General features: G+C 73.0%; 57 protein-coding genes (2 of these 57 cut by a window edge). 41 read left to right on the top strand and 16 right to left on the bottom strand.

Annotation, left to right across the window (positions count from 1 at the left end; genetic code table 11):
- Together ABD223_RS06890 and ABD223_RS06885 are read right to left on the bottom strand one after the other, a co-directional pair.
- Window positions 1-287: the 5' portion of a VTT domain-containing protein gene (locus ABD223_RS06890; RefSeq protein ID WP_380645671.1), read on the bottom strand. It extends 214 nt beyond the left edge of the window; 287 of the gene's 501 nt are visible here — the first part of the coding sequence; the start codon lies at window positions 285-287; its stop codon lies beyond the left edge, outside the window.
- Window positions 288-308: 21 nt separating this feature from the next.
- The gene (locus tag ABD223_RS06885) at window positions 309-860 is read right to left on the bottom strand and encodes a GNAT family N-acetyltransferase (protein ID WP_344035066.1); all 552 of its coding nucleotides are present in this window, start codon (window positions 858-860) and stop codon (window positions 309-311) included.
- Window positions 861-984: 124 nt separating this feature from the next.
- Between ABD223_RS06885 and ABD223_RS06880 the strand changes: the two genes are divergently transcribed.
- The 4 genes from ABD223_RS06880 (at window position 985) to ABD223_RS06865 (ending at window position 5,047) form a co-directional block, all read left to right on the top strand.
- Entirely contained in the window at window positions 985-1,881 is an 897-nt protein-coding gene (locus tag ABD223_RS06880; protein WP_344035065.1) for an EamA family transporter, read from the top strand.
- Window positions 1,882-2,017: 136 nt separating this feature from the next.
- On the top strand, window positions 2,018-3,223 hold the full coding sequence (locus tag ABD223_RS06875) for a winged helix-turn-helix domain-containing protein (RefSeq protein ID WP_344035064.1): 1,206 nt from the start codon (window positions 2,018-2,020) through the stop codon (window positions 3,221-3,223).
- 194 nt (window positions 3,224-3,417) lie between these two features.
- Window positions 3,418-4,416, top strand: a complete 999-nt coding sequence (locus tag ABD223_RS06870) for an aldo/keto reductase (protein ID WP_344035063.1) — start codon at window positions 3,418-3,420, stop codon at window positions 4,414-4,416.
- Window positions 4,417-4,462: 46 nt separating this feature from the next.
- The gene (locus ABD223_RS06865; RefSeq protein ID WP_344035061.1) at window positions 4,463-5,047 is read left to right on the top strand and encodes a TetR/AcrR family transcriptional regulator; all 585 of its coding nucleotides are present in this window, start codon (window positions 4,463-4,465) and stop codon (window positions 5,045-5,047) included.
- A 451-nt stretch (window positions 5,048-5,498) separates the two neighbouring features.
- On the opposite strand, the gene ABD223_RS06860 is transcribed toward ABD223_RS06865, so the two are convergent.
- Window positions 5,499-6,374 carry a DUF4097 family beta strand repeat-containing protein gene (locus ABD223_RS06860; RefSeq protein ID WP_344035060.1) on the bottom strand — a complete coding sequence of 292 codons (876 nt, stop codon included), beginning with the start codon at window positions 6,372-6,374 and terminating at the stop codon, window positions 5,499-5,501.
- Between the two features lie 23 nt (window positions 6,375-6,397).
- Window positions 6,398-6,946: a toxin-antitoxin system HicB family antitoxin gene (locus ABD223_RS06855; protein ID WP_344035058.1), complete on the bottom strand. Its 549-nt coding sequence runs from the start codon at window positions 6,944-6,946 to the stop codon at window positions 6,398-6,400.
- Window positions 6,947-7,073: 127 nt separating this feature from the next.
- On the opposite strand from ABD223_RS06855, the gene thyX reads away from it, so the two are divergent.
- The 7 genes from thyX (at window position 7,074) to ABD223_RS06820 (ending at window position 13,921) form a co-directional block, all read left to right on the top strand.
- Window positions 7,074-7,826 (top strand): FAD-dependent thymidylate synthase, encoded by a 753-nt coding sequence (thyX, locus tag ABD223_RS06850; RefSeq protein WP_344035057.1) that lies wholly within the window; start codon window positions 7,074-7,076, stop codon window positions 7,824-7,826.
- Window positions 7,823-8,218, top strand: coding sequence for an ACT domain-containing protein (locus ABD223_RS06845; RefSeq protein ID WP_344035056.1), 396 nt, complete (start codon window positions 7,823-7,825; stop codon window positions 8,216-8,218). The genes thyX and ABD223_RS06845 overlap by 4 nt, the downstream gene beginning before the upstream one ends.
- A 70-nt stretch (window positions 8,219-8,288) precedes the next feature.
- Window positions 8,289-9,725 carry a serine/threonine-protein kinase gene (locus ABD223_RS06840; protein WP_344035055.1) on the top strand — a complete coding sequence of 479 codons (1,437 nt, stop codon included), beginning with the start codon at window positions 8,289-8,291 and terminating at the stop codon, window positions 9,723-9,725.
- 13 nt (window positions 9,726-9,738) lie between these two features.
- Entirely contained in the window at window positions 9,739-10,356 is a 618-nt protein-coding gene (locus ABD223_RS06835) for a TIGR03085 family metal-binding protein (protein ID WP_344035054.1), read from the top strand.
- Between the two features lie 38 nt (window positions 10,357-10,394).
- A complete protein-coding gene (gene dapA / locus ABD223_RS06830; protein WP_344035053.1) occupies window positions 10,395-11,291 on the top strand; it encodes a 4-hydroxy-tetrahydrodipicolinate synthase in 897 nt (298 codons plus the stop codon).
- Entirely contained in the window at window positions 11,288-12,970 is a 1,683-nt protein-coding gene (locus ABD223_RS06825; RefSeq protein WP_344035052.1) for a ribonuclease J, read from the top strand. The genes dapA and ABD223_RS06825 overlap by 4 nt, the downstream gene beginning before the upstream one ends.
- A gap of 453 nt (window positions 12,971-13,423) precedes the next feature.
- Entirely contained in the window at window positions 13,424-13,921 is a 498-nt protein-coding gene (locus tag ABD223_RS06820) for a hypothetical protein (RefSeq protein ID WP_344035051.1), read from the top strand.
- Between the two features lie 48 nt (window positions 13,922-13,969).
- Here ABD223_RS06820 and ABD223_RS06815 read toward each other — a convergent pair whose 3' ends face one another.
- Complete coding sequence (locus ABD223_RS06815) at window positions 13,970-14,182, bottom strand: hypothetical protein (protein WP_344035049.1); 213 nt, start codon at window positions 14,180-14,182, stop codon at window positions 13,970-13,972.
- Between the two features lie 152 nt (window positions 14,183-14,334).
- Here ABD223_RS06815 and ABD223_RS06810 point away from each other — a divergent pair, with 152 nt between their 5' ends.
- The 3 genes from ABD223_RS06810 (at window position 14,335) to ABD223_RS06800 (ending at window position 16,341) form a co-directional block, all read left to right on the top strand.
- The gene (locus tag ABD223_RS06810) at window positions 14,335-15,219 is read left to right on the top strand and encodes a bile acid:sodium symporter family protein (protein ID WP_344035048.1); all 885 of its coding nucleotides are present in this window, start codon (window positions 14,335-14,337) and stop codon (window positions 15,217-15,219) included.
- Window positions 15,220-15,284: 65 nt separating this feature from the next.
- On the top strand, window positions 15,285-16,142 hold the full coding sequence (locus tag ABD223_RS06805; protein WP_344035047.1) for a helix-turn-helix domain-containing protein: 858 nt from the start codon (window positions 15,285-15,287) through the stop codon (window positions 16,140-16,142).
- Window positions 16,117-16,341, top strand: a complete 225-nt coding sequence (locus ABD223_RS06800; protein ID WP_344035046.1) for a DUF397 domain-containing protein — start codon at window positions 16,117-16,119, stop codon at window positions 16,339-16,341. Before ABD223_RS06805 ends, ABD223_RS06800 begins: the two co-directional genes overlap by 26 nt.
- 24 nt (window positions 16,342-16,365) lie before the next feature.
- Here ABD223_RS06800 and ABD223_RS06795 read toward each other — a convergent pair whose 3' ends face one another.
- Entirely contained in the window at window positions 16,366-17,313 is a 948-nt protein-coding gene (locus tag ABD223_RS06795; protein WP_344035045.1) for an EamA family transporter, read from the bottom strand.
- The gene (locus ABD223_RS06790) at window positions 17,310-18,077 is read right to left on the bottom strand and encodes a lysophospholipid acyltransferase family protein (protein WP_344035044.1); all 768 of its coding nucleotides are present in this window, start codon (window positions 18,075-18,077) and stop codon (window positions 17,310-17,312) included. The genes ABD223_RS06795 and ABD223_RS06790 overlap by 4 nt, the downstream gene beginning before the upstream one ends.
- Window positions 18,078-18,207: 130 nt before the next feature.
- On the opposite strand from ABD223_RS06790, the gene ABD223_RS06785 reads away from it, so the two are divergent.
- Window positions 18,208-20,748 (top strand): FtsK/SpoIIIE family DNA translocase, encoded by a 2,541-nt coding sequence (locus ABD223_RS06785; protein WP_380645669.1) that lies wholly within the window; start codon window positions 18,208-18,210, stop codon window positions 20,746-20,748.
- 117 nt (window positions 20,749-20,865) lie between these two features.
- Here ABD223_RS06785 and ABD223_RS06780 read toward each other — a convergent pair whose 3' ends face one another.
- From ABD223_RS06780 to ABD223_RS06770, 3 genes are all read right to left on the bottom strand, one after another.
- Window positions 20,866-21,327: a phospholipase gene (locus ABD223_RS06780; protein ID WP_344035043.1), complete on the bottom strand. Its 462-nt coding sequence runs from the start codon at window positions 21,325-21,327 to the stop codon at window positions 20,866-20,868.
- 397 nt (window positions 21,328-21,724) lie between these two features.
- Entirely contained in the window at window positions 21,725-22,573 is an 849-nt protein-coding gene (locus ABD223_RS06775) for a MerR family transcriptional regulator (protein ID WP_344035042.1), read from the bottom strand.
- A gap of 61 nt (window positions 22,574-22,634) precedes the next feature.
- Window positions 22,635-23,135, bottom strand: coding sequence for an amino-acid N-acetyltransferase (locus ABD223_RS06770; protein ID WP_344035041.1), 501 nt, complete (start codon window positions 23,133-23,135; stop codon window positions 22,635-22,637).
- Between the two features lie 332 nt (window positions 23,136-23,467).
- Here ABD223_RS06770 and ABD223_RS06765 point away from each other — a divergent pair, with 332 nt between their 5' ends.
- The 9 genes from ABD223_RS06765 to ABD223_RS06725 all read left to right on the top strand — a co-directional run bounded on the left by ABD223_RS06765 (window position 23,468) and on the right by ABD223_RS06725 (window position 31,210).
- On the top strand, window positions 23,468-23,647 hold the full coding sequence (locus tag ABD223_RS06765) for a hypothetical protein (RefSeq protein WP_344035040.1): 180 nt from the start codon (window positions 23,468-23,470) through the stop codon (window positions 23,645-23,647).
- Window positions 23,648-23,791: 144 nt separating this feature from the next.
- Window positions 23,792-24,493 carry a helix-turn-helix domain-containing protein gene (locus ABD223_RS06760; protein ID WP_344035039.1) on the top strand — a complete coding sequence of 234 codons (702 nt, stop codon included), beginning with the start codon at window positions 23,792-23,794 and terminating at the stop codon, window positions 24,491-24,493.
- A gap of 85 nt (window positions 24,494-24,578) precedes the next feature.
- Window positions 24,579-25,955, top strand: coding sequence for a 30S ribosomal protein S12 methylthiotransferase RimO (rimO, locus tag ABD223_RS06755; protein WP_344035377.1), 1,377 nt, complete (start codon window positions 24,579-24,581; stop codon window positions 25,953-25,955).
- A complete protein-coding gene (gene pgsA, locus ABD223_RS06750) occupies window positions 25,952-26,536 on the top strand; it encodes a CDP-diacylglycerol--glycerol-3-phosphate 3-phosphatidyltransferase (RefSeq protein ID WP_344035038.1) in 585 nt (194 codons plus the stop codon). The genes rimO and pgsA overlap by 4 nt, the downstream gene beginning before the upstream one ends.
- 67 nt (window positions 26,537-26,603) lie before the next feature.
- Window positions 26,604-27,062: a CinA family protein gene (locus ABD223_RS06745; RefSeq protein ID WP_344035037.1), complete on the top strand. Its 459-nt coding sequence runs from the start codon at window positions 26,604-26,606 to the stop codon at window positions 27,060-27,062.
- Window positions 27,063-27,218: 156 nt separating this feature from the next.
- On the top strand, window positions 27,219-27,641 hold the full coding sequence (locus tag ABD223_RS06740) for a helix-turn-helix domain-containing protein (RefSeq protein WP_344035035.1): 423 nt from the start codon (window positions 27,219-27,221) through the stop codon (window positions 27,639-27,641).
- Between the two features lie 314 nt (window positions 27,642-27,955).
- On the top strand, window positions 27,956-28,831 hold the full coding sequence (locus ABD223_RS06735; protein WP_344035034.1) for a PspA/IM30 family protein: 876 nt from the start codon (window positions 27,956-27,958) through the stop codon (window positions 28,829-28,831).
- Between the two features lie 16 nt (window positions 28,832-28,847).
- Complete coding sequence (gene pspM / locus ABD223_RS06730; RefSeq protein WP_344035031.1) at window positions 28,848-29,654, top strand: phage shock envelope stress response protein PspM; 807 nt, start codon at window positions 28,848-28,850, stop codon at window positions 29,652-29,654.
- Between the two features lie 311 nt (window positions 29,655-29,965).
- Window positions 29,966-31,210: a uracil-xanthine permease family protein gene (locus tag ABD223_RS06725; RefSeq protein WP_344035030.1), complete on the top strand. Its 1,245-nt coding sequence runs from the start codon at window positions 29,966-29,968 to the stop codon at window positions 31,208-31,210.
- Between the two features lie 10 nt (window positions 31,211-31,220).
- Here ABD223_RS06725 and ABD223_RS06720 read toward each other — a convergent pair whose 3' ends face one another.
- From ABD223_RS06720 to ABD223_RS06710, 3 genes are read right to left on the bottom strand one after another with little or no spacing between them, the layout of a single operon-like run.
- The gene (locus ABD223_RS06720) at window positions 31,221-32,246 is read right to left on the bottom strand and encodes a quinone-dependent dihydroorotate dehydrogenase (protein WP_344035029.1); all 1,026 of its coding nucleotides are present in this window, start codon (window positions 32,244-32,246) and stop codon (window positions 31,221-31,223) included.
- Between the two features lie 10 nt (window positions 32,247-32,256).
- Entirely contained in the window at window positions 32,257-33,054 is a 798-nt protein-coding gene (locus ABD223_RS06715; RefSeq protein WP_344035028.1) for a DNA-formamidopyrimidine glycosylase family protein, read from the bottom strand.
- A gap of 21 nt (window positions 33,055-33,075) precedes the next feature.
- The gene (locus ABD223_RS06710; protein WP_344035027.1) at window positions 33,076-33,912 is read right to left on the bottom strand and encodes a ParA family protein; all 837 of its coding nucleotides are present in this window, start codon (window positions 33,910-33,912) and stop codon (window positions 33,076-33,078) included.
- Window positions 33,913-33,946: 34 nt separating this feature from the next.
- On the opposite strand from ABD223_RS06710, the gene ABD223_RS06705 reads away from it, so the two are divergent.
- The 8 genes from ABD223_RS06705 (at window position 33,947) to ABD223_RS06670 (ending at window position 40,573) form a co-directional block, all read left to right on the top strand.
- Complete coding sequence (locus tag ABD223_RS06705) at window positions 33,947-34,669, top strand: class I SAM-dependent methyltransferase (RefSeq protein ID WP_344035026.1); 723 nt, start codon at window positions 33,947-33,949, stop codon at window positions 34,667-34,669.
- 81 nt (window positions 34,670-34,750) lie between these two features.
- Window positions 34,751-35,335, top strand: coding sequence for an RNA polymerase sigma factor ShbA (shbA, locus tag ABD223_RS06700; protein ID WP_344035025.1), 585 nt, complete (start codon window positions 34,751-34,753; stop codon window positions 35,333-35,335).
- A gap of 248 nt (window positions 35,336-35,583) precedes the next feature.
- On the top strand, window positions 35,584-36,174 hold the full coding sequence (locus ABD223_RS06695) for a sigma-70 family RNA polymerase sigma factor (RefSeq protein WP_344035376.1): 591 nt from the start codon (window positions 35,584-35,586) through the stop codon (window positions 36,172-36,174).
- Window positions 36,175-36,522: 348 nt separating this feature from the next.
- Window positions 36,523-37,806, top strand: a complete 1,284-nt coding sequence (locus ABD223_RS06690; RefSeq protein ID WP_344035024.1) for a DNA polymerase IV — start codon at window positions 36,523-36,525, stop codon at window positions 37,804-37,806.
- Window positions 37,807-37,878: 72 nt separating this feature from the next.
- Window positions 37,879-38,520, top strand: a complete 642-nt coding sequence (locus tag ABD223_RS06685) for a Crp/Fnr family transcriptional regulator (protein WP_344035023.1) — start codon at window positions 37,879-37,881, stop codon at window positions 38,518-38,520.
- An 84-nt stretch (window positions 38,521-38,604) separates the two neighbouring features.
- Window positions 38,605-38,862: a hypothetical protein gene (locus tag ABD223_RS06680; protein WP_344035022.1), complete on the top strand. Its 258-nt coding sequence runs from the start codon at window positions 38,605-38,607 to the stop codon at window positions 38,860-38,862.
- A 359-nt stretch (window positions 38,863-39,221) separates the two neighbouring features.
- Window positions 39,222-39,770, top strand: a complete 549-nt coding sequence (locus ABD223_RS06675; RefSeq protein ID WP_344035021.1) for a hypothetical protein — start codon at window positions 39,222-39,224, stop codon at window positions 39,768-39,770.
- A 419-nt stretch (window positions 39,771-40,189) separates the two neighbouring features.
- Window positions 40,190-40,573, top strand: a complete 384-nt coding sequence (locus ABD223_RS06670; RefSeq protein ID WP_344035020.1) for a DUF3040 domain-containing protein — start codon at window positions 40,190-40,192, stop codon at window positions 40,571-40,573.
- 450 nt (window positions 40,574-41,023) lie between these two features.
- Here ABD223_RS06670 and ABD223_RS06665 read toward each other — a convergent pair whose 3' ends face one another.
- The 3 genes from ABD223_RS06665 to ABD223_RS06655 are packed head-to-tail and all read right to left on the bottom strand — an operon-like array spanning window position 41,024 to window position 45,874.
- Entirely contained in the window at window positions 41,024-43,459 is a 2,436-nt protein-coding gene (locus tag ABD223_RS06665) for a transglutaminase TgpA family protein (RefSeq protein ID WP_344035019.1), read from the bottom strand.
- 2 nt (window positions 43,460-43,461) lie between these two features.
- Window positions 43,462-44,727 (bottom strand): DUF58 domain-containing protein, encoded by a 1,266-nt coding sequence (locus tag ABD223_RS06660; RefSeq protein ID WP_344035017.1) that lies wholly within the window; start codon window positions 44,725-44,727, stop codon window positions 43,462-43,464.
- A 1-nt stretch (window position 44,728) separates the two neighbouring features.
- On the bottom strand, window positions 44,729-45,874 hold the full coding sequence (locus ABD223_RS06655) for an AAA family ATPase (RefSeq protein ID WP_380645666.1): 1,146 nt from the start codon (window positions 45,872-45,874) through the stop codon (window positions 44,729-44,731).
- A gap of 462 nt (window positions 45,875-46,336) precedes the next feature.
- Here ABD223_RS06655 and mraZ point away from each other — a divergent pair, with 462 nt between their 5' ends.
- From mraZ to ftsW, 9 genes are all read left to right on the top strand, one after another.
- Window positions 46,337-46,768 (top strand): division/cell wall cluster transcriptional repressor MraZ, encoded by a 432-nt coding sequence (mraZ, locus tag ABD223_RS06650; RefSeq protein WP_344035016.1) that lies wholly within the window; start codon window positions 46,337-46,339, stop codon window positions 46,766-46,768.
- A gap of 205 nt (window positions 46,769-46,973) precedes the next feature.
- Window positions 46,974-47,921: a 16S rRNA (cytosine(1402)-N(4))-methyltransferase RsmH gene (gene rsmH / locus ABD223_RS06645; RefSeq protein WP_344035015.1), complete on the top strand. Its 948-nt coding sequence runs from the start codon at window positions 46,974-46,976 to the stop codon at window positions 47,919-47,921.
- Window positions 47,918-48,601 carry a cell division protein FtsL gene (ftsL, locus tag ABD223_RS06640; protein WP_344035014.1) on the top strand — a complete coding sequence of 228 codons (684 nt, stop codon included), beginning with the start codon at window positions 47,918-47,920 and terminating at the stop codon, window positions 48,599-48,601. Before rsmH ends, ftsL begins: the two co-directional genes overlap by 4 nt.
- Window positions 48,601-50,490: a peptidoglycan D,D-transpeptidase FtsI family protein gene (locus tag ABD223_RS06635; RefSeq protein WP_344035013.1), complete on the top strand. Its 1,890-nt coding sequence runs from the start codon at window positions 48,601-48,603 to the stop codon at window positions 50,488-50,490. Before ftsL ends, ABD223_RS06635 begins: the two co-directional genes overlap by 1 nt.
- 204 nt (window positions 50,491-50,694) lie before the next feature.
- Window positions 50,695-52,224, top strand: coding sequence for a UDP-N-acetylmuramoyl-L-alanyl-D-glutamate--2,6-diaminopimelate ligase (locus ABD223_RS06630; RefSeq protein ID WP_344035012.1), 1,530 nt, complete (start codon window positions 50,695-50,697; stop codon window positions 52,222-52,224).
- On the top strand, window positions 52,221-53,681 hold the full coding sequence (locus ABD223_RS06625; protein WP_344035011.1) for a UDP-N-acetylmuramoyl-tripeptide--D-alanyl-D-alanine ligase: 1,461 nt from the start codon (window positions 52,221-52,223) through the stop codon (window positions 53,679-53,681). Before ABD223_RS06630 ends, ABD223_RS06625 begins: the two co-directional genes overlap by 4 nt.
- Entirely contained in the window at window positions 53,678-54,766 is a 1,089-nt protein-coding gene (gene mraY, locus ABD223_RS06620) for a phospho-N-acetylmuramoyl-pentapeptide-transferase (protein ID WP_344035010.1), read from the top strand. Before ABD223_RS06625 ends, mraY begins: the two co-directional genes overlap by 4 nt.
- A gap of 3 nt (window positions 54,767-54,769) precedes the next feature.
- Complete coding sequence (gene murD, locus ABD223_RS06615; protein WP_344035009.1) at window positions 54,770-56,140, top strand: UDP-N-acetylmuramoyl-L-alanine--D-glutamate ligase; 1,371 nt, start codon at window positions 54,770-54,772, stop codon at window positions 56,138-56,140.
- A gap of 80 nt (window positions 56,141-56,220) precedes the next feature.
- Window positions 56,221-56,544, top strand: the 5' portion of a protein-coding gene (gene ftsW, locus ABD223_RS06610) for a putative lipid II flippase FtsW (protein WP_344035008.1). The gene runs 1,122 nt beyond the window's last position; only the first 324 of its 1,446 coding nucleotides appear in the window; the start codon lies at window positions 56,221-56,223; the stop codon falls past the right edge of the window.

Raw genomic sequence — 56,544 nt, 5'->3', positions numbered from 1 at the left:
CGCACCTGCTCCATCCGCGACCGCCACTTCCGCCGCCACGGCGACAGCGGCCGTTCGGGCCTGGCCGCGCGCTTGAGGAACGCGGGCAGGCGCAGCGAGCCGCGGGCGGCCAGGAAGTAGAGCAGCTTGCCCAGCACCTGGCCCACGGCCACGACGAGGCCGATCCACCACCACGAGAGGTGCGGCTGCTGCGTCACCAGCCCGATCACGAATAACTCGATGCTGACCAGAGGCAGCACCGAAGAGCCGAACGCCACGCCGAACGTCAGGCACAACCACCCCAGCACCCAGCCGAGGCTACCAACGGATCAGGGTTCCAGGGGTGGGGTCAACCCCCCGGAAACCCTGATTTCGCGCAATGGACGCCCGCCAGCGTCCAACGTGCGCACCGTGCCGTCGGGCGACCACCCCGCTTTGCCGTAGAAGGCGGTCGAACTGCGGTCCGCCTCGGGCACCCAGGCGACGCCCCTGGCCGCACCCGCCTCCCGCAGCCGCCCGGCCGCCGCGGCGAGCAGCCTGCCGCCGTGCCCGCGCCGTCCCCAGCGGGGCTCCACCAGCACGGTCACCAGGGCCGTCGCGGCGGCGTCGGCGGGCAGCGAGCCGTCCGCGCGGGCGACCTCCTCGGCGGGCGCCGGGCCGGCCACGCAGAACCCGACCAGCCAGCGGCCCTCCTCGGCCACGAGCACCTGGCCGTTGGACACCGCCTCGGCCCACGCGGGCGCGGTCTCGGCGACGTCGAGGCCGGTCAGGACCTCCTCGGGCAGCAGGTCCCGGTAGGCGGTCCGCCAGGTGTCGCGGTGGACGCGGGCGATCTCCGCGACGTCGTCGGGGGTCGCGGTGCGCACGGAGGCGTCGGCCATGCGGTCACCCTAGGGGTCGCCCCCGGACGGGTTTCCGCCGCTCCCCGCCGCGCCCACCGCTGCCGGCTCGTGATGGCCGAAACCCGCGTGCCCCGAAGGGGTGTCACGTGACAGCGTCACGGTCGTGCGTTGGGCAGCGTTGGGCGTCGTCTACGTCGTGTGGGGTTCCACCTACGTGGCCATCAAGTTCACCATCGAGTCAATGCCGCCGCTGCTGTCGGCCGGCCTGAGGTTCCTCGTCGCGGGAGGGGTGCTGGCGCTGCTGGTCGCCTGGCGCGGCGGGCTGCGGATGACGCGGGGGCAGCTCGGCTCGGGCGTGCTGCTGGGGCTGCTGCTGCCCGCGTGGGGCAACGGGCTGGTGGTGCTGGCGGAGCAGTCGGTGGCGTCGGGGTTGGCCGCGCTGCTGGTGGCGTCCGTGCCGCTGTACGTGGTGCTGATGCGGAGGTCCACCGGCGAGCGGCCGCCGGCGGTGACGTACGCGGGCGTGCTGGTCGGGTTGACGGGGTTGGCGGTGCTGCTGCTGGACGACGTGGGCGAGTCGTCGTGGTGGGGGCCGTGGGTGGTGCTGCTGGCGGCGTTCGGGTGGGCGCTGGGGTCGTTCCTGAGCGGCCGGCTGGCGGTGCCGGCGAACCCGTTCGCGCTGTCGGCGGTGGAGATGCTGGCCGGTGGCGCGGCGCTGTCCGTGGTCGGGCTGCTGGCGGGGGAGCGGTTGTCGGTGGGGTCGGTGACGGCGTCGTCGTGGGCGGCGTGGGGGTACCTGGTGGTGTTCGGGTCGCTGCTGGCGTTCAGCTCGTACGTGTACGTGCTGGGGGAGCTGCCGGTCTCGACCGTGGCGACTTACGCGTACGTGAACCCGGTGATCGCGGTGGTGCTGGGGGTGTGGCTGGCCGGCGAGCGGTTCGGGGTGCTCCAGGTGGTCGGCGGGGTGCTGGTGGTGCTGGCGGTGGTGCTGGTGGTGCGGGCGGAGCGGGTTGTCGCACCCCGCCGGCATGTCGGCAGCGGGGGGCCCACCCGGCGGTGACTCCTGCGCGGGCGATCCCGGCGGCGGGGGTGATCGGGGTGTGGCGGGGGTGATCGCGGTGTGGCGGGGGAGGCCGGGGTGCGGCCGGCGTGATCGGGATGTCGTACCCGGGTGGGAACATCCAGTCGTGCAGACGATGAGCGCAGACGTCGCCCGCCGGATCGCGTTGGGCGCGCAGGGTTTCGCCGATCCGCGACCGGCCGGTGAGCCCGCCCGGCGGCACCTGGCGAAGGTGCTGTCACGCGTGCGGTTGTTGCAGCTGGACTCGGTCAACGTGGCCGTGCGCGCGCACTACATGCCGCTGTTCAGCAGGCTCGGTTCGTACTCGCCCGCGCTGGTGGACGAGGCGGCGTGGGCGCACAGCGCGCGTCGGCCCCGGATGCTGGTGGAGTACTGGGCGCACGAGGCGAGCCTGGTGCCGGTCGAGGACTGGCCGCTGCTGCGGTCCGGGGCCAAGCGCCAGGGGTGGTGGAAGGCGGACACGGCGCTCGCCGCGTCGTCGCCCCGGCTGGTCGAGGACATCCTCGCCGTGGTCAAGGAGCTGGGTCCGGTCGGGGCGGGCGCGATCGAGAAGGCGTTGGCCGGCGGTGCGCCGAAGCGCAAGGACCAGTGGGGCTGGAACTGGTCCGAGGCCAAGAAGGTCTGCGAGTACCTGTTCGGCGAGGGCGTGCTGACCACGGGGACGCGGCGCGGCTTCGAGCGGCTGTACGACCTGACCGAGCGCGTGCTGCCGCCCGAGGTGCTGGCCCGACAGGTGTCGCCGGAGGAGGGCGCGCGCGAGCTGGTGGCCCGCGCGGCGACGGCGCTCGGCGTGGCGACCGAACCGGACCTGCGCGACTACTACCGGCTCCCGCCCGAGCGCAGCAGGCAGGCCGTGCTGGAGCTGGTGGAGGCGGGGGTGCTGGAGCCGGTGGCGGTGCGGGGGTGGCAGGCGCCCGCGTACCGGCACGTGGCGGCGCGCGCGCCGAGGCAGGTCGTGGGGCGGGCGCTGCTGTGCCCGTTCGACCCGCTGATCTGGGAGCGCGCCCGCACCGAGCGCATCTTCGGCTTCTCCTACCGGATCGAGATCTACGTGCCGGCGCCCAAGCGGGTGTACGGCTACTACGTGTTCCCGTTCCTGCTGGACGGGCGGCTGGTGGCGCGGGTGGACCTGAAGGCCGACCGGGCGGCGGGGGTGCTGCGGGTGCAGGCCGCGCACGCGGAGCCGGCGGTCGACGTCGCCCGCGTAGCGGTGGAGCTGGCCGGTGAGCTGCGGGAGATGGCGGACTGGTTGGAGCTGGAACGCGTGGACGTCGCGCCGCGCGGCGACCTGGCCCCGGTGCTGGCGGCGGTCGCCCGGTAGGGGTGGCCGCGCGCGAGGAGGAAGACCCCGCTCCCGGACGCGCGCGGGCGGCGACCGCGCATCCGGATGGGCCGCCGCCGGGCCGGTCCCCGCTCCCGGACGCGCGCGGGCGGCGGACCGGACGAGCCCGGCCCGATGACATCTATCGAGTGACAGATAGTGAAATCTGTCAGTTGTCGGGTGATAGTGGTTCCATGACTGCTATCACCCAACGCCGCCTCGGCACGTCCGGTCCCGCCGTCTCCGCGCTGGGCCTGGGGTGCATGGGCATGTCCGACCTGTACGGCCCGGCGGACGAGGCCGAGAGCGTCGCCACCATCCACGCCGCGATCGACGCCGGCGTGAACCTGCTCGACACCGGCGACTTCTACGGCATGGGGCACAACGAGCTGCTGATCCGGCAGGCCCTGCGCGACCGCAACCGGGACGACGTGCTGATCAGCGTCAAGTTCGGCGCGCTCCGCGACGCGGACGGCGGCTGGCACGGCAACGACGGCCGGCCCGAGGCGGTGCGCAACTACCTGGCCTACACGCTGCGCAGGCTGGGCACCGACCACGTCGACGTCTACCGCCCGGCCCGCCTCGACCCGGCCGTGCCGATCGAGGAGACCGTCGGCGCCATCGCCGAGGAGGTCGAGAAGGGCCACGTCCGCCACATCGGCCTGTCCGAGGTCGGCGCGGAGACCCTGCGCCGCGCCCACGCCGTGCACCCGATCTCGGACCTCCAGATCGAGTACGCCCTGATCACGCGGGGCATCGAGCGGGAGATCCTGCCGACCGCCCGCGAGCTGGGCATCGGCGTCACCGCCTACGGCGTGCTGTCGCGCGGCCTGATCTCGGGCCACTGGACGGCGTCGCGGCAGCTCGACGACTTCCGCTCGGTCTCGCCGCGCTTCCAGGGCGAGAACCTGGACCACAACCTGTCCCTGGTCGAGGCCCTGCGCGCGATCGCCGCCGACAAGGGCGTCTCGGTCGCCCAGCTGGCCATCGCCTGGGTCCTGTCCCGGGGCGAGGACGTCGTCCCGCTGGTCGGCGCCCGCCGCCGCGACCGGCTGACCGAGGCCCTGGGCGCACTGGACGTCACACTGACCGACGAGGACCTGGGCGCCATCGAGTCGACCGTCCCGGCCGACGCCGCCGCGGGCGACCGGTACGCGGCCGTCCAGATGGCCCACCTCGACAGCGAGAAGTGATCAAGGACAATCAACGGACCACCCGCGATCGGCAAGGAGCACCACCGTGGCGGACGCACTGACAGCGGAGACCATCCTCGGCACCACGGAGGACGTCCTGCGCCGCTACGGGCCCGCGAAGGCGACGGTCGTGGACGTGGCCCGAGCCCTGGGCGTGAGCCACGGCTCCGTCTACCGGCACTTCCCGACCAAGGCGGCGCTGCGCGAGGCGGTGACCCAGCGGTGGCTCGCCCGCGCGCACTCGGGCCTGTCGGACATCGCGGCCTCGGACGCGCCGCCGGTCGACCGCCTGCGCGACTGGCTGGCGGCGCTGTTCGAGGCGAAGCGCAAGAAGGCGCTGGGCGACCCTGAGCTGTTCGCGACCTTCACCGTGCTGGTGGGGGAGAGCAGCGCCGTGGTGGACGCCCACATCGCCTCGATGGTCGACGACCTGACCATGATCATCGGCGACGGCGTGGCGGCGAACGACTTCACCGCGCCCAACCCGGAGCTGACGGCCAAGGCGGTCTTCGAGGCCACGGCCCGCTTCCACGACCCGGCGCACGCGGGCAGCTGGTCGGACCCCGACGTGGACACCGCGTTCAAGGCCGTGGTCGACCTGCTCGTGGCGGGGCTGCGATCCCGGAGGTGATCGCCCGACCCCCGGTCGTCAGGGGTGCTTGGGGACCCATGGGCGGAGGTGGGCGACGTGGGTGACCGGCGACGGCGACCGGGACCGGGTCCATGACCGGGGGGTCCGTGGTGGTGTTCGTGCTGCCGACACTGACCCCGGGCTCCCTGCACGCCTTCGCGCCGGCCGAGGGCCGCACGTCGGGGTCCGCCGGTCGACCTCGATGGGGTTGGTCGGGTGCGGCGCCGTCCTCGTGGCGGGGATCGCCACCGCGGCCCGGCGGGGTCGTCGCCGGGCCGCGGTGATGGCCGTCGCCACCCCGGTCCTGCTCTTCGCGCCCGTGCCGGCCTGCCACGGCGGGTTCCCCGCCCGACCCCGACCTGCTACCCCGCCGTCGTCCGAGCCCGAGCTCAGACCCGAGCCCGGACCCGAGCTCAGACCCGAGCTCAGACCCGAGCCCCTGCCCGAACCGTCAAGCAGCCGTCGTCGCCGTGGTCACCAACGCGGTGCCCGTGCCGGTCCGCCCGGTGATGAACAGCTCCGGCCCCTGAGCCGGCGGCGTCTCCGACACCTCCAGCTCCGACCGCGCCGTCCCCGAGGTGGACGCCAGGTCGACCTCCGCCGCCACACCGGGCCGGACGCCCACGCGCACGTCACCCGACCCCGTGCCCATCTGGATCCGCCCCGACGCGGCGTCGGCGACCGTCACGTCACCGCTGCCCGTGCGCACCTGCACGTCGTCCTGCACCGCGCCCAGCCACACGTGCCCGGTCCCGGTGCGGAGCACCGAGTTGCCGCCCACCGACGACACCTCGATGTCGCCGCTGCCGGTCTTCGCCCGCAGCTCGCCCACCACCGGCCCGAGCCGCACCTTGCCCGCCCGCGAGTCCACCCGCACCGACGCGTCGGCCCGGTCCGCGGTCACGTCGCCGCTGTCGGTCCGCAGCTCCAACCTGCCCGCGGGCCCGAGGACCGTCACGTCCGCCGAACCCAGCTTCGCGGTCACGTGCGACCCGTGCGGCGCGCGCACGACCACCCCGAGCGGCACGGCGCGCAGCGGCAGCACCTTGGACGAGCGCACGGTGAGCCGCCCGTCCTCGAAGCCCACCTGCGCGTCGCGCACCGCCTCGCCGGACCCGGCCGGCTGCGCCCGGTCGCCGAACTGGTCGTTCACCCAGCTCAGCAGGTTGGACAGGCCCGCCGTCCAGGACTCGCCCGGCGACTCCTCCTGCCTCACCTCCACGTGCACGCCCGGCTCGTCCACCAGGTGCACCCGCACCCGGCCGGCCAGCAGCGCCACGTCGATCTCGACGGCGCCCTCGGCGTCGAACCCCTGCTGTCGCACCACGTCGGCCTCCACGACCTTCCCCCTCAGCCCTGCACCCAGCCGCGCACGCGCGACCCGGGACCGCTCTGCTGGTCCCTCGAAGAACCCGGAGAACCCGGAGAACCCGAGAAACCCGAGGACGACCACCCCTTGTGGCCCCCGCGACGACCGCCGACCGCACCCTGCACGGCCTGGGCGACGAACGTGTTCAACGACATGCCCTGCGACGCCGCGGCCTGCTCGGCCTTGGCCTTCAGCTCGTCGAGCAGCCGCAGGGTGATGCGCGTGGCGTCGCCGGCGGTGGGCCGGGGCGCCTCCCGCGGTTCCGGTTCCGGCTCGTGGTGCGCGCCGGGGGTCCCGGTGACGACCACCTGCACGTCCCGACCGTCCAGCCGCACGTCCACCACCGCGCCGTCCAGGGCGGCGGTGACCTCGGCGGCCAGGTCGGACAGGGCGTTCATGAGGGCCAGCCGGGCGGCGGGCTCCAGGGCGGCGGACAGGAGGGCCGCGGTGCGCCGGGTGCTGTCGTCCCCGGCGGAGGCGGCCGTCGCGAGGTCCTCGCGCAGCGCTGCGATGTACGGCGACAGATCCATGACACCACCATGACGTCACCGGTGACGCCTGTCAAGGAAAGTGGTGTCACAGATGGCGTCATCACGACGTCATCCCGCTCGCCGGGTGCTCCTGATGGTCCAACCCGAGGTCGGTTAGGGTTCGGGCATGGCTCAGACCGTGTCCCCGAAGGTGCAGTTGATCGCGAAGACGGAGTTCTTCCCCCCGGAGGACGTCCCGTGGTCCACCGACGCCGAGGGCGGCGAGGCGCTCGCCGAGTTCGCGGGTCGCGCCTGCTACCAGTCGTGGGGCAAGCCCAACCCGGCCACGGCCACCAACGCGGGCTACATCAAGCACATCATCGAGGTCGGCCACCTGTCCGTCCTGGAGCACGGTTCGGTCAGCTTCTACCTGACCGGCATCTCCCGCTCGCTCACCCACGAGCTGATCCGGCACCGCCACTTCTCCTACAGCCAGCTCTCCCAGCGCTACGTCCCCGAGCGCGACGCCGCCATGGTCGAGCCGGACGTCATCGCGAACGACCCCGAGCTGCACGAGCTGTTCCTGAAGGCCGCGCAGGCGAGCGTCGACGCCTACAACGAGCTGCTCAAGGGCCTCGAAACCAGGTTCGAGGACGCCCCGAGCGCCACCCTGCGCCGCAAGCAGGCCCGCCAGGCCGCCCGAGCCGTGCTGCCGAACGCCACCGAGACCCGCATCGTGGTCACCGGCAACTACCGCGCCTGGCGGCACTTCATCGCCATGCGCGCCACCGAGCACGCGGACGTGGAGATCCGCGCCCTCGCCGTGGAGTGCCTGCGCCAGCTCCAGAAGGCCGCGCCCAACGCGTTCGCCGACTTCGCCGTCTCGGCCCTGCCCGACGGCACCGAGGTGGCCTCCAGCCCGCTGGTCACCGAAGGATGAAGCGGCTCGTCGTCGACGTGCGGCCGGGCGAGTACACGATCGCCAGGCTGCCCGCGGACGCGCCCGTGCCCGCCGGCCTGCTCGACCTCCCGGGCCTGGTCTGCGTCACCCGCACGCCCGACGAGCTGTCGATCGTGTGCCCGAGCGACCACGCGCCGCCGACCGACGCCGACGCCTCCCAGCCCGGCTGGCGCCTGCTCACCGTCCGGGGCCCGCTGGAGTTCACCCTCACCGGCATCATGGCGGCGCTGTCCGGCGAGCTGGCCGCGGCGGGCGTGAGCCTGTTCGCACTGTCCACCTACGACACCGACCACCTGCTGGTGAAGGCCGCCGACCTGGGCCGGGCCGTGCAGGCGCTGCGCAATTCGGGGCACGAAGTCACGAAACCGTGAAACCGGGTGGGGCGTCCCGCGGTCTGAGTTACCGTTCCGCCCGATCCGGGGCCGGTGGCGAGGAGTTGCGGTGAACAGTCCACAGAGCGTGCAGCCACGCGTCATCGCGGGCCGCTACGGCCTGCTGGCCGAGCTGGGCCGGGGCGGCATGGGCGTGGTGTGGCGCGCCCAGGACACCGTGATCGGCCGCCAGGTCGCGATCAAGGAGCTGCACCTCCCCGACGGCATCGCGCACGAGGAGCGCCGCGTGCTGGAGGAGCGGGTGCTCCGCGAGGCGCGCACCGCGGGCCGGCTCAACGACCCGGCCGTGGTCACCGTGTTCGACGTGGTCGTCGAGGGCGGCATGACCTACATCGTGATGGAGCTGGTCGAGGCGGCCACGCTGTCCGCGCTCATCGGCAGGCACGGCCCGATGCCGCCGGACCGGGTGACGTCCATCGCCGTGCAGGCGCTGTCCGCCCTGGAGTCCGCCCACCAGGCGGGCGTCGTGCACCGCGACGTCAAGCCCGGCAACCTCATGGTCACCGCCAACGGCCGGGTCAAGCTCACCGACTTCGGCATCGCCCAGGCCGTCGACGACCCGCGCCTCACCACCAGCGGCAGCCTCATCGGCTCGCCCGCCTACATGTCGCCGGAGCGCATCCACGGCCACGAGGCGTCGCCGGCGTCCGACCTGTGGGCGCTGGGCGCCACCCTGGCCTACGCGGTGGAGGGCGTGAGCCCCTACGAGCGGTCGTCCACCGCCTCCACCCTCCACGCGATCATGAACGAGCCGCCGCGCCTGACCAGGGCGCACGGCGCGCTCGGCGCGGTGATCACCGGCCTGCTGATGCCCGACCCGGGCGCGAGGCTCACCGGCCCGCAGGCCCGCGCCATGCTCGAACGGGCCGCCGCCCAGCCCACGCCGCCCACCGGGTTCGGCGCGCCCCAGCCCACCGCCGCCCACACGAGGGTCGCCCGGCCGAAGAAGGCCTGGCTCAAGCCGGCGCTGATCACCGGCGGCGTGCTGGCGTCGGTCGCGCTGCTGGTCGCCGGCGTGTTCCTGGGGCGCTGGCTGTTCACCGACCAGCCGCCCGCCGCGATGGCCGAGACGATCTTCTTCGGCCCCGGCGGCTCGATGTCGGCGAACCAGCTGAAGCTGAGCAGCAGCCGGTGCGGCGACAACTTCCTGGAGCCCAGCACCACGGTCAACTACGCGGACTGCGAGAAGGCGCACCGGGTGGAGTTCTTCGCCACCGGCAGCCCGTTCGGCTCCTCGGACAAGCGCGCCTACCCCGGTCAGGACTGGATGCGCGACTACGCCGAGCACTTCTGCACGCTCCACTTCATGTCCGACGCGGTCCCGTTGGCGGACAAGGAGGACAAGCTCGTCTACGCCGCAGTGGTGCCCACGCGCGACGAGTGGCGCGAGGACCCGGCCGACTCCGACGAGGGCACCCGCGAGATCGGCTGCGCGCTGTGGAGCAAGGACAAGGGCGAGTTGACCGGCCAGGTGACCGCCGAATAGGTAGGTTTGGCGCATGGGTGTCGCGGACGACGAACGCAGGCTGCTGACCGATCTCCTCGAACAGGTGGGGCCCGACGCGCCGACGCTGTGCGACCCGTGGCGCACCCGCGACCTGGCCGCGCACCTGGTGCTGCGGGAGCGCCGCCCGGACGCGGCGGTCGGCGTGCTGTTCAAGCCGCTGGCCGGGCACACGCAGCGCGTCCAGGACTCCTACGCGGCCAAGCCGTGGCCCGAGCTGGTGGACCTGGTCCGCCACCCGCCCCGCCTGTCCCCGGTGTCCCTGGCGGGCGACCTGGCCAACGCCGTGGAGTACTTCGTGCACCACGAGGACGTGCGCCGGGCGCGACCGGACTGGGAACCGCGTTCACCCGATCCGGTGCGTGACGACGTGCTGTGGCGGCGGCTGGCCGGGATGGCCCGGCTCTCCTACCGGAAGTCGCCCGTCGGTGTGGTGCTGCGCCGCCCGGACGGCCAGTCGACCACGGCCAAACCGGGCGCGAACCCCGTGGTGCTGACCGGTCAGGTCACCGAACTGCTGATGCACGCCTTCGGCCGCGACGCCGCACGCGTGGAGTACGACGGGCCGGAGGCGGACGTCCGCCTGCTGCGCGACCTCGACCGGGGCGTGTAGTCGCAGGTTGCCGAGGGTGACGCGGTAGATTTGCGCATATGACCGCAAGTCCTACCGCCTCGCCCGGCCGCCCGTTCGGCCGCGTGCTCACCGCCATGGTCACCCCGTTCGACGCCCGGGGGGCGGTGGACCTCGACAAGGCCCGGGAGTTGGCCGCGCGCCTGGTCGACTCGGGCTCCGACGGCCTCGTGGTCAACGGCACCACCGGCGAGAGCCCGACCACCAGCGACGCGGAGAAGGCGGACCTGGTCCGCGCGGTGGTGGAGGCGGTCGGCGACCGCGCCACCGTGGTCGCCGGCACCGGCACCTACGACACCGCGCACAGCGCCCACCTGTCCCGGCAGGCGCAGGAGGCGGGCGCGCACGGACTGCTGCTGGTCACCCCGTACTACTCGCGGCCCACGCAGGAAGGCCTGCTCGCGCACTTCACCACCGTGGCCGACGCGGTCGACCTGCCGGTGATGCTCTACGACATCCCGCCGCGCTCGGTCGTGCCCATCGAGGTGGACACCCTGCTCCGGCTGGCCGAGCACCCGCGCGTCCTCGCGGTCAAGGACGCCAAGGGCGACCTGCTCGCCGGCAGCAAGGTCATGGCGGCCACCGACCTGGCCTACTACTCCGGCGACGACCCGCTGAACCTGCCGTGGCTGTCGGTGGGCGCGGTCGGCGTCGTCAGCGTCATCGCGCACTTCGCCGGCGACCGCGTGCGCGCCCTGGTCGACGCCTTCGAGGCGGGCGAGGTCAAGCGCGCCACCGCGATCCACCACGAGCTGCTGGCGCTGCTGCGCCCGTTCAACCGCATGCCCGGCGTCACCTACGCGAAGGCCGCGCTGGGGTTGCGCGGCATCGACGTGGGTAGCCCCAGGTTGCCCCTGCTGCCTGCTTCAGAAGAGGACGTCGAGGCCATCCAGGCCGAATTGGGAGTCAACGCGTGATCAACCCGAGCTCACCCCCGCCCGCACTGCCCGACGGAGGTCTGCGCGTCGTCGCACTGGGCGGCATCGGCGAGGTCGGCCGCAACATGACCGTGTTCGAGCACGCCGGCCGACTGCTCGTCGTGGACTGCGGCGTCCTCTTCCCCGAGGACGACCAGCCCGGCGTGGACCTGATCCTGCCCGACTTCCGGGCGATCGAGGACCGGCTGGACGACATCGAGGCGCTGGTCCTGACCCACGGGCACGAGGACCACATCGGCGCGGTCCCGTTCCTGCTCAAGCTGCGCCCGGACGTGCCCGTGGTGGGCTCCCGGTTCACGCTGGCGCTGCTCGCGGCCAAGTGCAAGGAGCACCGGCAGACGCCCCGCCTGGTCGAGATCAGCGACGGCGAGCGGCGCGCGTTCGGCTCTTACGAGCTGGAGTTCTTCGCGGTCAACCACTCCATCCCGGACGCCGTGGCGGTCGCCATCCGCACGTCCGCCGGCCTGGTGCTGCACACCGGCGACATCAAGCTCGACCAGCTGCCGCTGGACGGCAGGCTCACCGACCTGGCCGGCTTCTCGCGCCTGGGCGACGAGGGCGTCGACCTGTTCCTGGTGGACTCGACCAACGCCGAGGTGCCCGGGTTCGTGGCGCCGGAGCGCGAGATCGGCCCGGTGCTGGAGAACGTCATCCGCAAGGCCAACCAGCGGGTGATCGTGGCGTGCTTCGCCTCCCACGTGCACCGCGTGCAGCAGGTGCTGGACGTGGCCGGGCAGTACGGGCGGCGGGTGGCGCTGGTGGGCCGGTCCATGGTCCGCAACATGGGCATCGCCGCCGAGCTGGGCTTCCTGCACGTGCCCGACGGGCTGTTCGTCGACCTCAACGAGGCCATGGACCTGCCCGAGGACCAGGTGCTGTTCGTGTCCACGGGCTCGCAGGGCGAGCCGCTGTCGGCGCTGTCCCGGATGGCGCGCGGCGAGCACCGGCAGATCTCGATCAAGGCCGGTGACACGATCGTGCTGGCCTCGTCGCTGATCCCGGGCAACGAGAACGCGGTGTTCGGCGTGGTCAACGGCCTGTCGCGGCTCGGGGCCACGGTCGTGCACCAGGGCAACGCCAAGGTGCACGTGTCCGGCCACTCGCCGGCCGGCGAGCTGCTGTTCCTCTACAACGCGGTGCGCCCGTCGAACGTGATGCCGGTGCACGGCGAGTGGCGGCACCTGCGCGCGAACGCGGCGCTGGCCGTGGCCACGGGCGTCACGGAGGAGCAGGTCGTCATCGCCGAGGACGGCGTGGTGGTGGACCTGGTCGACGGCAAGGCCGCGATCTCCGGCCGCGTCGAGGTGGGCCACGTGTACGTCGACGGGCTGTCGGTCGGCGACGTGGGCGAGTCGACCCTGTCCGACCGGCTCGTGCTGGGCGAGGGCGGTTTCATCGCCATCACGGTGGCGGTGGACACGAGCACGGGGCGCGCGGTGGCGCCGCCGACGGTGTCCGGGCGCGGGTTCTCCGACGACCCGAAGGCGCTGGACCAGGCGATCTCGCTGGTGGAGGCGGAGCTGTCGCGGACCGAGGCGGAGGGGATCACCGACACGCACCGGATCGCGCAGGCCGTGCGCCGCGTGGTGGGCCGCTGGGTGGCCGAGACCTACCGGCGCCGGCCCATGATCGTGCCGACGATCATCCCGGTGAACTGAGCGCGGGCGCCGGCTCCCACCGACCGTTCGGCCGGTGGGAGCCGGCACGCCCCGTAGCCGGTTCGGGGGTGCGCAGACCCGGGCCGGCTGTGGTGGCACCCGATCTGCGGACAGGCGCGCGAGGGTTCCGGCGGTCCGCCCTCCTCGCGCGGACGTGTACCTGCCAGCGGCTTCACCACCGCGATGATCTTCTGGCCACCGGTTGGAAAATTTCGGCCGGTCCGAAGTGGTGCCGCGCCGTGCGCGCAACGGCCGCCCGGGACGTGACGTACGGGCGATCCGTGCCTTTCCTCCCGGTCGCGCGCCGAACGGGCGGCACTCGATCGCCGCATTTACCCGGAAATGATCCCCTCCCTACCGTTGTCGCCGGGAGACGTCCGGTTTCCCGGATCTGCGACCGGATTGTCGAGGGAATTCATGGGAAGAATTCTTGAGCGGGGACCGGCTGCCCTCGTGGCGAAGGTGGCCGCCTCCGCGCTGGCGGTCCTGGCGGTGGTGGCGCTCGCTCCGGCCGCGCGGGCCGGGACCGCCGGGCCGAGGTCGGTCGTCACCTCGTCGGGCGTGACGCTGTCGGCCTCGCGTCCCGATGTGTCCGCGCAGGTCAGCGAGCACACCATCACCAACGGGTCCTGGTCGTGCCGCCTGCGGGCGGGCAACCCGAGCCGGTGGTTCGGCGGCACGGGCGGTGGGGTGCAGGGCGTCGGCTGGCTGACCTGCACCGGCGGTGTCGTCATGCCCCAGTTGGAGATTTTCGTCGGCCTCGCCCGCAACAACGCGTTGGTGAACATGACGACGCGCCACGACACCAACACGACCACCGTCAACTCCGTCGCTTCCGTCTCGCCTTATGTGCGCGCGAGCTACCTCACGGCCGCGATCGGGTTCGTCCAGTGGCCGGACGGCACGGTCAGCGAGTTCCCCGAGGTGCAGAGCCCGGTTTTCACGATCTGACGTGCGGGCCCGCCGGTCCACCGCCCAGGGGGTGGTGGACCGGCACGGTCACCAGGGCATCGGCTCGTCCTCGGGGCCCTCGGCCACGATGTCGGCGAGCGCCCGGTCGCCGTCCAGGCCCTTGAGCGAGTGGATCTGGGCGTGCGAGTAACCGGCCGCCATGAGGTCCCGGATGTCGTGCAGGTCCGGGTGGTGCGGCATGAGCCGTTCCATGTACTCGATGAGCGTCAGGCTCTCCCGGGGTTCCTTCTCGTCGGCCATGGCGTTCCCTCCTCCGCGGGTGCGCTCCAGCCTGCCGGTACGGGGTGCGTTCGCGCCGGGCAACGGGGGAGAAGGTTCGGGTCGATCGCGGTGTGACCATCCAAGAGGTGCGTCGGTAGAGATGTCGAGCCGATCCGGAAGGCGGGCAGGCCATGAGTGACGGTGCGGTGCTCCTGCTGTTCCCCATCACCGTGGCGGTGATCATGCTCGGGCTGGGGCTCACCCTGACCCCGGGCGACTTCCGCCGCGTGGTGCGCTACCCGCGGGCGATGGTGGTCTGCCTCGTCTGCCAGATGCTCGTCCTGCCGGCGATCTGCCTGGCCCTCGTGCTCGTGTTCGGCCTGCGGCCGGAGTTGGCGATCGGCATGATGCTGCTCGCCGCCTCGCCGGGCGGCAGCACGGCCAGCCTCTACAGCCACCTGTTCAAGGGCGACCTGGCGCTCAACATCTCGCTGACAGCCGTCAATTCCGTGTTGGCCATGTTCACCCTCCCCGTCATCGTCAACCTGTCGGTGGCCGGGTTCCTCGGCTCGGACAGCTCGATCGGCCTCCAGTTCGACAAGGTCGTCCAGCTGTTCGCCACGGTCCTGGTGCCGATCACCGTGGGCATGGTCCTCCGCGCGCGGTTCACCGCCGCCGCGCTGCGCCTGGAGCGCCCGGTGAAGGTCCTGTCGGTGGTGGTGCTGGTCATGATGATCGTCAGCGTCATCAGCGGCCTCGGCGAGGACGTGTTCGCCATCCTCGGCGAGATCATCGTCGTGGTGGTGCTGTTCAACCTGTTCGGCATGGTCATCGGCTACTTCGCCCCGCGCCTGCTGGGGGTCGGGCAGCGGGAGTCGATCTCGTCCGCGTTCGAGATCGGCCTGCACAACGCCACCCTGTCGATCGCGATCGGCATGAGCCCGACCCTGCTCGGCAACACCGAGATGGCCATGCCGTCGGTGACGTACGGCTTCGTCATGTTCTTCACGGCGGCTTTGTTCGGCGTGGTCGTCGCCAAACGGGCCGCGCGATCGGTACCGCTGGTACAGGGGTGATCCCTTGGGGTGGAATCGGCCGAGTTGAGTGGAACCCGCTGGTCAGCGCGTCCTAGCTTGCCCGCATGGAACACAGGACGTCCAACGCGCTCAGTCGCGAACTCGGGGACGCGCTGCGCCGGGCCCGGCGCGACGCGCAGCTCAAGACCGCAACGTTGTTGGCGGAGTTGGGGTGGTCGCCGGGCAAACTGTCCAAATTGGAGACCGGGACCAGGGGCACCAGCACGGACGACATAGCTCGGTTGGTCGGCCACATCCGCGCCGAGCCGGACATCTATGAGCACATCATGGCGTTGGCGCACGAGCCGCCCAGCGGGTACTACACGAGGCCGCACGACGTCGCGATGCCTGACAGCCTCCGGATGTTGATAATGCACGAGCAGATGGCCAAGTCGATCCGCTCCTACGAGACCATCGTCGTCCCGGGGCTGCTCCAGACCGCCGACTACGCCCGGGCGCTGATGGGGGAGGGGCCGGAAGTCGATCAAGCCGTGGTGGATCGGATGATCCGACAGGGAGTCCTCGACAAGCCGCTCGCCCCGAGGTGCCGGTTCTACATCTACGAAGCCGTGCTGCACCGCGTGATCGGCGGTCCGCAGGTGATGTACGAGCAGATGCTGCAACTGCTCTTCCGGGGCGGGGTGTACCTGATCCCCTTCACCGCCACGCTCCCGCGCTCGCTGAACTCGCCCTTCACCTACATGACCTATGCCGATCACTTCCCGATCACCTACGTCGAGTGCGGGGCGGCGTCGCTGTTCCTGGACACCTTCGAGGCGACCAGGGCCTACCAGCAGAGCTGCAACGACCTCGCGCGAGTGGCGTTGAGTGAGGAACAATCGCGGTCGGTGTTCGCCAAGTGGGCGGACCGCTTCGACCGACTGCGGGAGGCCGCCGGTGCGACAAAGGACGAGGTGGCGTAAGAGCAGCTACAGCGAGGGCGTGGGCACGAACTGCGTCGAGGTGGCGTGGCATAAGAGCAGCTACAGCGGAGATGTGGGCTCGGACTGCGTCCAAGTGGCATCCGCGTCCGAAGCCGTAGGCGTGAGGGACTCCAAGAACACCACGCCGCAGTTGGCCTTCACCCCCGCCGCCTGGCGGGCGTTCCTCGCCAACCTCTGACCTATCTAGGACAGTAGGGCGATGTCAGATAACAGATGGCAGATTTTGTTTTCTGTCATCTGTTGGAGAGTGGTTGTTGCGGGCACTGGCCACCTGGACCACGGCCGCGCCGGTCAGCAGGACCACCGCGCCGGTCAGCTGCACGGCGGTCAGCGCCTCGCCCAGCAGCCACCACGCCAGGGCCGCCGACACCACGACCTCCAGCAGTCCGATCACGCTGGCCACCGCCGACGGCAGGTGGCGCAGCGAGAGGATGCCGGTCAGGTAGGCCACGACGGTGGAGAACAGGGCCATCACCACGAGCAGGAGCCACGACGGACCCAACTCCGTCGGCAGGGTCACCGGCGTCGACCACGGCGGGCTGAGCACGGCCAGGACCACCGCGCCGAAGAGCATCCCGACCGCCGTCACGCCGAACGGGTCGGCCCGGCCCGCCGCCCGTTCGCCCAGCAGGTAGTAGGCCGCCAGGCACACGGCCGAGGCGAGGGCGGCCACCACGCCGACGGTGTCCAGGCGGGGCGTCCGCCACACCTCGCCCACCACCGCCAGGCCGGTGACCGCGATCGCCGTGCCCCACCAGACGGCGGTCGGCAGCACCGTGCGGCGCACCAGGCGCACCCACAGGGCCACCAGGACCGGGGCGGTGAACTGGAGCAGCATCGCGATGCCGACCGGGATGCGCGACGCGGACACGAAGAACAGCAGCGGCGCGCCGACGACCGCGAACAGGCCGTAGCCCAGCGGCAGCGCCCACCCGCCCAGGCGGGAACCCGGTGCGCCGAACCACAGGGCCCGCGGGCGCAGCACGGCGGTGCCCACGAGCAGCACCACCGCCGCCAGGGCGATGCGGGCGCTGGTGACCTGGGCGGGTGCCGCGCCCGCCGCCATCACCGGTTTCGCCAGCACGCCCGAGGTCCCGAACGCGATCGAGGACAGGACCGCCAGGGAGGTGCCGCGGCCGAGTCCGTTCACGGGCGCCAGGGGCTGGAGCCGGTGGTGGGGCGCGTCGGGTCGTGGAACCTCGGCAGGTCCGGCTCGTCGGCTCGCAGCGGCACCAGGCCTTCGGTGATCGCGCGCATGATCCGCTCGTGCGCGCGGCGCGCGTGGCCGGGTTCGCCGTACTCCAGGTCGGACAGGTCGACGGGCTCGCCGAAGTGGAGCTTGAAGGTGGGGCGGCGGCGCAGGCCGCGCACGTAGGAGGTCAGGTACGGCTTGGCGTCATCCCAATTCTGGACGCGCGTGTTGCCCCAGTAGACGGCCTCGTGCGCGCCCCACTGGCTGATCGGGACGACCGGGACGCCGCCGCTGAGCGCCAGCCGCGCCGCACCGGTCTTGCCCCGTTCCGGCCACAGGCCCGGGTCGAGGCTGATCCTGCCCTCCGGGTACATGGCGATGGGGCCGCCGCGCTTGAGCGCTTCCACCGTGCGGTGGTAGGCCTCGCCGGCGTTCGCCGACGAGCGGTCGACCCGCACGTGGCCCGAGGCCTTCAGCGCGGGACCCAGGACGGGTGCGTCGAGCAGCCCGCCGGCGAGCAGGAAGCGCGGTGAGACACCGATCTTGCGGCACGCGGCGATGAGCACGAACGGGTCGAGGTTGCCGATGTGGTTGGACGCGAGCAGCAGGGGACGGCCCTTCAGGTCCGCCGGGATGTCGCCGGTGACTTCGAGTCGTCCGCTGAGCCCGACGAGCGCTTCGTCGATGGCGGTCAGCACGCGCCACAGCAGTGGTGTGGACACAGCGGGCAGGCTACGGCGTGTCGAGGCGTCGGCGCACCGGGTTCCGGGCGACGATGGTCGTCGAGCAGCGCACGTCACGCCTCGCGTGACAGGTGGGGCGGATGGGGCCTGAGGGACTACCGTACACACCATGGCCGGCCGATCGGGGACCTCGCGCAAGGGCACGACCCGCAGCAGATCATCGGGGGCGAAGCCCGGTGCGGGCGCGTCCGGGTCGGGCGGCGCGCGGTCCGGTGGTGCGCGGTCCGGTTCGCGGTCCGGTGGCGCGAAAGCGGGTTCGAGGGCGGGTTCCGGTCGGGGCGCGTCGCGGGTGGCCAAGCGGCCGGGTCGCCGGTCCGGTCCGCCCGGTGGCGCGTTCGGCATGTTGTGGGGCTGGCTCAGCCGGGGCACCGGGACGGTGGTGAGAACGGTGGTCCGGAGCAAGGAGATCGACCAGGAGCACCGCCGCGACGGGTTGGGGCTGCTGCTGATCGTCCTGTCCGTGATCACCGCCGCGGGCGTGTGGTGGCAGGCGGGCGGCCCGGTGGGGCAGTGGGTCGACGTGGCCGTGCGCAGCTCGGTCGGCGGGCCCGCGGTGATCGTGCCCGTGGTGCTGCTGGGCGTCGGCATCACGCTGATGCGCAACGACCCGAACCCGGAGTCGAGACCCCGGCTGGTGTTCGGCGGCGTCCTGGTCGGCGTCGGTTTCCTCGGCATGTTCCACCTCGTCGGCGGGCTGCCCTCGGACCCGGTGGCGCGACGCGACGCGGGTGGCGCGCTCGGGTACCTGTCGGGAGGGTTCCTGGCGCAGGGCCTGACGCCGTGGGTGGCCGGCCCGGTGCTGGTGTTGATCTTCGTTTACGGGTTGTTGCTGCTGCTGCACGTGCCGGTCCGGCAGGTGCCCGCCCGGCTCTCCGGGATGCTGCACCACCGCAAGGCCGACAAGCCCGCGTTCGAGGGCTTCAGCGACGACGAGGAGCCGGACGAGGAGCCCGTCGAGGAGAGGCCCGCCAAGCCGCGCCGGTCGCGGGCGACCCGGCGCATCGCCGTGGAGGAGCCCGACGAGCAGCCCGAGCTGCCGCTGGGCGAGGAGCCGCCGCCGGCGCCGGTCGCGCCCAGGGCCGTGCCGAAGGTCAAGGCGAAGGCGGAGCCCGAGGTCCCCGCCGCCGCGAAGGACTCGGCGATCATGGTCCGCGCGGTGGAGGGCGACTACCGGTTGCCGCCGCCGACGATCCTCAAGGACGGCGACGCGCCGAAGACCCGCAGCAAGGCCAACGACCAGATGATCGAGGCCATCACCGGGGTGCTGGACCAGTTCTCCATCGACGCCCAGGTCACCGGGTTCACCCGGGGGCCGACGGTCACCCGGTACGAGGTCGAGCTCGGCCCCGGCGTGAAGGTCGAGAAGATCACCGCGCTGACCAAGAACATCGCGTACGCGGTGGCGACGGACAACGTGCGGCTGCTCGCGCCGATCCCCGGCAAGTCGGCGGTCGGCATCGAGGTGCCCAACAGCGACCGCGAGATGGTGCGGCTGGGCGACGTGCTGCGCTCGCCGTCCACGGTGAAGGACAACCACCCGATGGTCGTCGGGCTGGGCAAGGACATCGAGGGCCACTTCGTCACCGCGAACCTGACCAAGATGCCGCACCTGCTGGTCGCGGGCTCCACGGGTTCCGGCAAGTCGAGCTTCGTGAACTCGATGCTGGTGTCGCTGCTGGCGCGGGCCACGCCGGACGAGGTCCGGATGATCCTGATCGACCCGAAGATGGTCGAGCTGACGCCGTACGAGGGCATCCCGCACCTGATCACGCCCATCATCACCCAGCCGAAGAAGGCCGCGGCGGCGCTGTCCTGGCTGGTGGAGGAGATGGAGCAGCGCTACCAGGACATGCAGGTCAACCGGGTGCGGCACATCGACGACTTCAACCGGAAGGTGCGGTCGGGCGAGATCGCCGCGCCGCCGGGCAGCGAGCGGGTGTACCGGCCGTACCCGTACATCATGGCGATCGTCGACGAGCTGGCCGACCTGATGATGACCGCGCCCCGCGACGTGGAGGACGCGATCGTCCGGATCACGCAGAAGGCGCGTGCGGCGGGCATCCACCTGGTGCTGGCGACGCAGCGACCCTCGGTCGACGTGGTGACCGGTCTGATCAAGACCAACGTGCCGTCGCGGCTGGCGTTCGCGACGTCGTCGCTGACGGACTCGCGGGTGATCCTGGACCAGCCGGGCGCGGAGAAGCTGATCGGCATGGGCGACGGGCTCTACCTGCCGATGGGCGCGGGCAAGCCGGTGCGCATCCAGGGCGCGTTCGTCGGCGACGAGGAGATCGCCGAGATCGTCAACTTCACCAAGGAGCAGGCGCAGCCCGAGTACACCGACGGCGTGACGGCGGCGAAGGCCGGTGAGAAGAAGGAGATCGACGCCGACATCGGCGACGACCTCGAACTGCTGCTCCAGGCGACCGAGCTGATCGTGACGTCGCAGTTCGGGTCCACGTCGATGTTGCAGCGCAAGCTGCGGGTGGGTTTCGCCAAGGCCGGGCGGCTGATGGACCTGCTGGAGACGCGCGGGGTCGTCGGGCCCTCGGAGGGGTCCAAAGCGCGGGACGTCCTGATCAAGCCGGAGGAGCTGGCGTCGGTGGTCGAGATGATCCGCGGCGGCGGCTCGGCGGACGTCGAGGACTGAGGCGGCGCGGACCGCGGGGTCGGCAGGCAGGGCTTGCCGGGCCGGGCCGGGCTCGGCGGAACCGGATCGGTGGAACCGGATCGGCGGGCCCGGTCGTCGGGCCCGCCGATCACCGCGTCACCGGTTCAGCAGCTGCTGCACCTGCGCCGCGGTGGCGCTGGCGCCGAACTCGCGAACGGCGGTGTAGTACAGGTCGGCGGTCCGGTTGCACGCCCAGTTGCCCGCGCACTGGTTGTACATGTCCGACTTGAACTTGTTGTCGATCGTCAGCCGGGTGCTCTCGGTGAAGCGGCCCTGCCTCTTGTAGTTCCGGTAGCCGAAGTCGTGGCGGTGGCAGGCCGGGAGGAACTGGAAGCCGAACGGGTTGTCCGGCGACCAGGAGCAGCCGTCCGAGGACCAGTCCAGCTGGTCGCTGTAGGGCGCCTGGGACTTGATCGAGCTGAACTGCCCGAGCGATTTGGTGAACAGGTAGTCGTCGGTGACCGCCGGGGCGTTGATCGCCGCCTGGCCGAGGCCGGAGCCGAGCAGCAGGGCGGCTGTGGCGAGCGCGGCGGCGAAAGCGTTGCGCAGGGTTTTCATGTGTTCCCCTCGTTGCACGGGCTTGGTGATTTTCTTACCCGGCGGGGAAGTGGTCGCGACAGCCCCGATCGGCTCACGCGGTGTCGACGACGGGTGAACGTCCGGTTGCGGTGGATGGCCGCGGTGAGCCGGGCCCGGCCGGTTGGGCTCACCGGGTGCGGCCAGCGGGTTTCGCGTCCGCCGCGCCTGCCGGGAGGTGGCGGGTCGGTTCGCGCTGGGCCGTTCGGCGGGCGGTGGACCGGAGTGGCGCGTTGGTCTTCTCAGGCCAGTTCCGGTTGCTTCGCCGGGGTCGGGGGAGGGGTGGGGAAAGGTTCGGTCCCGGCGCGGGTTTGTTCGCGTTCAACGGTTTCCCGCTGAATTCGCGGCTACTTCTCCGGGCTTCGGCGGGTTCCGGCGGTCACCGGGGCTCGTCCTGGTCGCCGTGGTCGAGGAAGCGCTGGATCGTGGGCTCGTCCGGGACCTCGTCGTCCTCGGGCGTCTCGACGAGGCGCTCGGCGATCGGGACCGGCTCGTCGAGCCAGGCGGGCCGGAAGTCGTCGCCGGGCACCAGCTGGTGGCGGCGGGCGAACTCCTCGGCGGCGTCGCGGATCGACTCGCGCAGCGTGCCGATCACGGCCGTCTCGGCGGTGTAGGTCAGCTCGACCAGCAGGGCGCGCATCCGGTCGAGCTGGTCCTCCTGGTCGGCGTTCTCGGCCAGCTGGGGCCACAGGTGGCGCTCGAAGACGTCGACGAAGTTGGCCGCGATGGCGTCGGTGGACCGGCGCAGGTCGGTGAAGCTGTCGAGCACGTCGTCGCTGGGCACCAGCAGCGCGGCGAGCCTGTTGCCCGCCTCCAGCGCCCACCGGCGGGCGTGCGGCCAGCCCCGCCGCCAGCGGATCAGGCCGAGCTGGGTGGCCTTGGTGATGATGCTCGGGCGGACGTCGCCGAACGGCACCAGGCGCCGGATGTCACGGACCCGGACGCGGACCCAGTCGTCGGGGCCCTCCGCGTCGCCGACGCCCAGCACGGCCGCGACGCTGGCGCCGTCCTCGCGGGCCTTGACCAGCTCGGCGATGGCGGGCAGCGAGAAGCCGCGCGACTGGAGGCGCTGCACCAGCGCGAGGCGTTCGAGGTGGGAGGCGTCGTAGTAGGCGACCCGGCCCTGCCGGCGCGGCGGGTGCAGCACGCCCTTGGTCCGGTACATGCGGATGGTGCTGCCGGGCAGGCCGACCCGGACCGCCAGCTCGTCGACCGTCAACTGCTCCACGACCCCAGCTTCGCGCTTGAGGTTCGCAGAGTCAACACTGTTCGAGTTTTGACTAGAACAGTCAGAGGTGCATGAGCATTCGCGTGTTCCCGAGGGTGTTCGGCTTGACGTAAGAGAGGTCGAGGAACTCCGCGACCCCCTCGTCGGCCGACCGCATGATCTCCTCGTAGACCTCGGGCGACACGGGCGTGCCGTCGATCTCGACGAAGCCGTGCCTGCTGAAGAAGGACGTCTCGAAGGTCAGCACGAAGATCCGCTGGAGCTGGAGCTCGCGCGCGGTCTCGATCAGCCTGCGGACGATGCGGTGCCCGATCCCGCGCCCGCTCTGCGCCGGGTCGACGGCGACCGTCCGGATCTCGGCCAGGTCCTCCCACAGGACGTGCAGCGCGCCGCAGCCGAGGACCGTGCCGCCCTCCTCCGCCACCCAGAACTCCTGGATGTCCTCGAACAGCGTCACCAGCGGCTTGGACAGCAGCACCTTGCCGGCGTACTGGTCGATGAGGGCCTTCATCGCGCGCACGTCACCGGTGCGGGCGCGACGCACGTTGATCGGGTCGGTCACGGCGACAAAAGTATGCCCCCGCGCGGGCGGGTCGTCACCGAGGTGAGGCAGGTCGCGCGGAAACGGGCGGACCCCCGCGCCAACGGGGGTCCGCCCACCCCGTGCCCGGCCGGTCCGCTGGCGTGCCCGAGGTCCGGACCCGATGTTATCCGCGCAACCGTTGTTCCGGGGCACCCGGTCTTCGGCGAATCGGACGCTTTTGGACGCGCGCCACCTGCATTGATGTCGAGACGTGCGCGGATCGGCGTCACACCGGTGATTCGTCCTCGAAACGCTCGTGGACGCACTTGGACCGATGTGCGCCCGGCCGAGGACGGAGTTGGACGGTCGAGTTGGCCCGGGACGAGTCGCCGGGTTTCGCCGGGTGGCTGTCGGCCGGCGGGCACACCCTCCCCGTCGCGGCGGGCGTGGCGCTCCTGGTCGTCGTGGTCGTGGTGGCGACGGCCAGGGCGAACCCGGCCACCGCCCGGCGGTGGGCGTCCCGGCTCGTCGACCCGTCCGAGCGGCTCTGAGGAGGGGTGACCGGCGTGGCCGAGCGCCGAGAGGAACGGCGCCTGCGCCCGGCGGACGTGTTCAACCGGGCGATCGCGAAACTCCTCACCGAACACCGGGCGAGAGCAACCGCCGATTTCCAACAGGCCCTGGAGGAAGGGCGATTGCTCGCTTGGCCCCTCTACACCGAGGTGTTGTTCGGACTGGGACTCGACCTCGACCGCGCGAACGCGGTCAAGGCCCGCTACCGGGCTGCCGCGGAGTCGACCGTCGACCGCTCCCGGCCTGAAAGCGCGCCGGTGCGGTCGATGGAGGACGTCGAACTCCGGGCGAGGAACCCGGCGGAATTCACCGAATTGCTCAGGACCGTCCAGGGGCGATCCGGTCTCACCCCACCCGGGATCGGCAGGTCGGCGGGCATTCCGCGCAGCCAGGTCTACTCGATGACCAGGAGCGGCAGGCTGCCGACGAAACGCGCGCAGCTCGAATCGTTCCTGGTGGTCTGCGGCCTGCCCGAGGCGCAGGTCCGCCTGGTGATGAACCTCTGGGTCGAACTGCGGCAGCGCAAGCGGGACCGGGCCGCGGTCCTCGGCTCGCTCGTCGAGCCGGAGCTCTGGCGCTCGAAGTGGCTCGACCCACCCGACGTGGTCGTGGCCGGCGTGGTCACCGGCACACCGGGGACGGGGAAGAGCGCGCTCCTGGCCAGGCTGGTGCGGGAATCGACGGAGCCCCCGGCCCGGCGCCGCGTCCTGGTCGTGAGCGGCTCCCACGACCAGACCCACTCGTGGATCCGGCGACTGGAGGGGCTCGCCAACGGCGACGACGACCCGCCGGACCCCCTGCCCGCCGCACCCCGCCGGACCTGACCGCGGAACGGGCCGGCAGGCCCGCCCGCCGGCGCCGGTTACCCTGAGCACCGTGTCTTCCCCCACCACGTCCAAGCGCGTCGCCATGCTGACCCTCGGCTGCGCCCGCAACGAAGTCGACTCCGAGGAACTCGCCGGCCGCCTCACCGCGGGCGGCTGGGAGCTGGTCGACGACGAGGCCGACGTGGTGGTGGTCAACACCTGCGGCTTCGTGGAGTCGGCCAAGAAGGACTCCGTGGACACCCTCCTCGCCGCCGCCGACAGCGGCGCCAAGGTGGTCGCCGTCGGGTGCATGGCCGAGCGCTACGGCTCCGAGCTGGCCGACAGCCTGCCCGAGGCGAACGCCGTCCTCGGCTTCGACCACTACGGCGACCTCGCCGACCGCCTGGACGACGTGCTGGCCGGCAAGGCCGTCGAGTCGCACAAGCCCGTGGACCGCCGCACCCTGCTCCCGCTCACGCCCGTGCAGCGCCCGCAGGCCGCGACGGACGTGCAGGTGCCCGGCCACGGGTGGGGGCCCCGTGTGCTGCGCACCCGCCTGGAGGACACGCCCGTCGCGCCGCTGAAGATCGCCTCCGGCTGCGACCGCCGCTGCTCGTTCTGCGCGATCCCCTCCTTCCGGGGCGCGTTCGTCTCCCGCCACCCCGACGAGGTGGTCGCCGAGGCGATGTGGCTGGCCGAGCAGGGCGTCCGCGAGGTCTTCCTGGTCTCCGAGAACTCCACCTCCTACGCCAAGGACCTGCCCCGCGAGCTGGGCGGCCTGGAGCAGCTGCTGGCCAGGCTGGCCGCGGTGCCCGGCGTCGACCGCGTCCGCGTCTCCTACCTCCAGCCCGCCGAGACCAAGCCCACCCTGGTGCGGGCCATCGCGACCACCGACGGCGTGGCCGACTACTTCGACATGTCGTTCCAGCACTCCAGCGAGCCGGTGCTGCGGCGGATGCGCCGGTTCGGCTCGACCGAGTCCTTCCTGGCCCTCGTCGAGCAGATCCGGGCGCTCGCGCCGCGCGCGGGCATCCGCAGCAACGTCATCGTCGGCTTCCCCGGCGAGACCGAGGCCGACGTGGCCGAGCTGGAGCGCTTCCTCACCGAGGCGCGCCTCGACGCGGTGGGCGTGTTCGGCTACTCCGACGAGGACGGCACCGAGGCCGAGGGCCTGCCGGACAAGCTGGACGCCGACACGGTCGCCGAGCGGGTCGCCCGCATCTCGAACCTGGTCGAGGAGCTGACCGCGCAGCGCGCCGAGGACCGCGTGGGCGAGGAGGTCGTCGTCCTGGTGGAGGCCGAGGAGGACGACGAGAGCGACTGCGTCGGCCGCGCCGCGCACCAGGCGCCCGAGGTCGACGGCGAGTGCGTGATCACCAACGCCGACGGCCTGCGGGTCGGCGACCTGGTCCGCTGCCGCGTCGACGCGGCCGAGGGCGTCGACCTGGTCGTCTCCGCGGTCGAGGTGCTCCCGAGGTGACCGAACCCGCGCGCGTGCCGGTGCTGAACATCGCCAACGTCCTGACGATGTCCCGGCTGGTGCTCGTGCCCGTGTTCCTCTACTTCCTCTTCGCCGAGGACGGTCGCCAGTTCTGGTGGCGGTTGGCCGCGTTCGGGGTGTTCGCGGTCGCGTCGGTGACCGACCACGTGGACGGCAACCTGGCCCGCAAGCTCGGCCTGATCACCGACTTCGGCAAGATCGCCGACCCGATCGCGGACAAGGCGCTGACCGGCGCCGCCCTGGTCGGCCTGAGCCTGCTCGGCGAGCTGCCGTGGTGGGTGACGGTGGTCATCGTGGTGCGCGAGCTGGGCGTGACGCTGCTGCGGTTCTGGGTCATCCGCCACGGCGTGATCCCGGCCAGCCGCGGTGGCAAGGCCAAGACGTTGGTGCAGATCCTGGCGATCGGCCTGTACCTGCTGCCGCTGCCCGCCTACCTGGAGCCGGTGGCCCTGGTCGGCATGGGCTCGGCCGTGGTGCTGACGGTCGTCACCGGTGTCGACTACGTGATCCGCGCCTTCCGGCTGCGGGCGCGCGGCAAGCGGGCGGTGGCGGGGGCGTGAGGCCGGGGGGTCGTGGCCGGCGTGCCGCGGGCGCGCGGCAGGGGCGTGCGGCGTGAGCGCGGAGGACGTGGTGCTGGCGCTGCGCGAGCGCGGCGAGACGGTGGCCACCGCCGAGTCGCTGACCGCGGGCCTGGTCGCCGTCACCCTCACCGAGGTGCCCGGTTCCAGCGCCGTGCTGCGCGGCGGCCTCGTGGTCTACGCCACGGACCTGAAGCACGAACTCGCGGGCGTGGACGCGGCCCTGCTGGCCGAGCACGGCGCAGTTCACCCGGAAGTGGCACGACAGCTCGCTGAGGGTGCCCGCACGCGCTGCGGCGCGACCTGGGGGCTCGGCCTGACCGGGGTGGCCGGACCTGCTCCGCAGGACGGCGTGGCGCCGGGCACCTTGCACGTCGGGTTGGCCGGTCCGCTCGGTTCGGTGACGAGAACGTTCACTCTGAGTGGTGATCGTCGGGAAGTGCGCGCGAGTGCCGCCGAAGCCGCGCTCACTCTGTTGCGCGAACACCTCAAGCTCCCGATCAGGTGATGTGACCAGCGAGTTTTCCGTCACACAACGCCGACAACACGGGAACTTGTCGGCCGGTTCACTCGTTCGCTCTTGGAGGACGTGTCCAGAACTCACTGCCCGTCGACGGGACGGGTCGGTAACGTGGTGGCACGGCCGGCCGGAAGGAGGCGCGCGATGACCGTGCTGCTGCGCGAGGCGATCGGTGATCGGCTCCGCCATGCCCGCACCACCCAACGCCGCACGCTGCGCGAGGTCTCCAGGACCGCGCGCGTGAGCCTGGGCTACCTCTCCGAGGTGGAGCGCGGCCGCAAAGAGGCGTCCAGCGAGCTGCTGGCCGCGATCTGCGACGCGCTGGACCTGCCGCTGTCGGAACTGCTGCACCTGGTCGCCTCGGACATCGGGGCCGTCCAGAAGTCCGTGACCAGCCCGGCCGAGCTGACCGAGCGGGCCGCGCCCGCCCCGTCGGGCCTGGAGGGCGGCACCATCGTGCCCGCGATGATCGGCAACGACCTGTCCGACCTGCGGCTCCAGCCCGTGCTCACGCACCGGCTGTCCACCTCGATCACCGAGCCGCGCGGCGCGGTGGTGGCGGCGTAACACCAGCGGACCTGCGACGAGCCGAGCCGGGAGCACCCGGCTCGGCTCTCGGTCGTGTCACGGGTGCCGGCGCCGCCGTCGGTCGTGTCACGGGTTGGCAACCACACGCCGCGCCCGCGCGTCAGGACGGGCGTGCCGGGGAAGCATCACATCGGCCGGCGAAAGTTCGGGGAGGACTCAGGGGGAACCCGGAGATCTCCCCCGGTCGGTGGAACCAGCGCGGCACAACTGGAACGATGGGACCAACAACAGCACCGGGTCGTTGCCAATCACGAGCGCGAGCCAAGGACGTGCGGAGAAGGCAGGCGTAGGAGATGGCCAACCCTTTCGCGAAGGCGTGGAAGTACTTCATGGCGGCTTTTTCGTCGAAGATCGACGAGCACGCCGACCCGAAGGTGCAGATCCAGCAGGCCATCGAGGAGGCGCAGCGGCAGCACCAGGCCCTGTCGCAGCAGGCCGCCGCGGTGATCGGCAACCAGCGGCAGCTGGAGATGAAGCTCAACCGGCAGCTCGGTGAGGTGGAGAAGCTCCAGGCGTCCGCGCGCCAGGCGCTGGTGCTCGCCGACGAGGCCAGGGCCAAGGGCGAGGAGCAGCGGGCGGTCGAGTTCGAGAACGCCGCGCAGTCGTTCGCGACCCAGCTGGTCACCGCGGAGCAGAGCATCGAGGACCTGAAGACGCTGCACGACCAGGCGCTCCAGGCCGCGGGGCAGGCCAAGCAGGCCGTCGAGCGCAACGCGATGGTGCTCCAGGGCAAGCTCGCCGAGCGCACCAAGCTGCTCAGCCAGCTGGAGCAGGCCAAGATGCAGGAGCAGGTCTCGCACTCGCTGCGCCAGATGACCGAGCTGGCCGCGCCGGGCAACACGCCGTCGCTGGAGGAGGTCCGCGACAAGATCGAGAAGCGCTACACCACCGCGCTCGGGTCCGCGGAGCTGGCGCAGAACTCGGTCCAGGGCCGGATGCTGGAGGTCCAGCAGTCGACCACGCAGATGGCGGGCTCGGCCAGGCTGGACCAGATCCGCGCGTCGCTGTCGGGCGGCAAGGTCGCGGGCGAGGTGACCGGCGGCCGGCCGGCGAGCGCGAGCATCCAGCAGGAGATCCAGCAGCGGGTGCAGCAGACGCAGGCGCAGCCGGCGCAGCCCGTCCAGCAGACCCAGCAGATCCCGCAGAACCCCCAGACCAACCAGGGCTGAGAGGATGGTGTCCGCGATGGATCCCCGGCGGAAGGCAGCCGGCGAGATCGTCCAGTTCGTCGGCGGTCAGTTGCAGGGACAAGTCGCGGACCAGGTGCGGCGGAAGGTCGCCGCGTGGAACGACCCGCGGGCGAAGCTCGACCGGCGCCACCGCCGGTCGGGCCGCGTGCTCACCTTCTGGCTGATCGTGCTGGCGCTGCTCGCGGCGCTCGGCACGCTCGCGGTGGCCGGTGTGGTGGCCCCGGAGATCGGCATCGGCGTGGCCCTCGGGTTCGCCGGCACCTCGGTGCTGGCCGTGCGGACCGGGCTGCGCAGGCGGGAGATCGACCGGGCGCGGCAGCAGCTCGCGGTCGCCCCGGTGCGCGCCCCGCTGCCCGCGCGGGCGTCCGCCGCCCGGCAGCCGATGGAGCGGCTGGAGGAGGCGGAGGACACGCTGCGGGAGCTGCTGCGCCAGCTCGACTCGGCGGCGCTGACCTCCGTGCCGGCCGAGTCGGTCGAGCAGGCGCGCCTCACCGGCGGCGAGGCCTCCGGCGCGATCCGCGCGGTGTCGCACCAGCTCCAGGCCGTGGAACGGGCGCGTGACACCGCTCCGCCGCTGGACCGCGGTCCGCTGGTGGACGGCGTGCGCAGGTTGCGCGAGCAGCTGGACGAGGGCGTGGAGGGCTATTGCGGGCTGGTGGCCGCGGCCGGCCGCGTGCTGGCCGAGAGCACCGCCGCCCACCCCGGCCAGGTGCTGGGCGAGGCGACCGACCACCTGGCCGGCCTGGCGGCGGGCCTGCGCGAGCTGTCGAGCTGGACCAGGACCGCGGACCCCGAGAGCTGAGCCCGCGCGCGGGCGCCCGGTCGAGCCGGGCGCCGGCCGCGCACCCCGGCGGGGTGAGCGCCCGCGCCGGGTGGCACGTCCGCGCACTGCGGTCAACCGAAGTCACGCCCTCGCCCCAGCGCGTCCATCTGCACGAACGTCGACTGCCTCACGTTGCGTAGCAGAGTTCGGCTGACTTGCCCGGATCGGTGGCGTACGCTGCTGCGATCGTGTGATTATCAGACCGTTACATGGGCTGAGCCGCTACATGGCGTGGCAGGATCCCTTGTCGAACAGCGTGGTTCGGCCTGATCGCCCGGGGAGGTCATTGCGTGGCGTTGTGGACCGTGCACGGCGATGGCCGCACCACAGACGGTGACGCCATCGCCCCCCAGGAGCGGCTGAGCTGGCCCCTCACCATCGGCTTCGGGGCCCAGCACCTCGTCGCCATGGCCGGCGCCACCCTCTTCGTGCCCGCCACCACCGGTCTCCCGGTCAGCACCACCCTGCTGTTCTCCGGCGTCGGCACCCTGCTGTTCCTGGTGATCACCCGCAACCGGGTGCCCAGCTACCTCGGACCGTCGTTCTCGTTCATCGCGCCGCTGTCCGCGGCCCGCGACGAGGGCATCGCCGCGCAGCTCGGCGGCGTGCTCGCGGCCGGCCTGCTGGTGATCATCATCGGGATCGCGGTGAAAGCCCTGGGCGTGCGGCTGCTGGAATCGGTGATGCCGCCGATGGTGACCGGGGCCGTGGTGATCATCATCGGGCTGGACCTGTCCGGTCGGGCCACGGAGTCGTTCGCCCTCCAGCCGCTGCCCGCCGTCGTGACCGCGGGCGTCATCCTGCTGTGCGGGGTGCTGGGCCGCGGCTCGTCCTTCCGGTTCTCCGTGCTCGTCGGCGTGCTCGCCGGGTGGCTGCTCGGCCTGTTCTCGGGCCTGGTCGACACGAGCGGGGTCGGGCGGGCGGCCTGGTTCGGCCTGCCCGAGTTCCACGCGCCCGAACTGCGCCCGTCGGTCACCCTGCTGGTGCTGCCGGTGGTGCTCGTGCTGGTCGCGGAGACCGTCGGCCACGTCAAGGCGGTCGCCGCGCTGACCGGCCGCAACCTCGACGGCAGCGCGGGCGACTCGATCATCGCCAACGGCCTGTCCACCACGTTCGCGGGCTTCGGCGGCGGCTCCGGCACCACCACCTACTCCGAGAACATCGGCGTGATGGGGGTGACCAAGGTCTACTCCACGGCGGCGTTCGCGGTGACCGGCGTGGCGGCCGTGCTGCTGTCGTTCTCGCCCAAGGCCGCGGCGGTGCTCGACACGGTCCCTCCGGGCGTGGTCGGCGGCGCGACGCTGGTGCTGTTCGGCCTGATCAGCCTGGTCGGCGTGCGGGTGTGGATGGAGAACCGGGTCGACCTGACCAACCCCGGCAACGCGCTGGTCGGCGGCGCGGCCCTGGTCGCGGGCGTCGGCGACCTCACCCTGGAGCTGGGCGACATGGAGCTGAACGGCCTGGTCTGGGGCCCGCTGGTGGTGGTGATCCTGCACCCGCTGCTGCGCTGGCTGCGGGCCGCCCGGAAGGTCTAGCGCCGCCGCCTCAGCGCGCCAGCGACCGGTTGATCCTCCGCACCAGCCCCGGCCCCTCGTAGATGAAACCGGTGTAGAGCTGCACCAGGCTCGCCCCCGCCTCCAGCATGCGCTCGGCGTCGTCGGCGCTCGCGATGCCGCCCACCCCGATGATCGGCAGCTTCCCGTCGGTGCGCCTGCTGACGAACCGCACCACCTCGCGCGCCCGCGCGGCCAGCGGCCTGCCGCTCAACCCGCCGGCCTCGCCCGCCGACGCCCGGTCGGCCGGCGCGAGCCCGTCGCGCGACAGCGTGGTGTTGGTCGCGATCAGACCGCTCACGCCGTGGTCCGCGCACACCTCCAGCAGCTCCCCGATGGCCTCGTCGGTCAGGTCGGGGGCGATCTTGACCAGGATCGGCTTGGGCGTGGAGCCGCCGGCCAGCTCGCGCGCGGTGTCGTTCAGCCCGGACAGCAGCTCGGTCAGCGCGCCCCGGTCCTGGAGGCCGCGCAGGCCGGGCGTGTTCGGCGAGCTGATGTTGACCGCGAAGTAGTCGCCGAACCGGTAGAGGGCGCGCAGCGAGGCCTGGTAGTCGCCGACGGCCTCCTCGACCGGGGTGACCTTGGACTTGCCGAGGCTGATGCCCAGCGGCACGGACAGCGGCCCCAGGCGGGCCAGCCGGTCGGCCAGGGCGTGGGCGCCGTCGTTGTTGAAGCCCATCCGGTTGATGATCGCCTCGCTGGCGCGCAGCCGGAACAGCCGCGGCTTCGGGTTGCCCGGCTGCGGGTGCCTCGTCACCGTGCCGACCTCGACGAACCCGAACCCCAGCGCGCCCCACGCGGGCAGCGCCCGGCCGTTCTTGTCCAGGCCGGCGGCGAGGCCGACCGGGTTGGGGAACCGCACGCCGAACACGGTGCGCTCCAGCGCGGGCCTGCGCGTGACGAGCCGGGCGGCCGGGCTCAGCCTCTCCATCAGCCCGAGGGTGGTCTCGTGGACCCGCTCCGCGTCACCGCCGTGCACCCGGAACAACGCCTTGCGCACCACGCTCTTGTAGACCACGGCGGCAACCCTAAGCGATCGGTCCCGGTTGGCAGCGCGGGCACCAGTACGCGGGACGCTCCAGCACGCCCTCGCCCTGCCCGCCCACGCGCACCCGCGCGCGGCAGCGGAAGCACGGTTTGCCGGTCCGCTCGAACACCCAGTGCTGCCTGCCGCGGCGCAGGTCGCCGGTGGTGCTCTGCTCGGGTCGCCACGCGTTGACCAGCAGCAGCTTGCGGGACAGCCGCACCGCCTCCGCCGGGTCCACCGCGGACACCGGGCTCCACGGCGACGCGCCCAGCAGGAAGCACACCTCGGCCTTGTAGAGGTTGCCCACGCCGGCCAGCACGCGCTGGTCGAGCAGCGCCACGCCCAGTTCGCGGTCCGGGTCGGCGGCCAACCTGCGCGCGGCCTCCGCCTCCTGCCCGGCGTCCCAGCCCTCGCCCAGCAGGTCGGGCCCCAGGTGGCCGACGAGCCGGGACTCCTGGTCGGTCGGCAGCAGCTCCAGGTCGTGCAGCGAGAACCCCACGGCGACCCGGTCGGGCACCTCCAGCACCGCCCGCACCTGGTGGCCCGGCCGCCGCCAGCGGTCGCCGGGCCGGTAGAGGTGCCAGGCCCCGTCCATGCGGAAGTGGCTGTGCAGGCTCAGGTCGCCGGAGAACCGGGTGAACAGGTGCTTGCCGACCGACCGCACCCCCAGCACGTCCCGGCCGCCCAGGTCCGCGGTGGCCCACCGGGGGTGGCGCAGCTCACCGCGCAGCAGCGTCCGCCCGGCCAGCGCCTCGTCCAGGCGGCGCCCGGCCAGGAAGACCGTGTCACCCTCGGGCACCGGCGCCCGCGCTTCCCGGGGTCAAGCGTCCACGGCCTCCTGGATCTCGTCGTCGTCGAAGTCGTCGTGCGAGGGTCGCCGGCGGCTGCGGCTCATCCGCAGGATCCGGGCCAGCAGCAGGTTGAACGCCAGCGCCACCTCGCGCGCGCCGGGGGTACCCCACTCGTGGATCGGCATGCACGCGCCCTGCGCCTGCTGCACGGCCAGCCGGTCGGGCATCGCCACCGGCATCACCAGGGGGCCGAAGATGTCGCGCAGCTCGTCGATGCGGAACTGGTGCTCGTGCGACCGCGGCCGGACCCGGTTGACCACCACGCCCAGCGGCTGGAGCTCCGGGTTGTGCGCGCGCTCGGACTGCACCGCCTCGAACGCCCGCTGCACGCCCGCCACCGCGAACATCGTGGGTTCCGTCACCAGCAGCGCCCGGTCCGCCGCGACCAGCGCCGACCTGGTCAGCTGGCCCAGCGACGGCGGGCAGTCGAGCAGCACCAGCTGGTAGGGCTCCTCGGCCTCCTTGAGCAGGCGCAACGCCTCGCGCAGCCGGCCGAGGCGGGCCTCGTTCGGGTCGGGGTGGTTGAGCGACTCGGCGTCCTCGGAGCCCACCAGCACGTCCACGCCCTCGCCCCACCCGCTGGGGGAGATGGCCTCCCGCAGCAGGTCCGCCGTGGGTTCCTTGAGCACGTCGTAGACGCTGGCCCCGGTTTCCTCGGGTTCCAGCGTGGAGGTGGCGTTGCACTGCGGGTCGAGGTCGATGACCAGCGTCCGGACCCCGCGCCGCAGCGCGGCCGACGCGAGACCCAACGCGACCGTCGTCTTGCCTACGCCACCCTTGAGGCTGAGCACCGCCACCGTATGCACAACGTGCAGCCTACGACCCTTACGCTCTGGTGCCATGCGACCGGACGCCGTACACAGGGTGCTCGACACCGAGCTGGCCGCCGCGCGGGACCGCCGTGGCGGTGAGCCGCCGAGGGTGCTCGACGTCGGTGGCGGCAGCGGGGTGTGGGCCGTGCCGCTGGCCGTGGCCGGGTGCTCGGTGACCGTGGTCGACCCGAGCCCCGACGCGCTGGCGACGCTGCACCGCCGGGCCGTCGAGGCGGGCGTGCTGGACCGGGTCACCGCCGTGCAGGGCGACACCGACGTGCTGGACCAGGACGCCTCGGCCGACCTGGTGCTGGGCCACGGGCTGCTGGAGGTCGTGGACGACGCCGCCGCCGCGCTGGGCGCGCTGGCCGCCGCCGCGGCGCCGGGTGGCGCGGTGTCGGTGCTGGTGGCGAACAGGTTCGCGGCCGTGCTGCACCGGGCCATCGCGGGCCGGCTGGTGGAGGCCCGGCAGCTGCTGGACGACGAGGCCGGGCAGCTCCCGGGCACCCGCGACCCGCTGCTGCGCCGGTTCGACGCGGCGGGGCTGGAGGCGCTGGTGTCGGCCGCCGGCTTGGAGGTGGAGCTGGTGCAGGGCCACGGCGTGGTGTCCGACCTGGTGCCGGGCTCGGTGCTGGACGCCAACCCGGGCGCGGCCGACGCGCTGGCGGAGCTGGAGCTGGCCGCGGCGACCAGGTCGCCGCTGCGCGACGTGGCGGCGCGGTTGCACGTCTTGGGCCGAAAGCCCGGCTGAGTGCGGTAGAACGGTAGGCATCCGCCGCCTACCGCAGAGGACCGCTGACGTGGGAGACCCGCTTTTACCCGGAGCCCGGTGATGACCGCTCCGGCGCCCGACGAGCTGGAAGACCGGGTGCGCGCGGCCGTCGCGGGTGACCGGGTCGCCGCCGCGCGCCTGCTGGCGGCCGTCCGACCGCTGGTCGTGCGCTACTGCCGCGCCCGCGTGGGCCGGCACGAGCGCTCGTTCGCCTCCGCCGACGACGTGGCGCAGGAGGTGTGCCTGGCCGTGCTGACCTCGCTGCCCTCGTACCGCGACCACGGCCGGCCGTTCCTGGCGTTCGTCTACGGCATCGCCGCGCACAAGGTCGCCGACGCGCACCGCGCGGCGCTGCGCAACCGCGCCGAGCCCGTGCCCGAGGTCCCCGACACCCCGGACGACGCGGCCGACCCCGAGCGGTGGGTGCTGCGGGAGGAGCTGTCGCGCAAGCTCGGCGAGCTGCTGCGCGTGCTGTCCGAGAAGCAGCAGGAGGTCCTCCTGCTGCGGGTGGTGGTCGGCTTGTCGGCGGAGCAGACCGCCGCGGTGGTGGGCGCGACGCCCGGCGCGGTCCGGGTGGCGCAGCACCGGGCGCTGTCGCGCCTCCGCAAGGAGGTCGAGCGCTTGCCGTGGATGGCAGTCACGTAGCGTGTCTGGTTACATAGCGCTACCAATGGTGGTATCCCACTACGCTGTACGCATCTCAAACGCGTCCGTTCGGAGCAACTTTCGAAGACCTGCGTCATCCACGTGAGGGAGCTGCGTCGCGTTCGCATGTGGCCAACGGGGTGGTCCAGCGCGCGGAGGCGGAGGAGCTCGCGATGGCAGTGGTGGTCGATTTCGGGGTTGTGCCGGGGCGCGTCGGGGAGTCGCGCGCCCGAGCCGGGGAGGCGGTGATGGCCGTGGACTGCGAGGACGCCCCGGTCGCCGTGGCACGTGCGGAGGGGCCGGACTCGCTGGTCGAGCCGGCCGTGCGGGGCGACCGGCGGGCCGTGGAGGCGCTGCTGGCGCTGATCCGGCCGCCGATCGTGCGGTACTGCCGGGTCCGCGTGGGGCGCGGCGAGCGGTCGCGGTCGTCGGCGGACGACGTGGCGCAGGAGGTGTGCCTGGCGGTGCTCAAGGCGCTGCCGACCTACAAGGACCAGGGCCGGCCGTTCCTGGCGTTCGTCTACGGCATCGCCGCGCACAAGGTCGCGGACGTGCACCGGGCGGCGGCGCGGGACCGGGCGGACGCGGTGCCGGACCTGCCGGACGGCGTGAGCGGCGGGCCGGGGCCGGAGCAGGAGGCGTTGCGGGGCGAGCTGACCGAGCGGATGGGGCAGCTGCTGGGCGTGCTGCCGGAGCGGCAGCGGGAGATCCTGGTGCTGCGGGTCGTGATGGGCATGTCGGCCGAGGAGACGGCGGAGATGGTGGGCTCGACGCCCGGCGCGGTGCGCGTGGCGCAGCACCGGGCGCTGCTGCGGTTGCGGAAGGTGCTGGGCGGGTAGGTCCTCCCGCGCGTTCGGCGCCGGCGGATCCGCGCGGCGACCTCCTCCGGTGAGCGGTCGGCGAACCGGGCGACCTCGCCGCGCCGCACGTCGGCGACGGTCGCGGCGAACTCCGCGCCTGCCCCGAACGCCGCCACCGGGTGCGGGTTCGCGGTCGGGTCGTAGTGGCGCACCTCCGGGTCGCGGCCCACGACCGGGCGCGGTGGGACTTCGTGGTCACCGGCATGGGGCAGGATGCGTTCGGTGAGGCGGACGTCGGGCGGATCGCTCACCTGATCAGGTGGGAGGACGCCGGCGGGTGCACCGCTTGGACTAGTATGTCGAACGGGTGTTCGACGGGGGTGGATCTTGGGTCGCAGCGCCGACCTGCCGCGCGGTCTGGTCGACCGTTTCGTCGCGCGCGGCGACGTGTGGCCGGACGACACCGGCTGCTCGATGCTGCACGTGGACATGGACGCCTTCTACGCCTCGGTCGAGATCCGCGAGCGGCCGGAGCTGGCGGACCGCCCGGTCGTGGTGGGCGGCACGGCGCACCGGGGCGTGGTGGCGTCGGCGAACTACCTGGCGCGCGAGTTCGGCGTGCGCTCGGCCATGCCCACGGCCCACGCGCGCAGGCTCGCGCCGCACGCGGTGTTCCTGCCGCCCGACTTCGCGCGCTACCAGGAGGTCTCGCGCGGGGTGATGGCGATCTTCCGCGACGTCACGCCGCTGGTGGAGCCGCTGAGCCTGGACGAGGCGTTCCTGGACGTCGGCGGCGCGCTGCGGCGGCTGCGGGCGACCCCGGCCGAGGTGGCCCGGACGATCCGCGAGCAGGTGTTCCGGGCGTTCGGCGTCACGTGCTCGGTGGGCGTGGCGCCGACGAAGTTCGTGGCGAAGCTGGCGTCGGGGATGTGCAAGCCGGACGGCCTGATGGTGGTGCCGCGCTCGGAGGTGCTGTCGTTCCTGCACCCGCTGCCGGTGTCGGCGCTGTGGGGCGTCGGCAAGCGGACCACCGAGGCGCTGGAGCAGGTGGGCCTGGAGAAGGTGGCCGACGTGGCCGCCACGCCGCTGCCCAGGCTGCGCCGGGTGCTCGGGGTGGCGCTGGCGGAGCACCTGCACGCGCTGGCGAGGGGCCACGACGACCGGCCGGTGGTGCCGTCGACCAGGGAGAAGTCGATCGGGGCCGAGGAGACGTTCGAGGTCGACCACTTCGACCGCGAGCTGCTGCGGCGCGAGCTGCTGAGGCTGGCGGAGCGGTCGGCGGCGACGCTGCGGGAGCGGGGGCTGCGCGGGCGCACGGTGTCGATCAAGGTGAGGTTCGCCGACTTCACCACGATCACCCGGTCCAAGACGCTGCGCGTGGCCACGGACGTGACGCAGGAGGTCTACCGGACCGCGGCGGCGCTGCTGGACGAGCAGGTGCCGCCGGGCGCGGTGCGGCTGATCGGCGTGCGGATCGAGCAGCTGGTCGAGGGCGAGGGCGGCGAGCAGCTGATGTTCGACGCGCCGGAGCGCGGGTGGCGCGAGGCGGAGCAGGCGGCGGACCAGGCGCGGTCGAAGTTCGGGCGGGCGGCCGTGCGGCCGGCGTCCCTGCTCGTGGAGGGCCCGGCGCGGTCCGGGCTGAAGGAGCCCGGTCCCGACCGCGGGACCTGAGCGGCGGGCCGTTCGGGTGGTTGCGGCCCCGGACCCGGGCGTTCGTGACGATCACCGGGCACGCTGGTGCGCGTGGACCGGTTCTGGGGCCTCCTCACACCCGCCGAGCACCAGGTGCTCGGTGAGGCCGGCGTGGAACGCGACTACCCGCCCGGCTCGGTGGTCTGCGCGGAGGGCGAGGGCACCCGGTCCGTGGTGGTGGTCCGCCGCGGCCTGCTGAGGGTGACCGCCACGACCGCCAACGGGTACGAGAAGGTGCTCGCCGTCCGGGGTGCGGGCGACATCGTCGGCGAGCGGTCCGCCGTGGACGGCCTGCCGCGCTCGGCCACCGTGTGCGCGTTGAACGAGGTCCGGGCGCTGGTGCTCTCCGCGCCCGCCTTCGCCGCCCTGTGCCGGCGGTACCCGCGCATCTCGTGGGCGGTGCTGACCGTGGTGGTGACCCGGCAGCGCGACACGGACCGGCAGCGGGTGCAGATCAGCGGCACCGCGACCCAGCGCGTCGCCGCCGTGCTGATCGACGTCGCGCTGCGGCGCGGCATCGCCGACCAGGGCGCCGTCGCGCTCAGCCAGGAGGAGCTGGCCGGCATCGCGGGGACGTCGCGGGAGTCGCTCGTCCGGGTGCTGCGCGCGTTGCGCGAGCGCGGCATCATCAGCACCGGTCGGCGGAAGATCGAGATCCACCAGGTGAGCAGGCTCTACGACCTCACCAACTGACTTGCCGCTGTGCGTCACCTGACGCAGAAGTTCGCGGCCGGAGCCCCTACAAATGAGCTATCAGACCTGCTCAGAGGGGGAGTCATGAACCACAACGAGGAGCGCGCCAAGTCCCGCCGCCGGTTCACCGAACGGCTCGCCTGCACCTTGCTCTTCACCGCGGTCCAGCTGTGGGCGGCGGTCGTGATCGTCGTCAAGTCCGAGGCGACGGGCGTCCTGGCCCTCGCGGTGGCGCTGGTGCTGGCCGGCGGGCTGGTCGCGATGTACGACGCGTGGCGCGAGGTGCGGTCCACCCACCGCGAGCTGGACGTGGAGATCCACGACAACCTCGTGCGCTTGTAGACCCAGGACCGAGCGGTGACCGGCGAGGGGCGGCCACCGCTCTCCTCGGGCCTTCCGCGGGCGGTCGGGTCCGCGGAAGGCCCGTTCTCCTTGAGTTGTCCACAGGTCGGGGGCTCGTTTTCGAGTTGTCCACAGATCGCGGATCGACGGTCGACCGACACCCCCGAACGGCCCATGGTGGACCCATGAACACGAACCGACCCACCGCCGCCACCCTGCCTGTCTCGCCCGTCCTGCCTGGCCGGCCCGCCCCGCCCGACTCGTCGGCCTTGCCCGACTCGACCACCCTTCCCGCCCTTCCCGCCCTTCCCGCCCCTGCCGCCCCTGCCGCCCTGACCGCTTCGACCGACCTGGCTGCCTTGGCCGATCTCTTCCCGCACGGCGTGGCCACCGCGTCCGAACTGCTGGCCCTGGGCCTGACCGGCGAGGAGGTGGCCGCCCGCTGCCGGGCGCCGGCCCGGTGGCAGCGCCTGCTGCCCGGGGTGCTGCTGCTGGCCGCGACGCAGGCGACCAGGGTGCAGCTGGTGCAGGCGGCGTTGCGATACGCGGGGGAGGGCGCCGTGGTGACCGGCCCGGACGCGCTGCGGCTGCACGGCATGCGGGCCCTGCCCGCGGTCGGACCGGTGCGGGTGCTGGTCGACCGCTGCGTGGAGCAGACCCCGCGGGTGCGGTTGATCAGGACCAGGCGCCCGCCGCCACCGGTGGTGAGGAGGGGCTTCCCGACCGCGCCGCTGGCTCGGGCGGCCGCTGACGCGGTGAGGAACCTCGACCAGCCGGGGGAGATGCGGGCGGTCTTGGCGGAGGTCGTCCACCGGGGAGGGGTTCGGGTGGCCGAGCTGAGGCTGCTGCTGTCCCGGGGGCCGGAACCGGCCAGGCAGGTCTTGGCCCAGTTGGCGGGAGGAGCGTGAGGGCTGAGCCGTGCGGGCTGAGTCATGAGTGCCGAACTGTGCGGCCGAACTGTGCGGCCGAGCCGTGCGGGCTGAGCCGGGAGTGCCGAATCCGGGTTCCGGGAAGGACCGGGAGGGGTCGGAGTTCCCGGAGCGGTGGGGCGCTCGGAGTCGGACCGTGTCCGATCATCACGCGAACTGGGCTGCCCCAGGTCTTGACAAGGCGTTCGGGGGGAGTCGGCTGCGAGCTTACGGAGGTCTGACCGTTGACCCGTGAGGATGATGGTGACCTAACGAACCGCTTAGGGGCACAGACTGGGTAGTCGGCAAGCCTCCCGAATCGTATCCTGGTTGTGACGCACCCAGGGCGGGGCGTCCGCCGGGACCGGCGGCAACCGTGATTACCCGGCGCCCGCGACCGCTGTGCCGGAGGAGGAGCCATGCCACTCTCCGAGCACGAGCAGCGACTGCTCGACCAGATCGAGCGCGCGCTCTACGCCGAGGACCCGAAGTTCGCATCCACCGTGCGCGGCGCCAAGTTGCGCAAGCCGTCCCGACGGCGTCGTATCCAGGGCATCGCGTTGTTCGCCGTGGGTGTGGCGTTGCTCGTGACAGGTGTGATGTTGCCGAAGCTCGCTGGTATCCCGGTGGTGAGCGTCGTCGGCTTCCTGTTGATGTTCTTCGGCGTACTGCTCACCGTGACGACACTCCGTCGTGGTGACCAGGGTGCCGAGGAACCCAACGACGAGGGAAGCCGGCCCAGCCGCAGCTCGTTCTCACAGAAGATGGAAGAACGTTTCCGTCGCCGTTTCGAGGACGAGTAGTCCGCGTAACAGCCCGAACAGAACGTCCTGCACAACGCCGCACGGCCCGCCCGGAGCACCACGGGGCGGGCCGTGCGGCGTTCGGACCCCCGATGCGACGACCCACCCCGACCCGACCGGCAAGCTAACTCCGCCCCGGCTGACTCCAACCCGGCCAGGTCCGCCCAGTCAGGTCCGCCCAGTCAGGTCCGCCCAGACCAGGCTCGCCCAGCCAGGTCGGGCCAAGCCCGCCCTGCCCCGCCAGGCCCGCCCCGCCAGGCCCGCCCCGCCAGGCCCGCCCAGCCCGGCCAAGCCGGCCCTGCCCGCCCGGTCAAGCTCGCCCAGCCGGCCCGCTCACCCCGTGCGGCCCGACCCACGACCACTGGTCCTGCCGCGCCCACTGGTCCTTGCCGTGCCCACCCGTCCTGCCGCGCTCACCCGTCCTGCCATATCCACTCGTTCGTGTCGCGCTCACTCGTCCGTGTCGGGGCTGACCGGTGGCTTCGGCTGGAGCACGGACCGGGGCAGCACCTTCGCCTTCAGCGCCAGCGGCGCGTTGCGGTTCATGCTCGCCCGCACCTCGTCGACCGCCCGCGGCAGGGAGGGGTCCGCCTCGGCGCGCGTGCTGTACCAGGACCGCTCCACCGCCCCGACCACCGCGCGCAACCCGTCCCGACCTTGCTCGTCCAGGTTGTGCGCCTTCACCAGCCGTCGCGCGGCGGCGCGCACGGTTTCGGTGTTCGGCACCCGCGTTCCCCGGTCGACCGACTCGGCCACCAGTTCCTGCCACGCCGCACCGGCCGCGTCCGGGCCCAGGCCGGCCACCGCGCGCAGCCTCGCCCGCCGTCGCCACTCGCGGATGCCCGCGGGGGCCACCGCGGCCGCCACCAGCACCAGGGCGATCGCCAGTTCCCACCACAGCAGCGCCGCCGCCAGCGCCAGCGCCGCCACCCACGCCGCGGCCGCCGCGGCCAGGGCTGTCGGGCGGAGCCACGGCAGGCGCAGCCACGGGGGGCCGCCGGGCCTGCCGGTCGCGAGCACCAGCCACGTCAGCAGCGCGGCCAGCGCCGCCGCCACCGCCAGCGCCACGAGGTGCCAGGTGGGCACCTGCTCCTCGGCCTGCGTCGTGCCGCCCTGGGCCTGCGCGTCCGGCGCGGTCGACCCCGCCGTCGCCGAACCCGAGGGGGCCGTGGTGGTCGTGGTGGTGGCCGCGGTGGCGCTGGAGCCGTCCTCCTCGTCGTCCGCTTCCATGCCCGAGATGTACGGCGGGGTCACGCCCCGGCCGTCCGACAGCGGGGTCGGGTCGAAGGTCATCCAGCCGTAGCCGGCGAAGTAGATCTCCACCCACGCGTGCGCGTCCTGCGTGGTGATGGTCTGGAAGTCCTCCGTGGGGAAGCCCGCGGTGAAGCCGAGCGCCACCCGCGCGGGCATGCCGACCGACCGCGCCATGATCGCCATCGCCGACGCGTACTGCTCGCAGTACCCGCGCTTGCCGTTGAACAGGAAGTCCTCAAGGGCGTCCGGGCGGTTGTCGCCGCCGGTCTCCGTCGTGTAGGTGAAGCCCTGCGTGCCGTCGGTGAAGTGCCGGTAGAGGGCTGTCGCGCGGTCGAACTGGTTGCCCTGGCCCGCCACGACGTCCCGCGCCAGCTCGGCCACCCGCTCGCTCACGCCGGGCGCCTCCTGGTACGCCGGGTCGACGTCCGGCACGCCCGAGACGCGGCGCAGCGTGTCCGCGGCCGGCGACTCCAGCACCGTGTCCAGCCGGTACGGCTCGGACTTGCGCGCCCGGACGCTGTAGACCATGCCCCGCGCCGGGTCGTAGCGCCAGTTCTCGTCCACGTCGTCGATCAGGCGCGGCCTGCCGTACACCGGCAGCCAGTTGTCCACCCAGCTCACCGGCTCGATCCGGACCGACGTCACCCGGCCGTCACCGGGGTCGCCCGGCTGCGCGGGCAGCTCGCCCCGCGCCGACACGCCCTCCGGCATGTTGCCGCCCAGCTGCCAGCCCTTGCCCGGCACGTACTCGCGCAACGTCATCGCTCGCAGGTACGCCGAGCTGGGCAGGCCGCGCACCCGGAACATCTCCCGCGTCGCGCCCTGGTCGAGCATGCCGCGCAGCTCGGTCATCGGGTCGATGCCCAGCCCGCCGGAGCCGCCGCCGATCTCCTCGCCCGTGCCGGGCAGCCGCCCGACCGTGCCGACCAGCGTCAGGCTCCCGCCGACCACCAGGGCGATCACCACGGACAACCCGGCCACGGCGGTCGCCGCCGGACCCGAGCCCTGCCGACCGCCGTTGGGCAGCCTGCCCCGCCACGCCTGGTGGCGGTGCTGCCCGTCCACGGCCAGCAGCATCGCGAACGCGCCCGCGCCGAGCGCGAACGTCCACAGCGGCAGCATCTCGTCGGCCAGCGACGCGGGCACCGCGAACACGCACAGCAGCACCAGGCCGGACGCCGCGGGCGCCGCCGCGCCGACCGCCAACCCGTCCACCAGGACCGCCACCAGGCCGATCGCCAGCATCACCAGGCACCGCATGGCCGGGCTGTCCGGCACCGGCGGGACCCCGGTCTGCACCTCGCCCATCGCCTGCGCGAGCACCTCGACCAGGTCCTGGAGCGACTGCGGGCCGGGCAGGAACACCAGCACGCCGCTGCGCGTGAAGATCGTCACCAGCAGGCACGCCAGCGCCAGCACCTGGCCCAGGCTCACCAGCACCGCGGGCAGCCTGGTGGCGCGCAGCAGCACGCCCGCGCCCCCGACCACGGCGATCGCCACGGCCAGGTACACCGGCCACAGGGCGCCCGCGATCACGCTCGTCAGCGCGGTCGCGGCGCACAGCGTCGCCAACCCCGCGACCGCGGGCGTCGCGCCCACCACCCACTTGCCGTCCGCGGTCCTGCCGGTCACCTTCAGCCCACCTCCGTGCGCACCACCGGGCCGCGGTTGCCCGCGCTGTGGCACAGCTCCTGCCAGATCTGGCGCATCGGCGTGCTCGGCCGCGCCACGACCACGCCCCAACCCGCGGTGGCGAGCAACCGCACCGCGTCCTCCGGGTTCGGCGCGGCGTCCTCCGAGGGGGACGCCCACGCCGCCACGTCCATCACCACCGCCAGGCTGCGCATCCCGCGCGGGCGGTTGCGCACCAGCGAGTCCACCGCGGCGGGCGTGCAGCCGCCGAGGATCGCGATGACCTCCTGGCCCGCGCCCGGGTCCACGCCGACCGCGGGTTCCCGCCGGTCCGAGGGCCCGAGCGCGGCCAGCGCGTCGAGCACCACCGCGTCGCTGTACCCGGACCCGCCCGGACCGCCGACCAGCACCCGGCCGTCGTCGCCGACCAGGCGCACCTGGTGGCCGTACCGGTGCAGGTGCAGCGAGATCGACGCGGCGAACGACACCGCCCACTCCAGGCTCGCGCCGGGCCCGGCGCCGCGGTGCGCGGCCACCCGGTGGTCCAGCAGCACGGTCGTGCCGCCGCGCCACGGCCGCTCCTCGACGCGCACCATCAGCTCGTCGCGCCGCGCGGTCGAGCGCCAGTGCACCTTCCGCAGGTCGTCGCCGTGCCGGTACGGCCGCACCACGGAGTCGTCCTCGCCCTGCCCGGCGCGCAGCCGGATCGAGCCGTCGTCGCCGGAGCCCATGCCGGAGCCGCTGGGCAGGCCGGACAGCGGCAGCACCCGCGGCACCACGACCAGCCTGCTGCGACCGGCCATCTCGCGGTCGAACTCGGCCAGCCCGAACGGGTCGGTGATCCGCGCGAGCAGCGGCCCGACCTGCTGGACGCCGCGCATGACCGGCTTGAGCTGGTACCGCAGCACGGTGACCGTGTTGCGCGGCAGCCGCTCCACCACGAACCGCGGGCGCGCGCCCAGCGCGTACGGCACCGAGTCCTCCAGCAGCAGGCCGCCGGTCGGCAGCCGGCCCGCGCTGCGCAGCTCGACCCGCACGTCCGTGGCCGAGCCCACCTGGACCCGGCCCGGGTGCAGCAGCCGGTTCGCGTGCAGGCCCACCCGGGCCCGCTGCGCCAGCCACGCCGCCAGCACCGGCAGCGCCACCACGAACGCGGCCACGCGCAGCAGGTCGCGCTCGTTGAGCACGATCGCGCACAGGCCCGCCGCGAAACCGGCCGCCAGCAGGCACCGGCCCCTGGTCGTCAGGCCGGACAGGGCGCCCCTCATGTCAGCGGTGGTTGTTCGGGTTGACGCCGTGCGCGAACTGGCCGGTCGGGTCCGGGGCCGGCTGCGGCACCGGGACCCGCTGGACCAGGTTGCGCACCAGGTCGACGGGCGAACGCCGGGCCGCCTGCGCCTCCGCGGTCGGCACCAGGCGGTGCGCGAGCACCGGCACGGCCACCGCGTGGATGTCGTCCGGCACCACGAAGTCGCGCCCGGCCAGCGCCGCCTGCGCCCGCGCGGCCCGCACCAGCTGGAGCGTCGACCTCGGCGAGGCGCCCAGCCGCAGCTCCGGCAGCCGCCGGGTCGCGCCGACCAGCTCCACCGCGTACCGGCGGACCTCGGGGGACAGGTGCACCCGCCGCACCGCGTGCACGAGCTTGCGCACCTGGTCGGCGTCGGACACCGGGCGCAGCTCGGACAGCGGGTCGTGGCCCGCGTGCTCGTCCACCATGGCCTGCTCCGCCTGCGGGTCCGGGTAGCCGATGGACACCCGCGCGGTGAACCGGTCGCGCTGCGCCTCGGGGAGGGCGTAGGTGCCCTCCATCTCGATCGGGTTCTGCGTGGCGATCACCATGAACGGCGCGCCGAGCGGGTAGGTCTGCCCGTCGACCGTGACCTGGTGCTCCTCCATGCACTCCAGCAGCGCCGACTGGGTCTTCGGCGAGGCGCGGTTGATCTCGTCGCCCACCACGATGTTCGCGAACACCGGGCCGGGGCGGAACTCGAAGTCGTTGTCCTGCCGGTTGTAGATCGACACGCCGGTGATGTCGCTGGGCAGCAGGTCGGGGGTGAACTGGATGCGGCTGACCGTGCAGTCGATCGACCGGGCCAGGGCCTTGGCCAGCGACGTCTTGCCGACGCCCGGCACGTCCTCGACCAGCAGGTGGCCCTCCGCCAGCAGGGTGACCAGCGCGACCCGCACCACGTCGGGCTTGCCGACGATGACCTTCTCCACGTTGGCGGCGATCCGCCCGACCACGGCGTGCAGCTCGGCGAGCACCTCGTCCGACCTGCCCTGGCCCTGCTGGACCTGGCCCTGCTGCCCCTGACCCTGGTGCGCCGCTCCCGACGCGTGGTTGTTCACCCCGGGGCCCCCGCCACCCCCATAAGAGTGTTCCGGCAGGGTGCCTGGCTGGGTACTCGGAGTCACTCGACCTCCTGGAGCAGGGCGCGGCCCTACCGCGACCGGTTCGCGGTGGCGGTGAGCGTTTCACGCAGTGTGTCAAACCAGGGCGAAGCGCCCCACACCGATTGAACAGTTTCGTGCACTCTGGTGCCACGGACCCCGGCCGCGACCGGGTCGCCACCCGTCCCTCCACGATTCCCCACCGGGGTCGTCGATGAACCGGTTTTGCCCGATTTCGATGGGCCGTTCGGGTGGATTTCAGGCTGCTCCGCCTCACTCGGCGAGGTGGTGGCGGTCCACTTCCCCCACCGCCCTCCACGGTTGCCATCTTCGCTCTACCAGCGGAAACGTCTCTCGGTGCGCCGATCAACCACCCGGTTCAGCGTTGACTGTGGTGAAAAGTGGGGTACTGTGGCGGCCGGTGGGGCAGACGGGGGCTCCACCGCCGGTTCGGACGTTCGGTTCCGGCACCGGGAGGTGGGCGCCGTGTTCCTGGGCACGCATCACCCGAGGCTGGACGACAAGGGCCGGCTGACGCTGCCTGCGAAGTACCGGGATGCGCTAGCGGGGGGTCTGATGGTCACCAAGGGCCAGGACCACTGCCTCTACGTGTTCCCCCGGGCCGAGTTCGAGCAGATGGCGCGCAAGGTGGCGGAGGCGCCGTTCACCAACGAGGCGGTCCGCGCCTACCAGCGCTACCTGTTCGCGGGCACCGACGAGCAGCGGCCGGACGGCCAGGGCCGGGTGCTGATCGCACCGGAGCTGCGCCGGTACGCGGGGCTGACCAAGGAGTGCGTGGTCATCGGCGCGATCAACCGGCTGGAGATCTGGGACGCCCAGGCCTGGCAGCGGTACATGGACGAGCACGAGCAGCGGTACGCGGAAACGCGCGAGGAGGTGTTCCCCGGCCTGTTCTGAATCGGCTGGTCGTTCGAGGTTTCGGGTGCCGTTTGGCCTCGGTCCGCTCGGCTTTCGGCCCTGGCGCACCTTCCCCGGCGCCAGGTCCGACGGGCGGGCGGGGACCTGACTGCACCCGAATTTTCGTCTGGGACGCCACGGCGGCGCCGGGCGTGGGACGACCGCAGGGCGCAATGCGAGGAGGGGAGTCATCCAGGGAGGGTTCGTGGTGGAGCGGGCGCGACACGTGCCGGTGCTGCTCGACCGCGTCCTCGACCTGCTGGCACCCGCGCTGGCCGATCGGGACGCGTTGTTCGTCGACTGCACGCTCGGCCTGGGCGGGCACTCCGAGGCGGTGCTGCGGGCCCACCCGCGGGTGCGGCTCGTCGGCCTCGACCGCGACCCGCAGGCCATCGCGCTGGCGCGGGAGCGGCTGGCGCCGTTCGCCGACCGGGTCACGTTCGTGCAGACCACCTACGACGGCATCGCCGAGGCGGTCGGCGGCGCGCGGGTCGACGGCGTCCTGATGGACCTCGGCGTGTCCTCGCTCCAGCTCGACGCGGAGGAGCGCGGGTTCGCCTACTCCAAGGACGCGCCGCTGGACATGCGGATGAGCGCCGGCACCGGGACGACCGCGGCCGACGTGCTCAACACCTACTCCGTTGAGGACCTGGCGCGGGTCCTGCGCGACTACGGCGAGGAGCGGTTCGCCCGCAAGATCGCCGCGGCCGTGGTGAGGGAGCGCGCCAAGGAGCCGTTCACCACCAGCGGCCGGCTGGTCGAGCTGCTCTACGCGACGGTGCCCGCGGCGACCCGCCGCACCGGCGGCCACCCGGCCAAGCGGACGTTCCAGGCGCTGCGCATCGAGGTCAACGAGGAGCTGGAGTCGCTGCGGCGCGCGCTGCCCGCGGCGCTGTCGGTGCTGGCCGTCGGCGGGCGGATCGTCGTGGAGGCCTACCAGTCCCTGGAGGACCGGATGGTCAAGCGCGCGTTCACCGAGCTGGCCACCTCCACCACGCCCCAGGACCTGCCCGTCGAGCTGCCCGGTCACGCGCCGCAGCTGCGGCTGGTGACGCGCGGCGCGGAACAGGCCACCGAGCAGGAGGTCGAGGACAACCCCAGGGCCGCCCCGGTCCGGCTGCGGGCGGCGGAACGGATCCGGGAGGCGACATGACCGCACCGGCGCGGACCGGCGGCGGCTCGTCGCCGTACCCGGCCAAGCCCCGTGAGCGCGCGTTGCGCGCGGTGCCGGTCGAGCGCCGCCGGTCGGCGGCCGTCGAGCGGGCCTACGCGCGGCGGGCGCAGCGGTCCTCGCCCGGCCGGGCGGTGACGCGGCAGTACGCGCCCACGCCGAAGGCGCCGTTCGTGATGATGGTGATGGTCGTGCTCGGCCTGGGCATCGCGGCGATCATGTGGCTGTCCACGCAGGCGACCGCCGACTCGTACCGGCTCCAGGACGCGCGGGCCGAGGAGACCAGGCTGGCCAGGCAGGTCGAGCAGCTGCGGCGCGAGGTGGCGCTGGCGGAGTCCCCGCTGGAGCTGGCCGCCGCCGCGGCGGAGCTCGGGCTGGTGCCCGCGGGCGACCCGGCCAGGCTGCGCCAGCTGGCGGACGGGACGGTGGAGGTGCACGGCACGCCGTCCGCGGTCGAGCCGCCGCCCCCGTCGACGACGTCCACGACGCCGACCACCACGACGCCGACCGCGCCCACCACGACGGCCACCCCGCCCGCCGGCGAGGGCCGGCAGGCCCCGCCCGAGCAGGGCCAGGGGCAGCAGGGCCAGGGGCAGCGGCAACAGCAGGGACAGGAAGGCGGGCAGTCGTCCGCGGAACAACCGGTACCAGGAGGTCAGTGATGCCGGGGCCCACTCGGGGCAGGCCCGTGCGACGTCCGCTGTCGGTGCGCGCCACCGCGCCCAAGCGCCGGGGCAACAGTCGGGTGCGGCTCGCGGTGGGCCGGTTCCTGCTGGTCGGCGCGCTGGTCGCGGCCGGCCTCAAGCTCGTGCAGGTGCAGGGCTTCCAGGCCGACGCGCTGTCCGCGCAGGCCGAGCAGCAGCGCGCCACCCCCATCGACATCCCGGCCGAGCGCGGGTCGATCCTCGACCGCAACGGCAACCAGCTCGCGTTCAGCGTCGAGGCCCGCGCCCTGTACGCCGTGCCGCGCCGGATGCGCGTCGAGTGGGGCAAGGCGCTGGAGAAGACGCCGAAGATCGGCAGCTTCGAGCAGCGCATCGCGCGGATCGCCGAGGACATCGAGAAGGCCCTGGGCACGCAGGTCAACGGCCAGAAGACCGACCGGGACACGATGTTCGCCAAGCTGTCCCTGGACACCACCTACGTGGAGCTGGTGGACAACGTCGACCCGGCCAAGGCGGCGCTGATCACCGACAAGTACGTCGACATCGGCTCGGAGTACCGGGCGGTGCGCGTGTACCCCAACGGCGAGCTGGCGTCGAACATCATCGGCGCGGCGAACTGGCGGAAGAACGAGGACCCGCCCGCCACCCACGGCCTGATCGGGCTGGAGAACTCGCAGGACAACCTGCTGGCGGGCAGCAACGGGCGGCGCGTCGTCGACACCATGCAGGGCAACGACGACGTGGTGATCCCCGGCCCCGACCGCTCGCGCGAGCTGGCGGCCGCGACGCCGGGCAAGAGCCTGGAGCTGACGCTGGACGTGGACACGCAGTACGCGTTGCAGCGGATGGTCACCGACGACACCGAGAAGACGGGGTCGCGCACCGGGTCCGCGGTCGTGATGGACGCCCGGACCAGCGAGATCCTGGCGATGGCCAACGACAAGACGTTCGACCCCGCCGACTTCGGCCGGGCCACCGAGTCGGAGCTGCGCAACGTCGCGGTCTCGTCGGTGTTCGAGCCCGGTTCGGTGAACAAGGTCGTGACCGCGGCCGCGGCCATCGAGGACGGCGTCTACCAGCCGGACAGCGTGCTCCAGGTCGACGGCCAGATCAGGGTCGCGGACCGGGTGATCAAGGACGCCTACGAGCACGACCTGCTGGACATGACGTTCACCGGCGTGTTCGCCAAGTCGTCCAACGTGGGCACGCTGATGACCGCCCAGCAGGTCGGCCAGGACCGGTTCGCCGAGATGCTGCGCAAGTTCGGCCTCGGCCAGCGGACCGGCTCGGGCCTGCCCGGCGAGGAGGCGGGCTACGTGCCGCCGCGCAACCAGTGGTCCGGTTCGACGTTCGGCAACCTGCCGATCGGCCAGGGCCTGAACACGACGCTGCTCCAGATGACCGGCATGTACCAGGCGATCGCCAACGACGGCGTGCGCATCCCGCCGAGGGTCATCCGGGCCGAGGTGGCGCAGGACGGCACGCGCCGGGAGACGCCGCGGCCGGAGGCCGTGCCGGTGGTCTCGCCGCAGACGGCCAAGACGGTGCGCGACATGTTCCGGGCGGTGGTCCAGGACGCGCCGCAGCAGACCGGGACGGGCCCGGCGGCGGCGCTGCCCGGGTACCAGGTCAGCGGCAAGACGGGGACGGCGCAGCAGGTCGACCCCACGTGCGCCTGCTACTCCTACAGCGACTACTGGGTGACGTTCGCGGGGATCTTCCCCGCCGACAACCCGCGTTTCGTGGTGGGGATCATGCTGGACCGCCCCACCAAGGGCGAGCAGTCGGCCGCGCCGCTGTTCCACGACATCGCGTCCTACCTGGCCCAGCGCTACCAGGTCCCGATGTCACCGGAACAGTCCCCCGCAGTCCCCCTGGTCCTCTGACCAGCGTGTCCTCCACTCGGACATCGCGTGTCCTCCACTGCGGCACCGCGAACCCTCCACTGGGAGCGGTGCCACTGCGTGACATGCGGTGTCTGACTGGAGGACACGCGATGCCGGACTGGAGGACACGCGGAATTCCAGGGGGGCGGGTCTGGAGTGGACGTGCCGGACGACCACTCTGCGTGCGCCGGTAGCCTTCCGCGCGTGCCTGCCAAGCTCCAGGGCAAGGTCGCGACCGCCCCGCCTCGCCCTTCCCGCACCCAGCCCGTTGCCGTGGCGGAGCTCGCCGCCGCCGTCGACGCCCACCTGACCGCACCGGACCAGGCCCACGTCCAGGTCGCCGGCGTGACGCTGCGCGCCCAGCACGTGCGCGCGGGCGACCTGTTCGCCGCCCTGCCCGGCACCCGGGCGCACGGCGCCGACTTCGCCGACCGAGCCGCGGCGAGCGGCGCGGTCGCGGTGCTGACCGACGCGGCCGGCGCGGGGAGGGTGCGCGGGCTGCCGGTGCTGGTGCACCCCGACCCGCGCGCCGTGCTCGGCGCGCTCGCCTCCCGCGTCTACGGCAACCCCTCCGACCGGCTCGACGTCTGGGGCGTCACCGGCACGTCCGGCAAGACCACCACGACCTACATGATCGAGTCGGCGCTGCGGGCCGCCGGGCGCGCCACCGGCCTCATCGGCACGGTCGAGACCCGCATCGGCGCGGACCGGCTCGACAGCGCGCTCACCACGCCCGAGGCCCCGGACCTCCAGGCCCTGCTGGCCGTCATGCACGAGCGCGGCACCACCGACGTGGCCATGGAGGTCTCCAGCCACGCGCTCGGCCTCGGCCGCGTCGGCGGCGTCGGGTTCGCGGTCGGCGCGTTCACCAACCTCTCCCAGGACCACCTGGACTTCCACCCCGACATGGAGGACTACTTCCAGACCAAGGCCAGGCTGTTCGACGGCCGGGCCCGGGTCGAGGTGGTCTGCGTGGACGGGGAGTGGGCGCCCCGGCTGGTCAAGGCGGGCACCGTCACCGCGGCCACGACGCGCGACGCCGACTGGACCGCCTCGGGCGTCGCCGTCACCGCCACCGGCGAGCAGTCGTTCACCGCGCACGGCCCCGGCGGCGCGACCCTCGACGTCGAGCTGCTGCTGCCCGGCGACTTCAACGTCGCCAACGCCCTGCTGGCCATCGCCTGCCTGCACGCCGAGGGTGTCCCCCTCGACGCGATCCGCCAGGGCCTGCGGGAGGTCCAGGTGCCGGGCCGGATGCAGCGCGTGGACCAGGGCCAGGACTTCACCGCCGTGGTCGACTACTCCCACAAGCCCGCCGCCGTCGCGCTCGCCCTCCAGGCCGTGCGCGCCCGCGCCACCGGCCGCGTCATCACCGTGCTCGGGTGCGGCGGCGACCGCGACGCCGCCAAGCGGCCCCTGATGGGCGAGGAGGCGGCCCGGCGCAGCGACGTGCTCGTCGTGACCGACGACAACCCGCGCGACGAGGACCCGGCGGAGATCCGGGCGGCCATGCTGCGCGGCGCGCTGGCCGTGCCGGACGACGAGCGCGGCGAGGTCGTCGAGATCGGCGACCGGGGCCGCGCCATCGAGCACGCCGTGTCCCTCGCGCACGCCGGCGACGTCGTCGTGATCGCGGGCAAGGGCCACGAGACCGGCCAGGAGGTCGCCGGCGTGGTCCACCCCTTCTCCGACGTCGAAGCGCTGACCACCGCGATCCGGGAGACCACCAAGTGATCCAGCTCAGCCTCGCCGAGATCGCCGAGGTCGTCGGCGGCGCCCTGCACAACGCCACCGGCGACGAGGTGGTGACCGGCTCCGTCGAGTTCGACACCCGGGAGCTGACCGCCGGCGGCCTGTTCCTGGCCCTGCCCGGCGAGCGCGTCGACGGGCACGACTTCGCCGCGCAGGCCGTCGCGAACGGTGCGGCCGGCGTGCTCGCGGCCCGCCCGGTGGACGCGCCCGCCGTCATCGCGCCGCCGGTCACCGGCGCGGGCGGCAACGCCTACGTGCTGTCCGGCGACGTCGACGGCGGTGGCGCGGCGGTGCTCGCCGCGCTGGCCAAGCTCGCCCGCCACGTCGTGGACCGGCTGCCGGACCTGACCGTGGTCGGCGTGACCGGCTCGTCCGGCAAGACCTCCACCAAGGACCTCATCGCGCAGGTGCTGGCCCCGCTGGGCGAGACCATCGCGCCGCCCGGGTCGTTCAACAACGAGCTGGGGCACCCGTGGACCGCCCTGCGCGCCACCGAGGACACCCGGTTCCTGGTGCTGGAGCTGAGCGCGCGCGGCCGGGGCCACATCGCCTCGCTGTGCCGGGTGGCGCCGCCCCGCATCGGCGCGGTGCTCAACGTCGGCAGCGCCCACGTCGGCGAGTTCGGCTCCCGCGAGGGCATCGCGCAGGCCAAGGGCGAGCTGGTCGAGGCCCTGCCCGAGGACGGCGTGGCCGTGCTGAACGCCGACGACCCGCTGGTGGCCGGCATGGCGCCGCGCACCGCGGCCAGGGTCGTCCTGGTCGGAGAGGGCGGCCAGGCGTCGGTCCGCGCCGTCGACGTCACCCTCGACGAGCAGGCCCGCGCCTCCTTCACGCTGGTCACGCCCCGGGGCGAGGCGCCCGTCCGGCTCGCGCTGCACGGCCCGCACCAGGTCGGCAACGCCCTCACCGCCGCCGCGATCGCGCTGGAGCTCGGCGCGACCCCGCACCAGGTCGCCGAAGCGCTGGGCACGGCCGAGCGGCGGTCCGCGCACCGCATGGCGGTCTCCGAGCGCCCCGACGGCGTGACGGTCGTCAACGACGCCTACAACGCGAACCCGGAGTCCGTGCGCGCGGCGCTGAAGTCGCTGGCCACCATCTCCCGCGCCACCACCCCGGCGCGCCGCAGCTGGGCGGTGCTGGGCCCGATGGCGGAGCTGGGCGGCGACCACGTCCGCGCGCACGACGAGATCGGCAGGCTCGCGGTCCGCCTGGACATCAACAAGCTGGTGGTCGTCGGCGAGGACGCCCGAGCGATGCACCAGGGTGCGCACCTGGAAGGATCATGGGGAGAAGAAGCGACTTTGGTGCCGGACGTGGCGGCAGCGGTGGAGCTGCTGCGCGACGAGGTGCGACCGGGTGACGTCGTGCTGGTGAAGGCATCCAACTCATACGGCCTGTGGCGGGTTGCCGAGGCCCTCCTGGAGGCGGTCAGCAAGTGAAGAGCATCCTGATCGCGGCGGCCATCGCCCTGATCACGTCGATCATGCTGACGCCGTACCTGATCAAGATCTTCTCGCGGCAGGGCTTCGGCCAGGAGATCCGCGAGGAGGGCCCGCAGAGCCACAAGACCAAGCGCGGCACGCCCACCATGGGCGGCGTCGCGATCCTGGTCGCGATGTGGGCGGGCTACCTCGGCGCGCACCTGGTCAACTCGATGTCGGCGTCCGCCCAGGACCAGACGCCCAGCGCGTCCGGCCTGCTGGTGCTGATGCTGACCACGTCGCTGGGCGTCGTCGGCTTCCTCGACGACTTCATCAAGATCCGCAAGCAGCGCAACCTGGGCCTGAACAAGACCGCGAAGCTCGTCGGCCAGTTCATCGCCACGATCATCTTCGCCGTCCTGGTCATGCAGTTCCCGAACAAGGACGGGCTCACGCCCGCCTCGGTGAACCTCTCGTTCGTCCGCGACATCGCCGTGGTCTCGTTCGGCGTCGTCGGCTTCGTGGTGTTCTGCTACGCCGCGATCAGCGCCTGGTCCAACGCCGTCAACCTGACCGACGGCCTCGACGGCCTGGCGGGCGGCACGTCGGCCATGGTGCTGGGCACCTACGTGGTGATCAGCTTCTGGCAGTTCCGCTACAACTGCTCGAACCTGCTGGTGGCCGGCTGCTACGACGTGCGCGACCCGCTGGACCTCGCCCTGGTGGCCGCCGCCGCAATGGCGGGCTGCATCGGCTTCCTGTGGTGGAACGCCGCGCCCGCCAAGATCTTCATGGGCGACACCGGCTCGCTGGCCCTGGGCGGCCTGGTCGCCGGCCTGTCCATCGCCACCCGCACCGAGCTGCTGATGGTCGTCATCGGCGGCCTGTTCGTGGTCGAGGCGCTGTCGGTGGTGCTCCAGGTCGCGGTGTTCCGCACGTCCCGGCGGCGGTTGTTCCGCATGGCGCCGTTCCACCACCACTTCGAACTCGCCGGGTGGGCGGAAACCACGGTGATCATCAGGTTCTGGCTGCTCGCGGCCATGTGCTGCATGCTCGGCCTCGGCCTGTTCTACAGCGAGTGGCTCACCGCGGTCGGGAGCTGACGCGTGGGTTCCCTGGCTGGGCGCGACGTCCTGGTCGCCGGGGCCGGCGTCACCGGCCGGTCCGTGGTGGAGGCGCTGCTGGCGGCGGGGGCGTCGGTCACCGTGACCGACGCGTCCGCAGACCGCCTCGCCGCGCTGGAGCAGCTGACCCCCGGCGTCGCCCTGGCGCCCGGCCTGACCGCGCCGCCCGCGGGCGTCGACCTGGTGGTGACCAGCCCCGGCTGGCGGCCCGGCGCCCCGCTGTTCGCGGCGGCGGCCGAGGCCGGGGTCGAGGTGATCGGCGAGGTCGAGCTGGCCTGGCGGATGGGCCTGGAGCTGGCCGACCCGCCCGCGTGGCTCGCGGTGACCGGCACCAACGGCAAGACCACCACGGTCGGGATGCTGGAGTCGGTGCTCCGCGCGGCCGGCATCGACGCGGTGGCGTGCGGCAACGTCGGCCTGCCCGTGGTGGACGCCCTGCTGGCGGGCCACCGGGTGCTGGCGGTCGAGCTGTCGAGCTTCCAGCTGCACTGGTCGCCGTCCGTGCGGCCGTTCGCCGGGGTGCTGCTCAACCTCGCCGAGGACCACCTGGACTGGCACGGCGGGTTCGAGGAGTACGCGCGGGCCAAGGCCGGCGTGCTCACCGGCGAGGTCGCGGTCGGCAACGCGGACGACCCGGTGGTGGCGGAGCTGCTGGCCGGCGCGCCCGCGGCGACCCGCGTGGGGTTCACCCTCGGCGAGCCCGCGGAGGGCCAGCTGGGCGTGCGCGACGGGCAGCTCGTGGACCGGGCGTTCGGCCACGGCGCCGCGCTGCTCGGCGTCGACGAGGTCCGGCCCGCCGGTCCGCCCGGGATCGCCGACGCGCTGGCCGCCGCGGCGCTCGCGCGGGCCCACGGCGTGCCCGTCGAGGCGGTGGCCGCCGGCCTGCGCGCCTTCCGGCCCGCCGCCCACCGCGCGGAGCCGGTCGCCGAGGTGGGCGGGGTCGTCTACGTCAACGACTCCAAGGCCACCAACCCGCACGCCGCCGAGGCGTCGCTGCGCGCCCACGACAGCGTGGTGTGGATCGCCGGCGGGCTGCTCAAGGGCGCTTCGGTGGACGAGCTGGTCCGCACCCAGGGCCACCGGCTGCGCGGCGCGGTGCTGATCGGCGCGGACCGCGAGGTCATCGCCTCGGCGCTGCGCCGCCACGCGCCGTCCGTGCCGCTGGCCGTGCTCGACGACGCGACCATGGCGGACGTCGTGCGCGCGGCCCGCTCCCTGGCCCGGCCGGGTGACGCGGTGCTGCTCGCGCCGGCGGCGGCGTCGCTGGACATGTTCGACGACTACGTCCACCGCGGTCGGGCGTTCACCGAGGCGGTGCGCGAGCTGACCGGGACCCGCCGGACCGGGCCCTAGCAGATGGTGATCGTCGTCGCCTTGGGCGACACGCCGCGAATCAGCGGCTCCACCGCACCCGTCCGGGAGACCATGGGTCCATGACTGCGGTGGAACAGCGGCCCGCGCGCGCGGGCAGACCACGGCGGGCGGGTCGCGCCGTCGCGGTGCGCACGTCGTTGACCGCGTGGCTCGGCCGCCCGCTCGCGGACTTCCACCTGCTGCTCGCGATCTTCGGCATGTTGACCGCGATCGGCCTGATCATGGTGCTGTCGGCGTCCGCGCCCGACGCGGTCGCGGTGGGCGAGTCGGCGTACAGCGTGTTCAAGAAGCAGCTGCTGTACGTCGGCGTGGGCGCGGTGATCTTCCTGGTCGTGCTGCGCGTGCCGCTGCGCGCGGTCCGGCACGGCAGCACCATGGCGATG

The sequence above is a fragment of the Saccharothrix xinjiangensis genome, assembly GCF_039527585.1.
Lineage (GTDB): Bacteria > Actinomycetota > Actinomycetes > Mycobacteriales > Pseudonocardiaceae > Actinosynnema > Actinosynnema xinjiangensis.
This window is presented reverse-complemented; position numbering and strand designations above follow the sequence as displayed.

Excerpts from the sequence above, each read along its gene's own strand:
- ABD223_RS06845 (WP_344035056.1), top strand. The coding sequence starts at position 7,823 with ATGAAGCGGCTCGTCGTCGACGTGCGGCCGGGCGAGTACACGATCGCC.
- thyX (WP_344035057.1), top strand. The coding sequence starts at position 7,074 with ATGGCTCAGACCGTGTCCCCGAAGGTGCAGTTGATCGCGAAGACGGAG.
- ABD223_RS06735 (WP_344035034.1), top strand. The coding sequence starts at position 27,956 with ATGGCCAACCCTTTCGCGAAGGCGTGGAAGTACTTCATGGCGGCTTTT.
- ABD223_RS06835 (WP_344035054.1), top strand. The coding sequence starts at position 9,739 with ATGGGTGTCGCGGACGACGAACGCAGGCTGCTGACCGATCTCCTCGAA.
- ABD223_RS06870 (WP_344035063.1), top strand. The coding sequence starts at position 3,418 with ATGACTGCTATCACCCAACGCCGCCTCGGCACGTCCGGTCCCGCCGTC.
- ABD223_RS06785 (WP_380645669.1), top strand. The coding sequence starts at position 18,208 with ATGGCCGGCCGATCGGGGACCTCGCGCAAGGGCACGACCCGCAGCAGA.
- ABD223_RS06780 (WP_344035043.1), bottom strand. The coding sequence starts at position 21,327 with ATGAAAACCCTGCGCAACGCTTTCGCCGCCGCGCTCGCCACAGCCGCC.
- ABD223_RS06670 (WP_344035020.1), top strand. The coding sequence starts at position 40,190 with ATGCCACTCTCCGAGCACGAGCAGCGACTGCTCGACCAGATCGAGCGC.
- ABD223_RS06875 (WP_344035064.1), top strand. The coding sequence starts at position 2,018 with ATGAGCGCAGACGTCGCCCGCCGGATCGCGTTGGGCGCGCAGGGTTTC.
- ABD223_RS06635 (WP_344035013.1), top strand. The coding sequence starts at position 48,601 with ATGCCGGGGCCCACTCGGGGCAGGCCCGTGCGACGTCCGCTGTCGGTG.
- ABD223_RS06680 (WP_344035022.1), top strand. The coding sequence starts at position 38,605 with ATGAACCACAACGAGGAGCGCGCCAAGTCCCGCCGCCGGTTCACCGAA.
- ABD223_RS06815 (WP_344035049.1), bottom strand. The coding sequence starts at position 14,182 with ATGGCCGACGAGAAGGAACCCCGGGAGAGCCTGACGCTCATCGAGTAC.
- rimO (WP_344035377.1), top strand. The coding sequence starts at position 24,579 with ATGCTGACCCTCGGCTGCGCCCGCAACGAAGTCGACTCCGAGGAACTC.
- ABD223_RS06885 (WP_344035066.1), bottom strand. The coding sequence starts at position 860 with ATGGCCGACGCCTCCGTGCGCACCGCGACCCCCGACGACGTCGCGGAG.
- pspM (WP_344035031.1), top strand. The coding sequence starts at position 28,848 with ATGGATCCCCGGCGGAAGGCAGCCGGCGAGATCGTCCAGTTCGTCGGC.
- shbA (WP_344035025.1), top strand. The coding sequence starts at position 34,751 with ATGACCGCTCCGGCGCCCGACGAGCTGGAAGACCGGGTGCGCGCGGCC.
- ABD223_RS06660 (WP_344035017.1), bottom strand. The coding sequence starts at position 44,727 with ATGAGGGGCGCCCTGTCCGGCCTGACGACCAGGGGCCGGTGCCTGCTG.
- ABD223_RS06810 (WP_344035048.1), top strand. The coding sequence starts at position 14,335 with ATGAGTGACGGTGCGGTGCTCCTGCTGTTCCCCATCACCGTGGCGGTG.
- dapA (WP_344035053.1), top strand. The coding sequence starts at position 10,395 with ATGACCGCAAGTCCTACCGCCTCGCCCGGCCGCCCGTTCGGCCGCGTG.
- ABD223_RS06805 (WP_344035047.1), top strand. The coding sequence starts at position 15,285 with ATGGAACACAGGACGTCCAACGCGCTCAGTCGCGAACTCGGGGACGCG.
- ABD223_RS06740 (WP_344035035.1), top strand. The coding sequence starts at position 27,219 with ATGACCGTGCTGCTGCGCGAGGCGATCGGTGATCGGCTCCGCCATGCC.
- ABD223_RS06695 (WP_344035376.1), top strand. The coding sequence starts at position 35,584 with ATGGCCGTGGACTGCGAGGACGCCCCGGTCGCCGTGGCACGTGCGGAG.
- ABD223_RS06705 (WP_344035026.1), top strand. The coding sequence starts at position 33,947 with ATGCGACCGGACGCCGTACACAGGGTGCTCGACACCGAGCTGGCCGCC.
- ftsL (WP_344035014.1), top strand. The coding sequence starts at position 47,918 with ATGACCGCACCGGCGCGGACCGGCGGCGGCTCGTCGCCGTACCCGGCC.
- ABD223_RS06855 (WP_344035058.1), bottom strand. The coding sequence starts at position 6,946 with ATGGATCTGTCGCCGTACATCGCAGCGCTGCGCGAGGACCTCGCGACG.